The organism is Bordetella muralis, from assembly GCF_054781015.1.
Genome location: NZ_BAAGVF010000008.1, coordinates 513,321 through 570,991, shown reverse-complemented (window position 1 = coordinate 570,991; position 57,671 = coordinate 513,321). Strand labels below are relative to the sequence as shown.

At 57.1% G+C, this 57,671-nt stretch carries 48 protein-coding genes and 4 pseudogenes (2 of these 52 cut by a window edge); 31 read left to right on the top strand and 21 right to left on the bottom strand.

Translation table 11 applies throughout. The annotated features are described in order from the left end of the window. Together ACYVIT_RS20370 and ACYVIT_RS20365 are read right to left on the bottom strand one after the other, a co-directional pair. Nucleotides 1-26: pseudogene (locus tag ACYVIT_RS20370) on the bottom strand (DNA/RNA helicase domain-containing protein); its annotated part reaches 85 nt to the left of the window's first position; the annotation flags it as partial. Between the two features lie 212 nt (nt 27-238). After that, nucleotides 239-586 (bottom strand): RidA family protein, encoded by a 348-nt coding sequence (locus ACYVIT_RS20365; protein ID WP_415804297.1) that lies wholly within the window; start codon nt 584-586, stop codon nt 239-241. A 225-nt stretch (nt 587-811) separates the two neighbouring features. On the opposite strand from ACYVIT_RS20365, the gene ACYVIT_RS20360 reads away from it, so the two are divergent. The 9 genes from ACYVIT_RS20360 to ACYVIT_RS20320 all read left to right on the top strand — a co-directional run bounded on the left by ACYVIT_RS20360 (nt 812) and on the right by ACYVIT_RS20320 (nt 12,334). Beyond that, complete coding sequence (locus ACYVIT_RS20360; protein WP_415804296.1) at nt 812-4,306, top strand: indolepyruvate ferredoxin oxidoreductase family protein; 3,495 nt, start codon at nt 812-814, stop codon at nt 4,304-4,306. A 221-nt stretch (nt 4,307-4,527) separates the two neighbouring features. Continuing rightward, nucleotides 4,528-5,766 (top strand): D-amino acid dehydrogenase, encoded by a 1,239-nt coding sequence (locus tag ACYVIT_RS20355; RefSeq protein WP_415804295.1) that lies wholly within the window; start codon nt 4,528-4,530, stop codon nt 5,764-5,766. A 44-nt stretch (nt 5,767-5,810) separates the two neighbouring features. Next, the gene (locus tag ACYVIT_RS20350; protein WP_415804294.1) at nt 5,811-6,536 is read left to right on the top strand and encodes a maleate cis-trans isomerase family protein; all 726 of its coding nucleotides are present in this window, start codon (nt 5,811-5,813) and stop codon (nt 6,534-6,536) included. A 158-nt stretch (nt 6,537-6,694) separates the two neighbouring features. Further along, on the top strand, nt 6,695-7,810 hold the full coding sequence (locus ACYVIT_RS20345; RefSeq protein ID WP_415804293.1) for an ABC transporter substrate-binding protein: 1,116 nt from the start codon (nt 6,695-6,697) through the stop codon (nt 7,808-7,810). Nucleotides 7,811-7,876: 66 nt separating this feature from the next. Beyond that, the gene (locus ACYVIT_RS20340; RefSeq protein ID WP_415804292.1) at nt 7,877-8,770 is read left to right on the top strand and encodes a branched-chain amino acid ABC transporter permease; all 894 of its coding nucleotides are present in this window, start codon (nt 7,877-7,879) and stop codon (nt 8,768-8,770) included. Next, entirely contained in the window at nt 8,763-9,650 is an 888-nt protein-coding gene (locus ACYVIT_RS20335) for a branched-chain amino acid ABC transporter permease (protein WP_415804291.1), read from the top strand. The genes ACYVIT_RS20340 and ACYVIT_RS20335 overlap by 8 nt, the downstream gene beginning before the upstream one ends. Then, nucleotides 9,647-10,438: an ABC transporter ATP-binding protein gene (locus ACYVIT_RS20330; protein ID WP_415804290.1), complete on the top strand. Its 792-nt coding sequence runs from the start codon at nt 9,647-9,649 to the stop codon at nt 10,436-10,438. Before ACYVIT_RS20335 ends, ACYVIT_RS20330 begins: the two co-directional genes overlap by 4 nt. Nucleotides 10,439-10,443: 5 nt before the next feature. Then, complete coding sequence (locus ACYVIT_RS20325) at nt 10,444-11,163, top strand: ABC transporter ATP-binding protein (RefSeq protein WP_415804820.1); 720 nt, start codon at nt 10,444-10,446, stop codon at nt 11,161-11,163. A 379-nt stretch (nt 11,164-11,542) separates the two neighbouring features. Then, nucleotides 11,543-12,334 carry a GntR family transcriptional regulator gene (locus ACYVIT_RS20320; protein WP_415804289.1) on the top strand — a complete coding sequence of 264 codons (792 nt, stop codon included), beginning with the start codon at nt 11,543-11,545 and terminating at the stop codon, nt 12,332-12,334. Nucleotides 12,335-12,443: 109 nt separating this feature from the next. Here ACYVIT_RS20320 and ACYVIT_RS20315 read toward each other — a convergent pair whose 3' ends face one another. The 3 genes from ACYVIT_RS20315 to ACYVIT_RS20305 all read right to left on the bottom strand — a co-directional run bounded on the left by ACYVIT_RS20315 (nt 12,444) and on the right by ACYVIT_RS20305 (nt 16,062). Next, nucleotides 12,444-14,303: a DNA/RNA helicase domain-containing protein gene (locus ACYVIT_RS20315; RefSeq protein ID WP_415804288.1), complete on the bottom strand. Its 1,860-nt coding sequence runs from the start codon at nt 14,301-14,303 to the stop codon at nt 12,444-12,446. Nucleotides 14,304-14,336: 33 nt separating this feature from the next. Then, a complete protein-coding gene (locus tag ACYVIT_RS20310; protein WP_415804287.1) occupies nt 14,337-14,741 on the bottom strand; it encodes a nucleotide pyrophosphohydrolase in 405 nt (134 codons plus the stop codon). A 202-nt stretch (nt 14,742-14,943) separates the two neighbouring features. Continuing rightward, complete coding sequence (locus tag ACYVIT_RS20305) at nt 14,944-16,062, bottom strand: Fic family protein (protein WP_415804286.1); 1,119 nt, start codon at nt 16,060-16,062, stop codon at nt 14,944-14,946. 103 nt (nt 16,063-16,165) lie between these two features. Here ACYVIT_RS20305 and ACYVIT_RS20300 point away from each other — a divergent pair, with 103 nt between their 5' ends. The 4 genes and pseudogenes from ACYVIT_RS20300 to ACYVIT_RS20285 all read left to right on the top strand — a co-directional run. Then, nucleotides 16,166-16,315, top strand: coding sequence for a transposase (locus ACYVIT_RS20300; protein WP_415804285.1), 150 nt, complete (start codon nt 16,166-16,168; stop codon nt 16,313-16,315). A 65-nt stretch (nt 16,316-16,380) separates the two neighbouring features. Further along, entirely contained in the window at nt 16,381-17,259 is an 879-nt protein-coding gene (locus tag ACYVIT_RS20295; protein WP_415804284.1) for an exonuclease domain-containing protein, read from the top strand. A gap of 514 nt (nt 17,260-17,773) precedes the next feature. Next, nucleotides 17,774-18,009 (top strand): annotated as a pseudogene (locus ACYVIT_RS20290) (type II toxin-antitoxin system HigB family toxin). Further along, nucleotides 18,006-18,365: pseudogene (locus ACYVIT_RS20285) on the top strand (helix-turn-helix domain-containing protein); the annotation flags it as partial. The pseudogenes ACYVIT_RS20290 and ACYVIT_RS20285, both read left to right, overlap by 4 nt. Before the next feature lie 813 nt (nt 18,366-19,178). On the opposite strand, the gene ACYVIT_RS20280 reads toward ACYVIT_RS20285, so the two are convergent. Then, on the bottom strand, nt 19,179-19,892 hold the full coding sequence (locus ACYVIT_RS20280; protein WP_415804283.1) for a GntR family transcriptional regulator: 714 nt from the start codon (nt 19,890-19,892) through the stop codon (nt 19,179-19,181). Nucleotides 19,893-20,137: 245 nt separating this feature from the next. On the opposite strand from ACYVIT_RS20280, the gene ACYVIT_RS20275 reads away from it, so the two are divergent. The 8 genes from ACYVIT_RS20275 (at nt 20,138) to ACYVIT_RS20240 (ending at nt 28,739) form a co-directional block, all read left to right on the top strand. Further along, nucleotides 20,138-21,301, top strand: coding sequence for a thiolase domain-containing protein (locus ACYVIT_RS20275; RefSeq protein ID WP_415804282.1), 1,164 nt, complete (start codon nt 20,138-20,140; stop codon nt 21,299-21,301). A gap of 4 nt (nt 21,302-21,305) precedes the next feature. Next, nucleotides 21,306-21,716, top strand: a complete 411-nt coding sequence (locus ACYVIT_RS20270; protein ID WP_415804281.1) for a Zn-ribbon domain-containing OB-fold protein — start codon at nt 21,306-21,308, stop codon at nt 21,714-21,716. Further along, a complete protein-coding gene (locus tag ACYVIT_RS20265) occupies nt 21,713-22,585 on the top strand; it encodes a MaoC/PaaZ C-terminal domain-containing protein (RefSeq protein WP_415804280.1) in 873 nt (290 codons plus the stop codon). The genes ACYVIT_RS20270 and ACYVIT_RS20265 overlap by 4 nt, the downstream gene beginning before the upstream one ends. Before the next feature lie 14 nt (nt 22,586-22,599). Next, entirely contained in the window at nt 22,600-23,517 is a 918-nt protein-coding gene (locus ACYVIT_RS20260) for an SDR family NAD(P)-dependent oxidoreductase (protein WP_415804279.1), read from the top strand. A 113-nt stretch (nt 23,518-23,630) separates the two neighbouring features. Beyond that, nucleotides 23,631-24,827, top strand: coding sequence for an acyl-CoA dehydrogenase family protein (locus ACYVIT_RS20255; protein WP_415804278.1), 1,197 nt, complete (start codon nt 23,631-23,633; stop codon nt 24,825-24,827). 11 nt (nt 24,828-24,838) lie between these two features. After that, complete coding sequence (locus tag ACYVIT_RS20250; protein ID WP_415804277.1) at nt 24,839-25,990, top strand: acyl-CoA dehydrogenase family protein; 1,152 nt, start codon at nt 24,839-24,841, stop codon at nt 25,988-25,990. A 73-nt stretch (nt 25,991-26,063) separates the two neighbouring features. Next, on the top strand, nt 26,064-27,047 hold the full coding sequence (locus ACYVIT_RS20245) for a Bug family tripartite tricarboxylate transporter substrate binding protein (RefSeq protein WP_415804276.1): 984 nt from the start codon (nt 26,064-26,066) through the stop codon (nt 27,045-27,047). A 30-nt stretch (nt 27,048-27,077) separates the two neighbouring features. Further along, nucleotides 27,078-28,739, top strand: coding sequence for a long-chain-fatty-acid--CoA ligase (locus ACYVIT_RS20240; RefSeq protein ID WP_415804275.1), 1,662 nt, complete (start codon nt 27,078-27,080; stop codon nt 28,737-28,739). Nucleotides 28,740-28,867: 128 nt separating this feature from the next. On the opposite strand, the gene ACYVIT_RS20235 is transcribed toward ACYVIT_RS20240, so the two are convergent. Genes ACYVIT_RS20235 through ACYVIT_RS20205 form a run of 7 tightly spaced genes read right to left on the bottom strand, consistent with a single transcriptional unit; the run spans nt 28,868 to nt 36,259 of the window. Then, on the bottom strand, nt 28,868-29,569 hold the full coding sequence (locus ACYVIT_RS20235; RefSeq protein WP_415804274.1) for an isochorismatase family protein: 702 nt from the start codon (nt 29,567-29,569) through the stop codon (nt 28,868-28,870). A gap of 4 nt (nt 29,570-29,573) precedes the next feature. Beyond that, nucleotides 29,574-30,794, bottom strand: a complete 1,221-nt coding sequence (locus ACYVIT_RS20230) for an FAD-dependent oxidoreductase (RefSeq protein WP_415804273.1) — start codon at nt 30,792-30,794, stop codon at nt 29,574-29,576. 8 nt (nt 30,795-30,802) lie between these two features. Next, nucleotides 30,803-31,303, bottom strand: coding sequence for a (2Fe-2S)-binding protein (locus ACYVIT_RS20225; protein ID WP_415804272.1), 501 nt, complete (start codon nt 31,301-31,303; stop codon nt 30,803-30,805). Further along, nucleotides 31,300-32,163: an FAD binding domain-containing protein gene (locus ACYVIT_RS20220; RefSeq protein ID WP_415804271.1), complete on the bottom strand. Its 864-nt coding sequence runs from the start codon at nt 32,161-32,163 to the stop codon at nt 31,300-31,302. The genes ACYVIT_RS20225 and ACYVIT_RS20220 overlap by 4 nt, the downstream gene beginning before the upstream one ends. Then, on the bottom strand, nt 32,164-32,961 hold the full coding sequence (locus ACYVIT_RS20215) for a CoxG family protein (protein ID WP_415804270.1): 798 nt from the start codon (nt 32,959-32,961) through the stop codon (nt 32,164-32,166). 8 nt (nt 32,962-32,969) lie between these two features. Beyond that, the gene (locus ACYVIT_RS20210) at nt 32,970-35,267 is read right to left on the bottom strand and encodes a xanthine dehydrogenase family protein molybdopterin-binding subunit (RefSeq protein ID WP_415804269.1); all 2,298 of its coding nucleotides are present in this window, start codon (nt 35,265-35,267) and stop codon (nt 32,970-32,972) included. Between the two features lie 14 nt (nt 35,268-35,281). Next, nucleotides 35,282-36,259 carry a Bug family tripartite tricarboxylate transporter substrate binding protein gene (locus tag ACYVIT_RS20205; RefSeq protein WP_415804268.1) on the bottom strand — a complete coding sequence of 326 codons (978 nt, stop codon included), beginning with the start codon at nt 36,257-36,259 and terminating at the stop codon, nt 35,282-35,284. Between the two features lie 123 nt (nt 36,260-36,382). On the opposite strand from ACYVIT_RS20205, the gene ACYVIT_RS20200 reads away from it, so the two are divergent. Continuing rightward, entirely contained in the window at nt 36,383-37,162 is a 780-nt protein-coding gene (locus tag ACYVIT_RS20200) for an IclR family transcriptional regulator (protein ID WP_415804267.1), read from the top strand. 18 nt (nt 37,163-37,180) lie between these two features. Here the strand turns inward: ACYVIT_RS20200 and ACYVIT_RS20195 are convergent, their stop codons facing one another. Beyond that, nucleotides 37,181-38,224, bottom strand: a complete 1,044-nt coding sequence (locus ACYVIT_RS20195; protein WP_415804266.1) for a M29 family metallopeptidase — start codon at nt 38,222-38,224, stop codon at nt 37,181-37,183. Next, complete coding sequence (locus ACYVIT_RS20190) at nt 38,221-39,024, bottom strand: alpha/beta fold hydrolase (RefSeq protein WP_415804265.1); 804 nt, start codon at nt 39,022-39,024, stop codon at nt 38,221-38,223. Before ACYVIT_RS20190 ends, ACYVIT_RS20195 begins: the two co-directional genes overlap by 4 nt. Before the next feature lie 245 nt (nt 39,025-39,269). Between ACYVIT_RS20190 and ACYVIT_RS20185 the strand changes: the two genes are divergently transcribed. The 6 genes and pseudogenes from ACYVIT_RS20185 (at nt 39,270) to ACYVIT_RS20160 (ending at nt 42,449) form a co-directional block, all read left to right on the top strand. Next, nucleotides 39,270-39,527: a hypothetical protein gene (locus ACYVIT_RS20185; protein ID WP_415804264.1), complete on the top strand. Its 258-nt coding sequence runs from the start codon at nt 39,270-39,272 to the stop codon at nt 39,525-39,527. A gap of 47 nt (nt 39,528-39,574) precedes the next feature. Further along, nucleotides 39,575-39,868, top strand: a complete 294-nt coding sequence (gene tnpB / locus ACYVIT_RS20180) for an IS66 family insertion sequence element accessory protein TnpB (protein ID WP_415804263.1) — start codon at nt 39,575-39,577, stop codon at nt 39,866-39,868. A gap of 218 nt (nt 39,869-40,086) precedes the next feature. Further along, a pseudogene (locus ACYVIT_RS20175) lies at nt 40,087-40,185 on the top strand (IS66 family transposase); the annotation flags it as partial. After that, entirely contained in the window at nt 40,163-40,447 is a 285-nt protein-coding gene (locus ACYVIT_RS20170; protein ID WP_415804262.1) for a type II toxin-antitoxin system HigB family toxin, read from the top strand. The pseudogene ACYVIT_RS20175 and the gene ACYVIT_RS20170, both read left to right, overlap by 23 nt. After that, on the top strand, nt 40,444-40,821 hold the full coding sequence (locus ACYVIT_RS20165) for a helix-turn-helix domain-containing protein (protein WP_460478283.1): 378 nt from the start codon (nt 40,444-40,446) through the stop codon (nt 40,819-40,821). The genes ACYVIT_RS20170 and ACYVIT_RS20165 overlap by 4 nt, the downstream gene beginning before the upstream one ends. Before the next feature lie 290 nt (nt 40,822-41,111). Beyond that, nucleotides 41,112-42,449, top strand: coding sequence for a tyrosine-type recombinase/integrase (locus tag ACYVIT_RS20160; protein ID WP_415804260.1), 1,338 nt, complete (start codon nt 41,112-41,114; stop codon nt 42,447-42,449). Nucleotides 42,450-42,907: 458 nt separating this feature from the next. Here the strand turns inward: ACYVIT_RS20160 and ACYVIT_RS20155 are convergent, their stop codons facing one another. From ACYVIT_RS20155 to ACYVIT_RS20140, 4 genes are all read right to left on the bottom strand, one after another. Further along, nucleotides 42,908-44,506: an ATP-binding protein gene (locus ACYVIT_RS20155; protein ID WP_415804259.1), complete on the bottom strand. Its 1,599-nt coding sequence runs from the start codon at nt 44,504-44,506 to the stop codon at nt 42,908-42,910. Nucleotides 44,507-45,048: 542 nt separating this feature from the next. Beyond that, the gene (locus ACYVIT_RS20150; protein ID WP_415804258.1) at nt 45,049-45,930 is read right to left on the bottom strand and encodes a plasmid partitioning protein RepB C-terminal domain-containing protein; all 882 of its coding nucleotides are present in this window, start codon (nt 45,928-45,930) and stop codon (nt 45,049-45,051) included. A 74-nt stretch (nt 45,931-46,004) separates the two neighbouring features. Beyond that, nucleotides 46,005-46,907, bottom strand: coding sequence for a plasmid partitioning protein RepB C-terminal domain-containing protein (locus ACYVIT_RS20145; protein ID WP_415804257.1), 903 nt, complete (start codon nt 46,905-46,907; stop codon nt 46,005-46,007). Beyond that, complete coding sequence (locus ACYVIT_RS20140) at nt 46,907-48,481, bottom strand: recombinase family protein (RefSeq protein ID WP_415804256.1); 1,575 nt, start codon at nt 48,479-48,481, stop codon at nt 46,907-46,909. The genes ACYVIT_RS20145 and ACYVIT_RS20140 overlap by 1 nt, the downstream gene beginning before the upstream one ends. A 628-nt stretch (nt 48,482-49,109) precedes the next feature. Here ACYVIT_RS20140 and ACYVIT_RS20135 point away from each other — a divergent pair. Both ACYVIT_RS20135 and ACYVIT_RS20130 read left to right on the top strand, forming a co-directional pair. Continuing rightward, a complete protein-coding gene (locus tag ACYVIT_RS20135) occupies nt 49,110-50,930 on the top strand; it encodes a hypothetical protein (RefSeq protein WP_415804255.1) in 1,821 nt (606 codons plus the stop codon). After that, nucleotides 50,927-54,004, top strand: coding sequence for an AAA family ATPase (locus ACYVIT_RS20130; protein ID WP_415804254.1), 3,078 nt, complete (start codon nt 50,927-50,929; stop codon nt 54,002-54,004). Before ACYVIT_RS20135 ends, ACYVIT_RS20130 begins: the two co-directional genes overlap by 4 nt. A gap of 101 nt (nt 54,005-54,105) precedes the next feature. On the opposite strand, the gene ACYVIT_RS20125 is transcribed toward ACYVIT_RS20130, so the two are convergent. After that, on the bottom strand, nt 54,106-54,810 hold the full coding sequence (locus ACYVIT_RS20125) for an HNH endonuclease (RefSeq protein WP_415804253.1): 705 nt from the start codon (nt 54,808-54,810) through the stop codon (nt 54,106-54,108). A gap of 323 nt (nt 54,811-55,133) precedes the next feature. Further along, nucleotides 55,134-56,258: a hypothetical protein gene (locus ACYVIT_RS20120; RefSeq protein ID WP_415804252.1), complete on the bottom strand. Its 1,125-nt coding sequence runs from the start codon at nt 56,256-56,258 to the stop codon at nt 55,134-55,136. A 334-nt stretch (nt 56,259-56,592) separates the two neighbouring features. On the opposite strand from ACYVIT_RS20120, the gene ACYVIT_RS20115 reads away from it, so the two are divergent. Further along, on the top strand, nt 56,593-57,671 hold the 5' portion of the coding sequence (locus tag ACYVIT_RS20115; RefSeq protein WP_415804251.1) for a DNA cytosine methyltransferase. The gene runs 427 nt beyond the window's last position; the window shows 1,079 of its 1,506 coding nt (coding positions 1-1,079); its start codon is at nt 56,593-56,595; its stop codon lies beyond the right edge, outside the window.

Sequence of the window (57,671 nt, the reverse complement as noted above, 5' to 3'; positions counted from 1 at the left end):
ATCAGGGTTCTATACGTGTTTTTGATAGTTACCCGGTAGCGAGCCCGATACACCAAGGTCGCATTGCTGCGGCAGATTTGATGGCACCAGTGCCTCACAGAGACTTACCGACGAGTGAGGCAGGTAGAGATGGTTGCATGAGATCGTCGTTGCAACTCATCGTCAGCATGGCACAAGGCGATTATTAGTCATAACTCGCCCTGTGCGGGGGCATGCCAAGTCAGCCTGTTCGGACGCCTCAGACGACGGCGATCACCCCGATTTCAACCGTGTACTGCGGAAATGCCAGTTTCGATTCCACACATGCGCGGGCCGGAGTGTGATCTTTCGGTACCCAAGCGTCCCACACCCCATTCATCTCGTTGAAGGTCGCTGCATCGGCGATCCAGATGTTGGCGCTGACTATTTTTTCCTTGCTCGTGCCCGCCTCGGCCAAGATCTTGTCGATCTTGGCGAGAATTTGTTCAGTCTGGCCTGCGACCGACGCGCTGGTGTCGTCGGCGACCTGACCCGACAAAAATACAAAACCATTGGCTTTGACGGCGGCGCTCATACGGGCGTTGGGTTGGATGTACTGCAGGCTCATAGTTGCTCCTCAAATCAATTGCTACGGTGAAGGCTGCTGACTAAATAAGTGTCGGCAGTTATGTGTTCAATAGTTAAGTACGCAAACGTGTTTATAAATATTGGTATTTATACCAATAGGATACCTCGTATCTTTTTTGAATAATCCTGCATATACAACTGTCGACACTTATATTTCTCATGGGTTATCGGTTGATTGTGGCCGAGGCAGGTTGCGGGAGGCTAAATGGAACTTCGAGCGATTGATCTGGAAGACAAATACACCCTGACCCGGGGGCGTATTTTCATCACCGGCACGCAGGCGTTGGTACGCCTGCCTATCACGCAGCAACTGCGTGACGCCGAGGTGGGGCTGAACACAGCAGGCTATATCACCGGCTATCGTGGCTCGCCGCTTGGCGGATTGGATGAGCAAGTTGGCAGGGCGAAAAAAATTCTGCAAAAACATAACATCGTGTTCCTGCCCGGCGTGAACGAAGACCTGGCGGCCACGGCGGTGTGGGGGTCACAGCAGGCCGAGGTCGATGGGGACGGCAAGTACGAGGGCGTTTTCTCGATGTGGTACGGCAAAGGGCCAGGCGTCGACCGCACTGGGGACGCCTTTCGCCACGGCAACTTGGCCGGTTCGTCGAAACGGGGTGGCGTACTCGTCTTGATGGGCGACGACCATACGTGTGAATCATCCACGACTTGCCACCAGAGCGAATTCGCGATGGTCGATGCCATGATCCCGGTTCTCAGCCCCTCTGGTGTGCAGGAGCTTCTCGATTTTGGCGTGATTGGGTGGGCACTGTCGCGCTACAGTGGCTGCTGGGTTGGTATGAAGTGTGTCAAGGACACGGTGGAAGCCACCGCGTCTATCGATGTCGACATTCATCGCGTCAAAATCGCCACGCCGCAGGACGTCGCTCTGCCTGCCGATGGCGTGAATTTGCGCCAGCCCGACACGCCGCATAATCAGGAAGCCCGGTTGCATCGTCACAAGCTGCGGGCGGTCAAGGCTTTCGCACGGATCAATGGTATCGACCGCACCGTGCTTGACAGCGGCAACGCGGTGCTGGGCGTTATCACGCACGGCAAGAGTTATCTGGACGTGCTGCAGGCGCTCGATGAACTGCATCTGTCGGAAGACGAGGCGGCGGCAAAGGGCCTGCGCCTGTACAAGGTGGGCATGACGTGGCCGCTTGAGCCCGAAGGCGCAGCCGCCTTTGCACACGGGTTGCGCAAGGTGTTGGTGGTAGAGGAAAAGCGCAGCCTGATCGAGTTCCAGCTCAAGGAACTGCTGTATGGCACCGAGGACGCGCCTGCCATCATCGGGAAGCACGATGAACAAGGCGAGGTCTTGCTGCAGTCCGAAATGGCGCTGGACTCCAACCAGATCGCCATCGCTATCGGCGAACGCTTGGTGGAGCTGGGCCATGGCGATGTCGAGGCCTTGCGCAAGCGTATCGAGGAAATCCGTTCTTATCGCGCGCCCAATGGTTTGGTCGATATTCTGTCGCGAAGTTTCTATTTTTGTAGCGGGTGTCCGCACAGTTCGTCGACCGTGGTGCCCGAAGGCAGCAAAGCCTACGCGGGCATTGGCTGCAGCTGGATGGCGCAGAGCATGGACCGATCCACGATCGGCTATACGCAGATGGGGGCAGAGGGTATGTCGTGGGTGGGCGAGGCGCCGTTTTCCAAGCGCACGCATATGTTCCAGAACATCGGTGACGGCACCTATTTCCATTCTGGCTTATTGGCCATCCGCGCTGCCGTGTCGGCCAAGACGAACATCACTTTCAAGATCCTGTACAACGATGCCGTAGCCATGACGGGCGGCCAGCGCCACGATGGCCCGCTGGATGTGCCTGCGATTGCTTGGCAGGTGAATGCAGAAGGCGTCAAACGTGTCGTCGTGGTGACAGACGAGCCCAAGAAGTATCCCTCCAGCACTGTCTGGCCGTCGGGTCTCTCCATACTCCATCGTGATGACATCAACGTCGTGCAGAAGGAACTACGTGAGATCGAAGGGACGACCGTCCTCATCTACGACCAGACCTGTGCGGCTGAAAAGCGCCGGCGCCGCAAACGGGGCGCGTTTCCCGATCCGGCCAAGCGGGTGTTGATCAACGACCTGGTATGCGAAGGCTGCGGCGACTGCGGTGTGAAGTCGAACTGCGTGTCCGTGCAGCCGCTGGAAACCGAGCTGGGTCGCAAGCGCATGATCGACCAGTCTTCGTGCAACAAGGATTATTCCTGCGTCAAAGGATTCTGTCCCAGTTTCGTAACGGTGCTCGGCGGCACGCTGCGTAAAGCCGAGCGCGAGGAACCGACCGATCTTTTCCCGATCTTGTCCGAGCCGAACCGACCGTCGTTAGAGTCGGGCGTGTACAGCATCCTGGTAGCGGGCATGGGTGGAACGGGGGTGGTGACCATCGGCGCTATTTTGGGAATGGCCGCTCATCTAGAGGGCCTGGGCTGCGGGCTGCTCGATATGGCGGGCCTGGCGCAGAAAGGTGGGTCGGTCTGGAGCCATCTACGTTTCGGAAAATCGCCCGAAGCGATCAAGACGATACGCATCGCGCCGGGTGGTGCCGACCTGGTGCTGGGTTGCGACATGATCGTGGCTGGCAATTCCAAGACCTTGGCGCTGACCCGCAAGGGCAAGACCCGCATGGTGGTCAACACCGCCGAAGTCATGCCGGGCGACTTTTCCCGCAATGCCGACATGCATTTTCCTGCGCGAGGCTTGCGCAAGAACATCGCCGATAGCGTGGGAAATGATCAAACCGAGTTTGTCGATGCCAGCCGCATCGCGGTTGCCTTGATGAGCGACAGCATCGCCGCGAATATGTTCATGCTGGGCTTTGCGTACCAACGCGGCTTGATCCCGATTTCGGCCCAAGCCATCGAGCAGGCTATCGAGATCAATGGCGCCGCCACGCGCATGAATCGAGACGCCTTCGCTTGGGGGCGCCGCACGGCGGAGGACGGCCCGGGAGTCGAACGCGTGCTCGCCTCGCGTCAGAAATCGGCGGGAGGCAGCGTCTCGCCCTCGCCCATGAGCAGTCTGGAAGAACGCATTGCCTGGCGTCGCAACTTTCTTGTCGATTACCAAAACGAGAAATACGCCAACGGTTATACGGCGTTGGTGGAACAGGTACGTGCGCTCGAACAGTGTCAGTTTCCCGGCAAGATCGCGCTGACTGAGGCGGTGGCGCGCTATTACTTCAAGCTGTTGGCTATCAAGGATGAGTACGAAGTGGCCCGCCTGCACGTGAACAGCGGATTTCTCGATCAGATCGGCCGGCAGTTCGAGGGCGATTACAAACTGGTGTTCAACCTGGCGCCGCCGCTGCTGGCCAAGCAGGATGCGGCCACCGGAAAACCTGTCAAGCGCGAGTTCGGCGCGTGGATCGTACCCGTATTCAAGCTGCTCGCACGGCTCAAGCCATTGCGCGGCACGGTACTGGACGTCTTTGGTCACACCGCTGAGCGGCGCCTGGAGCGCGCCATGATTGTCGAGTATGAGCAACTGATGGCCAAACTGCTCGCCAGACTGGCGGATGCGGGCACGGTCGGGACTTATGACACTGCCGTGGCGCTGGCGTCGATACCGGAACAGATCCGCGGCTACGGCCATATTCGTATGGACAGCATCGAACAGGCGCGCAAGAAGCGGGAAGCCTTGTTGACCGTCTTGCAACAGGACGTTATCCCGCTCAAGCGAGTGGCTTGATGCATCGGGATACGAGATCGGTTTTTGTTTGAGCCGGCTCCCATGCCCAGAAGCAGCGGGATGCCACGAGTTTCGAATGACTCGAGAGGCCGCACCCACGGCCTACTCGCGGCGCTGCAAAGAAACAAAAAAGTGATCAACGTCAGGAGAAACAGCATGAGTCATCGTCAATATATCGGCAGACTCCGTCAGCGTCGGCGTGCTCTCGCAAGGAGTGCGACATGACCACCATCGTTATGGGGGCGGGGCTCGCCGGCGTGACGACCGCCTGGTATCTGGCTGCCCAGGGGCGCAAGGTCAAAGTAATTGATCGGCAACCCTACGCGGCTAACGAGACCAGCTATGCCAACGCGGGCATGATCGCGCCGGGGCACGCCTATACCTGGGCCTCGCCGCGAGCCCCGGGTATTCTGTGGCGCTCGCTGCGCGACAAGAATCAGGCGCTGCTGCTGCGTCCCAACCTGAATCCACGCATGTGGGCCTGGCTGTGGCAGTTTCTCCTGAACTGCAACGCCGAGAAAGCCCGCACGAACACGATGCGCAAGCTGGTGATGTGCCGCTATTCGCAAGAGGAATTGCGCACCCTTACCCAAAAGCTGGATTTGCAGTACGACCTGCTCAGCACAGGGGCGCTGTATGTGTACCGTGACGAGGCCATTTTTCAGAAAGGCTTGGCCAACATGCAGGTGCTGGTCGACGGCGGTGTGCCGCTGCGCGGTGTGACCCACGAAGAGGCCGTTCAGCGTGAGCCAGCGCTGGCGCATTCGCGATTCGCTGGCGCGATTCTGAGTCCAACTGATGAAAGCGGCGATGCCCGTCTGTTCACGCGCAGCTTGGTCAGTCGTTGCGAGGCTGCAGGGGTGGAGTTCTTGATGGACACGTCCATCAAGCGGATCGACGCCGATAGTGATCGCATTCGTGGCGTGCACACCAGCCGCGGTCTGATTCAGGGCGACGACTATGTGTTGGCGCTAGGTTGCGATTCGCCGCTGCTGTCGCATGCGCTGGGCTATCGCTTGCCTGTTTATCCGGTTAAGGGCTATTCGGTCACGTTCCCTATTAGCGACACGAATGAATCGCCCAGTATGTGTGGGGTCGACGAACAGGCGTTGGTTGCCTGGGCACGCTATGGAAATCGTTTGCGCTTGACGGCGACGGCAGAGTTCACGGGTTACGACCGTAGCCATAAGCCTGCGGATTTCGAACCGATGCTCAAAGTCGCTCGACAGCTTTTCCCCAACGGCGCCGACTATAGCCAGCCTGATTATTGGGCCGGGCTGCGCCCGATGACGCCGCAGGGCACCCCCATCCTGGGCAAGAGTCGCCATCGGAATCTGTACCTCAATACGGGCCATGGGCATATGGGCTGGACGATGGCTTGCGGCACTGCGCGCGTTGTCACCGACATCATGCACGGCAAGAAACCCGAGATCGACCTCACTGGAATGACACTGAAATGACCGCCATACTCGACAACATTCCCTACGAGATACTGCCGTTCAACATGGATGGCGGCCTGATGTCTCGCGCAGCGCTAGGTTTGATCGTGCTCTCGATCGACCAGACCATGGAGTACGAATGGCGCCGCATCATCGATCTGCCGGGTGTGGCCTTCTTTGAATCCCGCATTCCTTGCCCGCCCGACATCACGCCGGCGTTGCTGATGGAGATGCACAAAGATATTGCCACTGGCACAGCGTTGCTGCTGCCTGGCATCGATCTTCAGGTGGTGGCGTTCGGCTGTACGTCCGGGTCCATTGTTATCGGCGAGGAGGAGATCTTCTCGCAGATTCGTCGCGTGCGGCCCGGTGTTGCTTGTACCACGCCGATTACCGCTGCGATGGCAGGCCTCAAGGCGCTGAACGCTAAGCGCATCGCGTTGCTGACGCCCTATGTAGAGTCGGTCAATAATTTGTTCAAAAAACATATTGAAGAGAAAGGGGTCGAGATCTCACGCATCGCCACTTTCAATCATGCGGTGGATGCCGACGTGGCGTGTATCGACGCCGAGACGCTCAAAAACGCCATCCTGAAGATAGGCGCCGCCCCTGACGTGGAGGCTGTTTTTGTGTCGTGCACCAGCCTGAGAATGTGCGATCACACACGCGAGATCGAGCAGTTACTGGGAAAGCCGGTACTGGCGAGCAACAGCGCGATGGCCTGGCATGCCTTACGCCTGGCGGGTATCGACGACGTATTGCCGCAATGGGGCCGTTTGTTTGAGGTTTGATGCTGTCGTAAAGACGCATCCGCATTACCGACTACGGTCGACGGAGGAACTATTTGTTTTTTGAAGTGCTCCGGCATGGTCGGCGATGCGCAGCTTGTGTCGATGTTGTGGTTTGTGCTGTCAATGTTTCAACACTCTAGATCCCTGAGGGAAAAATCATGAAGAAACGACATTTTCTCACCTTGTGCGCGAGCACAATTTTGATGAGCGGCATCACCTCGTCGGCCTGGGCCCAGAACACCATTTCCCTGGGCGTGGTGCTACCTCTAACCGGACCATCGGCCACCGTAGGCGAAGATATGCGGCGTGGCATTGAGCTGGGCGTCGAACACGTCAATGCCAAGGGCGGCGTGTTGGGCAAGAAGCTACAGGTCATCATTGAGGATTCGGGCAACAACCCCACCACGGCGCTTACTGCAGCCCGCAAGCTGATCACCGTCGACCGAGTGCCGGCCGTGCTCGGTGAGTACTCCTCGAGCATCACGCTGCCCATGGCGCAATATCTGGTCAAGGAGAATGTTGTCCATCTCAATATCGGCAGCAGCAGCAACAAGGTGCGTGACCTGGGGGCGTCGGCTTTCAACATTGTTGGTCTGGAGGCGGCCGGCAATCTGTTTGCCGCTAAAGACGTTTACGCAATGGGGCATCGCAATGTGGCGTTGATCGCGCCGAACAATGCCTACGGGCAGGGCGTGGCGCACGGTTTCACAGAAGAGTTCGAGAAACTCGGAGGCAAGATTTCCGCACAGGTGCTCTATACGGGCGGGCAGTCCACTTATCGTCGGGAGCTGCAGCAATTGGCCCGGGCGAAGCCCGATGCGTATCTGTATACCGCCTATGGACACGAGTCGGCCGTGATCAACCGTGAAGCCAAGGAACTAGGTCTGCGCGACGTGCCCTGGTATGCCTACATCATGAGCATGAGCGTGTCCGACACGCCTGCCGAGATTGCGGAAGGCCAGATCGGCATGGAGCTGGGCTCGGCCAAGGGCGATCTAGGCAAAGCCTACGAGAATACCTTCAAGACCAAGTTCAACGAAGGCTTTAAGACCGCGTTCAATGGCTACGGCTATGACGGCGTGTTGATGCTGGCAGCTGCAATCGAGCAGGGCAAGGGCACGACACCCGCAGAGATCATCGCCGGTTTGAAAAAGGTGAGCGACGCAGGATTCACGGGGGTGACCGGCGAGATCAAACTGGATGAAGAAGGCCAGCGGGTTGATCCCCCGTACGACCGCCTGAAGTACGAGGGTGGCGCGCTCGTACTGCGTTAGGTCGAGGCTGAGTCATCGATGTGCGGCGTGCGGTTGGCACCGCACATCCTTTAGGAGCGAATTGCGATGCTGCAGTTTTTGATAGATACCTTGTTGCGCACGGCTGATCTGGCGCTGATCACGCTAGGGTTAAGCATGCTTTACGGGTTGATCAAATTTCCCAACATTGCCCACGTGCAATATGCCATGTGTGGCGCGTTCTTGGCTTACGGCATTCATAGCGCGGGCGCTCCATTGATCATGGCGGTGGTGCTGGCGTCGATCTTGACGGGTCTGCTCACGCTGGCCATACAGTTGTTGATATTCGATCGGCTTCTGAAGGGCGGGCCGGCCATTGCCATGATTGGCTCGTTGGCAGTTTCCATGGTGCTGGTAGCCAGTGTGTTGGGCATCGCAGGCTCCTTTCCCCATATGTTTTCGCGGCCGTACACAGAGCCCCTGACCATCGGCGACGCGCGTTTTTCCAGCGCCCAGTTGTGGTTCGTGCTCACCACGTTGGTGTTGTTGGCGTTATTCGTGCTGGTGCTCTTTCATACCCAGGTCGGTCGAGCTATGCGCGCCCTGGCGTGCAATCCCGCTCTGGCCGACGCGTCGGGGTTGAGTGCGACGCGCCTGACCAATGGTGTGACCTTTATCAGCGGCATGTTGGCGGGGTTGGGTGGCAGCATGCTGTCGCTGTCGACCGGTGCGCACGTCAACTTGGGCTATGACTTGTTGTTGCCGGTCTTTGCCGCCGCCATTCTTGGTGGCCTGGGTAATCCCATCGGTGCAGTCGCAGGCGCGTTGCTGATCGCCCTGACGGAGACGGTTGTCACCAATATCAACTTTGGCCCACTGTTTGGAGAAACGTTGGTCTTCCTGCCCGTTTCCTATATCAGCGCGGCTTCGTTTTTGATCCTGTTGCTGGCATTGCTGTTCAAACCCTACGGGTTGTTCGACAGAGAGGTTCGCCGTGTATGATTTTCTGTTTTTCACCGTCACTATCGCGGGGATCTACGCCATCATGGCGTTGGGTCTGAATATCCTGGCAGGATATGGCGGCCTGCTCAACTTTGGGCACATCGCGTTTGCGGGCGTTGGCGTCTACGCTACAGGCATCGCGCATGCGCGCGGCTGGCCGGTGTTGGTGGGTATTCCCCTGGGCGTGATTGCCGCCATGATATTGGGCTGGGCGATGGCACGGTTGGGCCGCAGGCTGGCGGCTGACTATTGGGGAATCGCCACGCTGGCGGTGGCTGAGATTCTGCGCACGGTAGCGCTCAACGAAGATCAACTGACCGGCGGCGCCAATGGCATCACAGGCATTCCCGGGCTGTTTGAGTCCGCAGTCAGTCCGTGGGATCAAGTTTATTTCACCGCTGTGGTGTTGGGCGTCGTGGCCGTGACTGCCGTTTTATCGGCACGGTTGGGCGATGGGCGGTTTGGGCGCGCCCTGCGCCTGATGCGCGAGCAACCCGCCCTGGCAGCGTGCATGGGGTACGACCTGCAGAAACTCAAATCGCACGCGGTCATGTGCGGTGGCGCCGTCACCGCGCTGGCGGGTTCGCTGTATGCGCATTACTTTAGCTTCGCAGGCACCGAGTTCATGCTGGCAGCAGAGACTTTCGTGCTCTGGACCATGGTGATGATCGGTGGCATGGGCAGGACATCCGGGGTTCTGCTAGGCGTCATTTTGGTGCAGACGGTCTATGCCTTTGTTCCTTTCTTGCGCGATCTGTTGGGCTTTGGTTCTGACGTGTCGGGTGCGTTGCGTCTGGGTCTCATCGGCGCGATTCTCCTGGCCTGCCTGATGTGGCGCAAGGACGGTCTGTTGCCCGAAAAACTGAGGATCCCGACATGACAACATCCATTTTGGAAGTCAATAGCTTGGCAAAGTCCTTCGGCGCTTTTCAGGTGCTGCAAGACGTCAAATTCCAAGTCGATAAGGGCGATATCGTCGGACTGCTGGGGCCTAACGGATCGGGCAAAAGTACCTTGTTGAACATCATCAGCGGTTTTATCGCACCCGATCGGGGCTCGGTTATGCTCGACGGAGCATGTATTTCGTCGATGTCTACGTTCCGTATCGTCAAAGAAGGCCTGGCGCGTACGTTCCAACTGCCCGTCATGCCGCAGAAGATGTCGGTACTGGAAGTCGCAATGGCAGCCGATACGAGCATGCACGGCGTGATGTCCACGCTCTTGAACGGCCCCTCGATGCGCAGGGCGGAGCGCGCCACTCGTGAGCAGGCCATGCGATTGCTCGACGAACTATTACTTACCCCGGTGAGCCATCTGCCTGCGTCGGCCATCTCGGGCGGACAGAAAAAACTTCTGGGTATCGTCTGCGCGTTGATGGCGCGTCCGCGCCTGCTGATGCTGGATGAGCCGACGGCCGGGGTACACCCCAATTTGCGTCAAGATATCGTGCGTGCGTTGCATCGCCTCAATGAACAAGGCATGACGCTGGTGATCGTAGAGCACGATATGCATTTCATTCGCGAGGCCTGCAACCGATGCATCGTTCTGGACCAAGGTCATATCGTGGCCAGTTGCAAACCTCAGGAATTGGCGGCCAACGAGCGCGTCGTGCAGGCATATCTGGGCACAACGGTGGCCGAACCCAATAGAGAGTTGATCGCATCATGAATGCCATGATTAAAATCGATGAGGTGGTCGCGGGCTACATCAAGGATGTGGACATCCTCAATGGCATTTCACTCTACGCCGAGCCGGCAGAGATCGTCTGCCTGCTGGGGCCGAACGGCTGCGGAAAATCTACGTTGCTCAAGACGATCGCAGGCTATCTATGTACACGTAGCGGTATTGTCTGGCTCAATGGCAAAGACGTCTCCGGGGTGCCAGTGCATGACAAGGTCCGCAGCTGTGGACTCGGTTTCGTTCCACAGACGGACAATATTTTTACCGCCATGAGCGTGTATGAGAACCTGCTCATGGGCGGCTATTACGTTCCCGTCCGTGAACGCGACAAACGTATCTCGCAGTTATGCGCGCTGTATCCAGTGCTGGAGCGAAAGCTCCATGCGCCTGCGGCATCGATGTCTGGTGGCGAACGCCAGATACTGGCGTTGGCCCGAGCCCTAATGCCGAATCCCCGGGTATTGTTACTGGACGAGCCTTCCGCGGGACTTTCTCCCAAAGTGCTGCACGAGGTATTCGATGCGATCATGCAGGTTCGCGAACAGGAGGGTGTGACCATCATCATGGTCGAGCAGAACGCGATTGAGGCCATGCGCATCTCGGACAGGGCATACATTCTTTCGCTGGGGACGGTGGCCCTGAGCGGCCAATGTCGTGAGTTGTTGCACGATGCGAAAGTACGAGAGCTGTACCTGGGAGGTCGAGTTGACTGAGGCCAATCGGTGTTGAGGCCCGACGGTTCATGTCTGATTCTAGGCTCGGAACCCAAATTCTGACTCTATGCTCAGAAATCAAACGTCCTGTTATAACGGTCGCGGCGTCGGGTCGGCCACCGTACTCGGGTGTGCCATGGCCCATGTGCGGCTGGTCGGCGTACACCGGACGAAATGCCGTCACCCGTTCGGGACGAGCGCGCGATGAGCAAAAACGCGTGCGAGAGTTATTCTATGAAAAAGGTTCTAAAGTGGCACACCTGCTGTCGACCGTTTTTGGTCCCTTCCTTGTCCCAGGGAGAAAGACGGCAAGATGGTGAAATGGATATAAATCTGCGATCGTTCAAAAGGTATTTAAAAGATAGTGAAGGCACCTAAGATGCAGTCAACCGAAAACGCGCGTCGTGGCCAGAGTAATGGCGTTGGTCATACCTCTAGGTCGCGCGAAGAAAGCTCAGTCGAGCGCTTGTATATCGAGTTACGTGATCGCGCTATGCGTTACGATTTCCGTCCTGGAACTCGCATTAATGAGCAAGCATTGGGGCGAGAGTTGGGGGTAAGCAGAGCACCGCTCAGAGAGGCATTGAATCGTCTCGAAGCCGAGGGTCTGCTGACGTTTGTCATGAACAAAGGTTTTTTTCGCAAGAGCGTCAGCGTGGACGAGGTGCTAGACCTTTACCAAGTGCGAATCGCTTTAGAGCGGCGTGCAGTTTTTTTAGCGCTGCGGTATGCCAGTGACAATGAGATCCAGGCCGTTCAAGAGTACTGGAGCAGCGTCATGGCGAACTCTTCCGGGATGACATCAGCAGACTTTTTGCTGGCCGACGAAGAGTTCCATAGACGATTGATCGGCCTTGCAAAGAACAAAGAGCTCAGTGCCTTCATGGAGACTATTACGCGTCGAATCCATGTCGCAAGACACATTGATATTGAGCAGTCCGCATGGAATGCAAAAGCGTTCGACAGCCATTATGACGTCCTCAGGTTTCTGCGTGAGCGAGATCAAAAACAGGCGCTGCAATCTATTACCGAGCATATAGACATGAGCCGCGAACGGGCGGTGAAAATCGCCAGGGAAATGGTCGCCAAGTTCTTTCTAACGGGCGCGGCAGTTTCCGAGAAGGTAATGCTAACTCCGGAAGTCTCTGGTATCCAAGATTTTGAAAGTTGATCTCGAAGACTCGTTTTACGGCCAGTCAACGTCCGTCCCTGATGGGGTAACCCCCCTCATTTTCAGCAGTAGGCGGCAGTAGAGCGAGTTAACGGGAGCCATTCCACTGCTATCCCGCATTGAGGAAAGAGCGGAAGTACTCAGCGGTTTCGTTGTCAGTGCAATACACATAGCATCCCTTCATTCCACGCGTCATGAGGGTTCTATAGGTGTTTTTGATAATCAGGTCGACCTCAGCTCTGGCCCGATCAGGGTCAGTCTTGAGTCGTGTCTTATATCCGCGAATAGTCTTGTCATGGCGATCCCTGTGTTCGGCATTCGTTATCATTTTCCCGTCACGTACGATAAGGTCATCGCCAATGATCACACCGATATAGTCCACCTCCAGGCCTTGACAGGTATGAATACAGCCGACCTGCTCGATGGATTTGGGCGCGATGATCCATAGACTGCTGTCTTTATCGAGATTCCACTGACGGCGATAGTCGCCAATGACGATGTCGCTAGCCTGAGGGTTTTTTTTGCTCAACCAAGGCCAACAATAGCCAGCAACAACGCGCGCTTTGTTCTCACCATTCTTGGCTTCTATGGCGTCATGCAACGCTTGCGGCGAGTCAAAGACTTTGAAATCATATTCGCCCACATCAAGCATCGGATTCGCCGTCTGACGGATATCAAGCGTGTTGTCCAACCAAGCCAGATAGCCATCGGAACCGCTGCATCGAAATTGTGAGGCGAGTTCATATTCTTCGATCGATGCACCTTTCGCCGCAGCAAAATCACGGATGGCTTGTTTGGTGCCGATATCGTTCAGCGTGACACGTTGGTCTTCGTCGATGAAAAAGATAGTGCATGCCGATGCGTTGATCAGTTCCTTGACCTGGTTTTCCCCCAGGTTTCCATAGAGCCCGCTTTTTTCGTTCAAGCGATGCGCCTCGTCGACAATCAGGAAATCGTACGAGTTTGGCTCGGTGTCGAAGAATCGTCCCGAGCCGGAGAACAGACTGGCGAATTTTGTCTTGGTGATGGTTCCAACCAGCTTTGATTGATACACCTCGCGCGGCGCGGCGTTCTTTGAAACGTATTGCCCTAACAGGCCCGAGCTCGTCAGCCGGACCAGTAGATTGATAGCGAGCACCGTCTTGCCCGTACCTGGCCCGCCTTCAATGATGATGACTTTTGGCGCATCGGCCGACGCAGTGCGGCCCGCCGCCAAGGCGGCCTCAAAGACCTCTTTTTGATCGTCGATCAGAACGAACTCTGGCTTGGCGGTCAACAGGCCCTTCAATGCGTCTGCCAGGGCTTTCGAGGGACGAATACGGCCGTTTTCGAGTTCGTAGAGAATCTCTTTTGAGTCCCCATATTTAACGTGCTTTTTAATGAAATCTCGCAGCTGCTGCCGTTCTTTCGCGCCCTTTAAAAACAGTGGGGCCTTTACCGTATATCCAGAATAATGAGGCGCGTCGATGACGCCGTCGCGTGTGTAGTTGTGTAAATAGGCACATGGCCTGATGGCGATTCCGCCGTCGTAAACCGCCTCGTTAAAACCCTCGAGCAGAGATGCGTATGACCAAGCTTGATACGACGGGTGCACGACCTCTCTTTGTCCTCCGCCCAGATACGTCACGACAATAGCGTCTTTGTCAGTCGCGACGGCTTTTTCCCATTGCTTGAGTTCGATGACGACTACGTTTTTGTTGCCGGCGTCATCTCGGCCAGTCAGCGTGACATCGATTCGCTTTGATGATTGCGGGATATGCAGCTCGACGGCGACGCCCATATCGTCGGGGATGTCATCATCACGCAGCACCATTGCCACGTGACTGAGCGATTCTCTCCAAGATCGTAGCTCGGATGTGTTGACGCCCTTCCCCGTGACTGTCTTGAAGCTCGTTAAGATGACGTTTTCAATGTCGTCATAGTCAGTGTGGTGTAGAAACTGTTTCTTATCGGCTTCGTAGACGATCATTACTGCTTGCTCCGCGCAATGAATGGGTGAGCTTTAGAGTTTTGTGTATTTCTTGCTTGAACCTTTTGCCTTGTCGGCAGGGTACTTTTCGGCGTTCTTTTGAAGCTTTGATTGCACAGCTTCGTTGAGATCGACGCCCAGTACCGATGCCAGACGGACTAGGTAAAGCTGCACGTCTGCGAGTTCGTCCTTTACTGCCTGTGCAGTATCAGGGTTGGTGCCGGCGGCGTGCGATTGCTCTTCGGTCATCCATTGGAAGATTTCCGTGAGTTCGCCTACCTCGCCGGTTAGGGCCATGACCAGGTTTTTGGGTGAGTGGAATTGAGTCCAGTCGCGGTCTGTGGCGAACTGATCTAGTGCCTTGCGGAGCGCAGTCACGTTGATCAGTGGCTCTTGTGGGGAGCTGTCGTGGGGATTTGTGGTCACGGGGTTGTCCATGTGCGTACTTCTACTTACACGACATGTTACCCGGTAGTTGCACTCAGGCAAATTGTTGCGTTATGCGGGTGTTCGTCCTAATCGAGCACTGTGCTGCAAGCGTCCTTGCTTTGATGTGGCAACGCGTCTACATCCATTCTGTTTACGTTGTTTTGGGACCGACGTATCGCGTCGTGAAATCTCTCGTTTAACGAGGCCGACGTTAACTAGGGGGCTTGATCTCATAGTGCGTGCTTCTCCCTCCACCAGTGGCCTTGCGCAAAACGCCGTGCTGAAGCAGCTCGGTAATATCCCGCAGTGCGGTGTCCTGCGAACACTTGGCCAGCGCTGCCCATTTACTGGTTGTCAGCTTTCCTTCGAATCCATCCAGCAGTCGATTTAGCACCTTGATCTGTCGTTCATTCATCGGGATAGATGCGGCGTGTTGCCAGAACTTCGCTTTGGTGAAGACCTGGTCCAGTACGACATGAGCACGTTCGATGGACTTGAGCAGAGTGGCCAGAAACCAGCCTAACCACGGCGTCACGTCCATGTCGTCCTTTTGTGTGCGTTCGAGGACGTCGTAGTAGGCTTTTCTCTCGCGTTGAATTTGCGCGGACAGGCTGTAGAAGCGTTGCGGGCTGCCATCTGCACGGGTTAGGAGCAAATCACCGATCGCACGCGCAATGCGGCCATTGCCGTCGTCAAACGGGTGCAGCGTGACGAACCATAGATGACCGAGGCCGGCTCGAATGAGGGCAGGTTCTTTTGGTGCGGGATTATTCAGCCACGTTAAGAACTGTTCCATCTCTGCTGCTAGCCGGTCGGCGGGGGGAGCCTCGAAATGCACTTTCTGTCGGCCAATAGAACCTGATACGACCTGCATGGGACCTGTGGAGTCGTTTCGCCAACGGCCTACGCGGATGGTGTTGATGCCAGAATAGCCGGTGGGAAATAACGCGGCGTGCCAGCCGAATAGGCGAGCAGAGGTAAGAGCGGCCGTTGCGTGAGATGTGGCATCCAATACCATGTCCACCGTGCCCTCGACGTGACGATCAACCGGCTCTAGGGCGCCGATGTCAACGCCCAAGTGACGTGCGACGGAGGATCGAACTGAAGCGACGTTCAGGGTTTCGCCCTCGATGGCGCTGGTTTGAACTACATCTTCGGTTAGCGCGGCTAGGCTGGCTTCGTCGCGTAGTGCCATGCCTACGTCTGCGAGGCGGCCGAGCAGCAGGCCTTGGGCGCGACTAACGGCCGCCAAAGGCTCTGCCAGGGCGGTGAGGTCGTATTGCCAAGTGGGCCAATGCGGCGATTGCCAGATATATTCACCGTAATTCATGCGGTGATTGTGGCGGGCTTAAGCCTTTTCGTCAAACCCATACGGGGGGGGTTATTACGATCCCCGGCAGCATTGCAGTAGCGGCTCTTCAATTGCAGGTGCGTTGGCCGGGAGCGGTACGGCGGGGGTCGACGTCTGTCGGCAGCCTGGAGTGTCGAAGACAACCTTCTACACATGGAAGAAGAAGTACGCCGATTTTGACATAAGCGAGTTGCGCAAGCTCAAGCAGTTCGATCGCAAATGCGACGGCTAGGTTTACGGTCGCTTGTTGATGAGATGAGCTACCATTGGAATAGATTTGTTACTTCGGTGAAGGTTATGCCTAGCTTCGTTTCCATTGACGTAGAGACGGCTAACCCGAACATGGCGAGTATTTGCCAAATCGGGCTGTCCGTGTTCCGAGGTGGGGAGGTGGTCGATCAGTGGTCGTCCTTGGTCGATCCCAAAGACTTTTTCGACCCTGTAAACGTGTCTGTCCACGGCATTGACGAGCTTGCGATTGCCGGCGCGCCTACGTTCCGCGAGGCGGCCAGAGAGTTAGAGACAAGGCTGCGCGGGTCAGTTGTGGTCGCTCATACAGGGTTTGACCGAGCCGCATTGGCTCAAGCATTTCGCGCCTCTGGAGAGCGACTGTTTGATTGCATATGGCTGGACTCAGCTCGGGTAGCAAGACGGGCATGGCCGGCGGTAGCGCAAAAAGGCTACGGCCTCGCCAATGTTGCCCATATGCTTGGCATCCGATTCCGCCATCATGACGCATTAGAAGACGCTACAGCGGCGGGAATGATCGTTGTCCGTGCGGTCAGAGAGAGTGGCAAATCGTTGGACTGGTGGCTGAAGCGCGTCGAGCGGCGATTGCCTAAACCTGATGGCAGCTACATCGCACCTATTGCGCAGGAGGGTAACGCCGAGGGCCCATTCGCAGGAGAGGTAGTGGTTTTCACTGGGCAGTTATCGATGTCACGACCTGAAGCCGCCAGGCTAGCCGCGGAAGTTGGCTGTGATATTGCCTCTGGGGTGAACAGAAAGACGACCATTTTGGTCGTTGGGGATCAGGATATTACGAAACTGGCGGGCAAGAGCAAGAGTTCCAAGCATCTGAAAGCCGAAGCGCTTATTGCTCAGGGTGCCTGCTTGAGAGTCTTGGGAGAAAGTGATTTCTTGGCCATGGTGACGGGAGCGCAGAATGGTGATTGAGCGGTCAGCACAAGCAAGCAACAGAACAGGGCTGTCAAACAAACAGCTTTGGCATGGGGAGGATGGTGGGTTAATAGCCTGTTGGGAGAGGGGCAAGGAGTTGGCGCGAGAACAGCCAAATTTGGCGGAGCGAGCCCGAAAGGGCGAGTTGGTCGTGCTTCCGTGGAAAGGAGGTGTTGAGGCTGCTATCAAAGGCAGGAAGTATGGTTCTCATAGATACTTGGCAATGTGGCAAGGCCTACGGGGCGATGATCTTCATATACACCCTGATTCCGAGGTTGAGATGTCGTGCCCAGTACATAAGGCGAAGGTCATATTTGTCAATGACGTGGATTTATTGGACACCTTGCCTGATTAGCATCATTCCGTTCGCGCCCTCGCATTGCTGCGGCAGAATTGATGTCACCGGTGCCTCCAGGGACTGACCGACGAGTGAGACGGGTAGATGGTTGCGGTAGTCCCCAATTGGGACTGAAATCAGTTCTGGGACACGCATCCGGATGCGGAACAACCTCTGAAGGCCTGGGCAGATGAGATTGCTAAAGCGAAATGGGCTCAGTCTGCTGACATCAAGGCAGACTATCGCAGCGCCAGCACCTTCAAGAGGCGGCGTGTGGCCTTCAATACAAAAGGCAATGACTACGATTAATAGTTGTTGTTGCGGTCAAGCTCGGCACCGTTTACGTGGAGTTTGTCGGCATGCACGCCGAATATGACCAGATCGACGCCGAAACCGTGGAAATGCAGTGATTATGGAAATCCGCACCGTACATACTGAGGCCGATTACAAGTCGGCTCTAAAGATAATTTCTAGGCTAATGGAATCGGATCCAGAATTGGGTACGCCTGATGGCGATCTGCTAGATGTTCTGACCACGTTGGTTCAGGCCTATGAGGCCAAACACTATCCGATCGATTTGCCGGATTCTGTCGAGGCCATCAAGTTTAGAATGGAGCAGGGCGGTCTTAAGCCGAAAGATTTAGAGCCTATGATCGGCAAACGCAATCGCGTCTATGAGGTGTTGAGCCGTAAGCGTAATTTGACGTTGCCGATGATTTGGCGCTTGCATCAAGAGCATGGCATTCCGGCTGAGAGTTTGATTCGGCACACGCATAGTCTCGCCTCCTTTCTAGAGCCAAACAAAAAGCCGCTCTGCATAGGCAACCCCTCTCCAATTTTAAACCGTCCAATTTCCGGGGGCACGTCAAAAAAACACCCCTAAAGTTGGATCGGTGTCCAACTTTAGGGGTGCAGTTCAGCAGTAGCGGCTTTCAAATTCTGGTGGTTGGGGCGGGAATCGAACCGGCACGCCTTGAGGCGGGGGATTTGTCATCCTAGCCTTATTGGTTATGTGAAGAGCACCACGGCCTCGTTGCAGCTGGGGCTTTGGCTGATTTCGGGCATGCTCATCTTGGGGGCCGCTCTACTGTCGTTTGTGGCGCTCAATCAAGGCAGGCGATAGCGTGGAGAGCAAGTATCGTACGGGCTAGGACACAAAAAGCAATGGTGTGGTTAGGCGATCGGCTGGTTACGGTGGTGCAGACCTGGTTTTCCCGATAGCCTTCCCATGACTAAGTCAACCAGCCCGCCGACCAAGGCCACGCTGATGTGGCGTTAAATGAAGAGGCGGCCAAACGGTGCATCTCCACTTCACTGAAACAGGATTTTGCTAGCGATAATGGCTTCTAACGGTAAAAAACGACGGTAAGGGGCCGTATCGATCACAGCCAATCCCTTTCAGCGAGGGCTTACGAGTCCCGTTGATGATTCGAGTGAGCCATAGTCCAGCAGGCAGCGGCACCGCTTTAGAGCGGTATCTGCCAATTTCGTGAAGCTCATGTGTTCCTGCATTAGCTCGATCACATTACGTTCGGAAGTGCCTGTCCGGGTACATACCGGGCACCTGCCCGTCGATAGATCAGCGACGCACGCGAGATGCGCGTTCAGTGAACAACTGAGCAATGCGGGTGTGGGCTGCCTCGATGATCTCGTCTTGGCGGCGTTCGATGTGCTTCCTTAGACGCGCCGTGCAAGATTTGATGTTGCCGTTCTTCAATGCTTGCACAATCGCCTTGTGGTCATGGTGCGTGGCTCGGCGAGTCGGCGTACCCACATCGATCCAGCGCACGAATTGTATGCGCGCGTTGATGTTGTCCAGTAGACGGCACATCTCAACGTTTCCGGCCAGTGCAACGAGGCGCTCGTGAAACTGCTCGTCCTGAGCCACTAACTCTGCTGCCGAACATTCCTCTCTGGTCGCGTCGTCACCCACCATTGCCGCGAGCGCATCAATCTGCTCAGTACTCGCACGCGTGGCAGCCAATTGCACCGCCGCTAGTTCAACCGTCAAACGCAATTCGTACAGATCAAAAAGCTCCTTTGGGTCGAGCTCCCTAAAGAAGAAGCCTTTCCCTGATACAGAGCGCAAAAAGCCTTCTGTAGCCAGTCGGTTGAGCGCTTCCCGTAGCGGAGTACGCGAAACGCGTAGTTCGTTAGCCAGCACGCCTTCGTTCAGGCGTTCGCCAGGAAGGAAGGAGTGCGTGATTGCTTTTGCACGCAGCGCTTCGTAAACCGTTGCACCAATTTTTTCAGATATTGCGCAATCGTCTACAGCAGAGATAGAGGCGTTCATTCGATCAAAGGGTGAGTCTTCTCGGAAGGGCGGCCGCAAATGCCCCAGGGGTTGGGGTCGAAAGACGCCAACGTCTATCCATTCTAACCCTATTGCGCTTTCTCTGAACTTAGGACAGAATTCAGTTCTGAATACAGAACGATATTCTGTTCAGCAGAATATTCCGACAAATACAGCACGGACTATTAGCACGGAGCCCGCTGTACAGCTCCGCCAATGGCACCGTTTCATTCGGAAGTCCTCTCATGACCATCAAGGGAAAAGCGTGCATCGCGGGCGCTTTCGAACACCCGCTTCGAAAAGCAGAACACCACTCGGTCGCCCAGTTGCATGCCGAATGTGCGCGAGGCGCGCTGGCTGATGCGGGGCTTTCCATCAAGGACGTCGACGCTTACTTCTGTGCCGGAGATGTGCCGGGGCTGGGGCCTCTCTCAATGCTGGACTACCTAGGACTGCGGGTGAAGCACCTGGACACCACGGAGACGGGCGGGTCGTCCTACCTCGTCCATGTCGCGCACGCGGCTCAGGCTATCGCGACGGGCAAATGCAATGTCGCCCTGATTACATTGGCCGGAAAACCACGCACCGATCCGTCAATGGCCAAGCCCCGCGAATACGGCGCCGCCTCGCCGGACGCCGCCTTCGAACAGCCCTTCGGCATGAACACCCTAGCCGGCTACGCGCTTGTCGCGCGCCGCCACATGTACGAACACGGGACGACGGCCGAGCAACTGGCCTGGATCAAGGTTGCAGCCTCTACGCATGCACAACACAACCCCTATGCGATGCTGCGGCAGCTCGTGACAGTCGAGGACGTCATCAACTCACCGTTGGTTGCGAACCCACTCCATCGGCTCGACTGCTGTGTGGTTAGCGACGGAGGCGGTGCGCTGGTGGTCACCCGTCCTGAGATTGCGCGTAGCCTGGCGCGCCCAGTGGTGAGCGTGCTTGGTGCGGGCGAAGCGGTGCGCGGCGTTTACAGCAGCTGGGAAGACCTGCTGGTCACCGGCGCGGCGCAGTCGGGAGCGCAGGCCTTCACCGAGGCCGGCGTGAAGCCGTCAGACATCCAGTACGCGTCAATCTACGACAGTTTCACTATTACCGTGCTGCTCCAGCTAGAGGATTTGGGCTTTTGCCCCAAGGGCGAAGGTGGGCGCTTTGTGCAGGACGGCAATCTTATCTCCGGCGTTGGCCGACTTCCCTTCAACACCGACGGCGGAGGACTATGCAACAACCATCCAGCCAATCGCGGCGGAATTACCAAAGTGATCGAGGCGGTACGTCAGTTACGCGGCGAAGCCCATCCCAATGTGCAAGTGCCCGGATGCGAGATCGCCTTGGCGCAGGGCATGGGCGGCAACCTAGGCGCCCGCCACGGCAGCGCCACACTCATTCTTGGACGGAATTGATCACATGTTTCTCTCAGATGACCGCGAGTGGCCAGCTCCTGCCACCAATCCCGAAAACGAGGCCTTCTTCGTCGCCGCCGCGCAGGGCCGTCTCCTGTACGGTCGTTGCCGCGTCTGCGGGCGTGCTCACTATTACCCTCGCCACAGTTGTCCGCATTGCTTTTCGACGGAAGTGGATTGGGCCGAAGCCAGCGGCCGGGGTCACATCTATACGTACACCGTGACTGGTGCGGCCTCGGACCGGCAGGTGTTGGCCTTCGTTGAGTTGGAGGAAGGCGTGCGCATGCTCAGCAATATCGTGGATGCAGCACCCGGGCGGCTTGCCGTTGGCACCCCGGTGCGCGTTGCATTCGGCCGCGCCGGTAGTGTCAGGGTGCCGGTCTTCGTGCTAGACCGGGTGGGAGAGGGCACGTGAACCTAGACGCCGTCAAGGCTTGGAGCCGCACAGTCGTCCACGACTACACCGCCCGCGACTCGGCGCTCTATGCGCTGGCTGTTGGCGCCGTGTCCGATCCTCTCGACGCACGTCAACTGCAACTGGTGGACGAGACCAACCAGGTGGCCGTCCCTTCCATGGCCGCCGTTATCGCCTCTCCAGGTTTCTGGGCGCGTGATGAGAAGTCGATGGAGATCGATGCCGCGCGCCTCGTCCACGGCGAGCAGCGGATTGCGTTGGAGCGTCCCTTGCCTGTACATGGCCGCGTCGTTGGTATTTCGCGTGTGTGCCGCATCGTCGATAAGGGGGCGGGAAAGGGCGCACTGATAACAGTGTGCAAGACGCTGCAATCGGAGAGTGGCGATCGCTACGGGCGCGCTTGGCAACTGTTCTTCTGTCGCGGCGATGGGGGGTTTTCGGCGACCGGGGCAGACGATCTCGTCTTGGGCGACGAACCCCTGCCGGCGCTGATTGCTTCGCCGGCGCGCGAGCCGGATCTGCGCGTGCAGTACTCCGTGCGTGCTGATGCAGCGTTGCTGTATCGGTTGTGCGGCGACAACAATCGACTGCATATCGACCCGCAGGCGGCGCAGCGCGCGGGCTTTCCCCGACCCATCCTGCACGGGCTAGCGACCTATGGCTTCGCGGCCATGGCGGCCATCCGGGCCTTCGCGGCGAGCGACGCACAACGGCTGACCGCTCTGGACGCACGCTTTTCGGCGCCGATCTACCCGGCCGAGGAGATCGAGTTCCGAATGTGGGACGAGCGCGACCACGTGGCGCTCGAGGGCCACGTGGTCGCGCGTGGGGTCGTGGTGATCAGCCACGCGCAGGCGCGTTTTAAATGATTAAAGGTGAATTCATGAACGAATCCATGTTAGGAAAGGTAGCTGTGGTCACGGGGGCCGGAGGCGGTATCGGCCGCGACATCGCACTGCAGTTGGCGCAAGCTGGCGCGCGCGTGGTGGTGAACGACATTGGTGTGTCACTCAGTGGCGAGGGAAGTGATGCAGGGCCGGCAGCGGCGGTGGTGGCGGAAATCCGCACCGCGGGTGGCGAAGCTGCCGTCAACACGGACTCCATTGCCACGCGCGAAGGTGCGCAACGCCTGATCCAACAGGCGGTCGACAGCTTCGGGCGAATCGACTGCGTGGTCAACAATGCCGGCATTCTGCGAGACCGCTACTTCCATAAGATGAGCGAAGAAGAATGGGACGCCGTCATGAAGGTGCATCTGTACGGCTCCTTCTATACCAGCAGAGCGGCAGCTGGGCTCTTCAAGGAGCAGGGCGGCGGGTCCTTCGTCCACATGACATCTACTTCGGGCCTAGTTGGCAACCGCGCGCAGGCCAACTATGCGGCTGCCAAGATGGGCATCGTTGGTCTATCGCGCACAATCGCCATTGATATGCAACGTTCGGGTGTGCGCTCTAATTGCATCGCACCGTTCGCCTGGGGGCGCATGGTCGCGTCAGTGCCCATCACGACCGACGCCCAGAGGTTGGCAGCTCAGCGCAAGCAGCAACTGATGACCTCGGCCAAGGTTGCGCCTCTGGCGGTCTTTCTGGCCAGTGACTTGGCCGCGGATGTTAATGGCCAGGTGTTCGCCGTACGTGGCAACGAAATCATGCTTATGAGCCAGCCGCGCCCGGTCAAGTCCGTGCACCAGTCCGAAGGCTGGACGGTGCAAAGCATCGCCGAGCATGCGCTGCCAGCGGTGCGCAGCGCGCTCACGCCACTGGAGGAGACGGCGGACGTCTTCAACTGGCCGCCTGTCTAAGCGTCGGCGCAATTACCGGTTGGGGCATCTGCGATATGGCGATGCCGCTGTGCCGCGAATGGCGGTGTGCCTTGTCCTCTCTTTGAGTCGAAATAGTCATAATTGGAGATAACGTGGATCTGACGTATAGCCCGCAGGACCTGGCATTCCGCGATACCGTGGTCGCATGGCTGCAGCAGAATTTGCCCGAGGATCTACGGGACAAGGTGCTCAACCACAGGCGGCTGAGTCGTGAGGACTTCGTGCGTTGGCACAAAATCGTGGCCGCGCAAGGATGGGTGGGGACCAGTTGGCCGGTCGATTACGGTGGAACCGGTTGGACAGCAGTGCAGCGCCACATCTGGGACGAGGCGTGCGCTGTGGCCGGTGCTCCGATTATCATGCCTTTTGGCGTCAACATGGTGGCACCGGTCATCATGGCCTTCGGCAGTGAGGCGCAGAAGCGCCATTACCTGCCGCGTATTCTGAACTGCGACGACTGGTGGTGTCAGGGCTATTCGGAGCCGGATGCTGGCTCCGACCTGGCTGCGGTTAAGACCCGCGCCGAACGCATCGGCGACCACTACGTTGTGAATGGCCAGAAGACTTGGACGACGTGGGCGCAGTACGCCAACATGATTTTCTGCCTCGTGCGTACCGATTCGAAGGCGCGCAAGCAGGAAGGAATTTCCTTCTTGTTGATCGACATGAACAGCCCCGGCATCACGGTGCGGCCCATCATTATGCTCGATGAGGAGCACGAGGTTAACGAAGTGTTCTTCGATAACGTCCGAGTGCCGGTGGACAACTTGATCGGCGAGGAAAACCGCGGGTGGACCTATGCCAAGTACCTCCTGGGGCATGAGCGCACCAACATCGCCGCTGTTGGGCGCTCCAAGCGGGAGTTGCGGCTGCTCAAACAGTTGGCACACAAGCAGCGCAAGAACGGCGAGTCGTTGATGAGGGATCCAGTGTTCGCCATCAAGGTGGCCTCCTTGGAGATCGAGTTGATGGCGCTTGAAATGCTCGTACAGAAGACCATCTCTCAGGAGGGTCACCGGACGTCGCCGGCCCCAGAGGCTTCCATGTTGAAGATCAAGGGCAGTGAGATCCAACTGGCTATCACCGAGCTGATGCTCGAGACGGTGGGGCCCTATGGTGCACCCTTTGATCCTGCGTTCCTCGCCGGGGAGCGCGCACACTGCATCACGCAGAACGACGACGCGGCGCCCCTCGCGTCGCTGTACCTAAACCATCGAAAGATAGCGATCTACGGCGGCTCTAACGAAATCCAGAAGAACGTCGTCGCCAAGCTCGTACTGGGCCTGTAAGGAGGGTCATCATGAACTTCGACTATACGCAGGAACAACAGCAATTCGCCGACGCGCTACGCCGCTGGATTGAAAAGGACTACGGCTTCGAGCAGCGCCGCGCTACCATCCATGGCGAGCTCGGCACATCCGAGAAAGCGTGGCGCGCGCTGGCCGAACTCGGCGCTATGGCATTGGCCTTGCCGGCGTCCGTGGGCGGATTCGAGGGCAGCGCCGTGGACATGTTGATCGTGATGGAGGAGCTAGGGCGCGGTCTGGTGGTCGAGCCTTGCTTCTCAACGGCGATGGGCGCGGAGTTCCTCAAACTGTCGGGCGGACATGACGCACGGCTGGAAGAGGTCGCGGCAGGCCGGCTCAAGCTGGCTTGCGCACTAGGAGAACGGCAATCTAGGCACGACCTGTTCGACATCGCGACAACTGCCAGGGCGAGAGAGGGCGATTACGTGCTCGACGGTATGAAAACGGTCGTGACACATGGCGCACAGGCCGACCACCTAATCGTGTCTGTCCGTACTTCGGGCGCGCAGCGTGAAACGAGCGGCATCTCCCTTTTTCTATTGCCGACCGACACGCCTGGTGTCTCAATGCGCGAATACCGAACCATCGACGGAATGCGCGCGGCCGACGTCGAGCTATCGAATGTCCGCTTGCCGGCGTCGCTCTTGCTATGCTCCGAAGGCGCTGGATGGGAGCCTCTGGAGGCCGTGACTGACTACGGCATCGTGCTGCTGTGCGGTGAAGCCGTCGGCGCCATGGATTCTCTGAACGCCGCGACGCTCGCGTACTTGAAAACGCGTCAGCAGTTCGGTGTGCCAATTGGCAGCTTTCAGGTATTGCAGCACCGCATGGTAGACATGGCCATCCATCTGGCCCAGGCGCGCGCCATCGCCACGCTGGCAGCAGCGAAGCTGTCGGCTGCCACCGATGCGCAGAATCGCAGGCGGATGGCATCAGCCGCCAAGGCGCGTGTCGGGCAGGCCCTGAAGTTCATCGCTCAGCAAGCGGTGCAGTTGCATGGCGGGATGGGGCTTTCGGACGAACTGCCCGTCTCCCACTACGTCAAGAGGCTTACGGTAATCGAACTGATGTTGGGGGACACGGACCATCACCTGGCCCGGTTCGCTGCGCAGCCTGCTTTTTTTGAAGATAGCGCCTTGACTTGAAATGGTATGCGGCTCATTTCCTTCCCCACGGTAACCGACTGGTTTCCTTGTTCGATACAGCAAAGGAGTCATCATGAAGCGTCGCATTATTTCCTCGTGTTGCAGGAACCTCATTATTGCTGCTGCGCTGACATCAGCGGGTACCTTGGCTGTCGCGCAGTCCAACTTTCCCGCTAGGCCAATCAAGCTTATCGTGCCAACCAGCCCGGGAGGCAGCATCGACACGATCGCGCGAATCCTCGGTGACGAACTCACCAAGGAGTTCAAGCAGCCAGTCGTTGTGGAGAACAAGACCGGTGCAGGCGGAATGATCGCTGCTACAACCGTGTCGCAAGCGGAACCCGATGGGTATACGTTGCTTGTCACGCACACGGGCGTCCTGCAAGCCGATCTGCTGCACAAGAAGCCATCCTATCGGTTGAGCGATCTCGCTCCTGTTGCAGAAGTGTCTAATACACCGGTCGTGTTCGGGGTGGGCAGCAACTTGCCGGTGACCGATTTGAAGTCGTTCGTCGCACTTGCCAAGACGGAGCCCGAGACGCTGAGCTACGCCTCTTACGGAAAAGGGACTTCGGCGCACATCTGGGCAGAGCAGTTCTCCCAGCATGCCGGCATCAAACTGTTGCACGTTCCCTATAGTGGGGAGATGCCTGCGTTGCAGGACGTTCTCGCAGGCCGCGTCACAAGCGGTTGGGGCGCCGTCGGCACATACAAGCAGCATGCCGATGCCGACAAGATCCGCATACTTGCTGTGGCGAACCCTACGCGGTCAGTTCTGCTTCCGAACGTGCCCACCTTTATCGAAGCTGGCTTCCCCGAAATGAATGCCAGCGGATGGTGTGGCGTCTTCGCCCCTGTTGGCACCCCTAAAGCTATCGTGGCGCAGCTATCGCGAGCTATCACCAAAGCCGTGCAGCGTCAGGATATTGCGCAGCGTATTCTGGCGACCGGACAGGAGCCGACCGGAGCCGACGAAGAAGCCTTCGGCAAGCGCGTGGTCCACGACCGGCAAACCTGGGCTAAGGCGATCGCCGACTTCAATATCACCCTCGATTGACCGCTTTCCAAGGAATGTGGATAAGGTCCCATGACGAAACCGCAGAATATCCGTACTTGGCCTCAGCATCTTCCGTATCAGTTGACGACGCCGGCCACGAACCTTTACTTCAACTTGGTCGTATCGGCGACCCGCTTCCCTGAAAAGACGGTCCTGATCGATTCGTTCGGCTCCCTGACGTACCGTGAACTGCTTGATCAAGTGGACCAGCTGGCTGGTTTTCTGGAGCAGGACCTGGGCGTCCAAGGCGCGGAGCGAGTCATGGTGTACATGCAGAACTGCCGCGAGTTCATCATCGCCTACTACGCGATCCTGCGCGTCGGCGCCGCGCTGGTACCCGTGAATCCGATGAACAAGCGTGGAGAGATCGGGCACTATCGAGCCGACAGCGAGGCGCGTGTCGCCTTCTGTAGCAAGGAGAACCTGGACGAACTGTTGGCCATGGACGGCGCCGCAGATCTTGTGGCGGTGATTGTTGCCAACAGACAGGCGTCGACGGGCGACGCCCCAGCTCGACTGCCGCCCGCTGCGGCGCCAGTGGTGTATGACTTCGAGTCTGCCATGACGGCCGGGCGCGTGCCAAGCCATCCTGTCGCGCATGACCCTGCACAATTGGCGGTGATCCTCTACAGCTCGGGGACCACCGGCAGCCCCAAAGGCTGCATGCATACGCATCAGTCGATGATGGCGAGCACCAACACAGTGGCGCATTGGATGGGCATGCAGTCGGAAACGGTAGTCTTGGCGGCGCTACCTTTCTTTCATATCACGGGCATGCAGAACATGATGAACGTTCCTATTTACGTTGGGGGGACGCTGGTCCTGCTGCAGCGCTGGAATCGGGACGCTGCAGCCGAGCTGATTGCTAGGCACAGGGTGACGCATTGGAATACGATGCCGACCATGCTTATTGACTTCCTGGCAAGTCCTCAGATCGCCAGCTATGATCTGCGCTCGCTTAGACGTCTTGGCGGCGGCGGGGCCGGCATGCCCCAAGCGGTGGGGGAACGCATCAAGGCGCTGATGGGAGTCGATTTTCTGGAAGGCTATGGCTTGTCCGAGGGTATGCCCTTTATGGGCAACCCGGCGGCGCACTTTAAGCATCAATGCTTGGGTGTACCTCTGTTCGACACGGATGCGCGCATCGCGGACCCCGAGAGCATGAGGGAGCTGTCGCAAGGCGAGGTGGGCGAGATCGTCATATCCAGCGATAAGATGTTCAAAGGCTACTGGCACAATGAACAGGCGACGCGCGAAGCATTCATCGAGTTGGACGAAAAAAGCTTCTTTCGCACTGGCGATCTGGGCTATGTGGACGAAGAAGGTTATTTTTTTATCGTCGACCGGCTCAAGCGCATGGTCAATGCCTCCGGCTACAAGGTATGGCCCACCGAAATCGAGGCATTGCTTCATGAGCATCCGGATGTGCGGGAGGCTTGTGTGATAGCCGCCAGCGATCCGTATCGGGGCGAGACGGTCAAGGCCGTGATTGTGCTGCATGACGCTGCAAAGGAACGTGTCGCTGCTGCAGACATCATCGACTGGTGCAAGGTCAGGATGGCAGCCTATAAATACCCCAGGCTGGTAGATTTCGTGGATGAGCTTCCCAAATTGGCCACTGGCAAGATCGCATGGCGACAACTTCAGGAAGCTCAGCGGGAAAAAGATCGAGCCGAGCCTGCGCAGATTTGACGGCCTTGCCAGATCCAATCACGCAGTGCCCGTAAAACTATCCGATCAATGGCTGCATTCTTCAAAATCAGGGTTCCGAAATGGAAAAGGGTTGCCGCAATAGGCAACCCGATCTCCATAGAACGAAGTTAACCGCCAGTCTGCAAAAGACTTACCAAATCTACTGTCGGCATTACATCGGCGTACTTGCTTGCCATGTCGAACAGGTTTACGGCATGCGATATCTGCGACCGGTCATAAACGGCGTCCTGGGGTACCACCACCTTATAGTTCAGCGCGCAAGCATCAACTACGGTGGCCCTGACACAACCGCTGGTCGTGCAGCCCGTGACCACCACCGTGTCCACGCCAAGGCCAACCAGGTAGCTTGCAAGTGCAGTACCGTGAAAGGCGCTTGCCTGGTGTTTTGGAATCTGGATGTCGCCTTCTTGTGGGCTGACCTCTTTGACGAAGTCATAGTCAGGCGCCGACACGTTCATGACGCCGGGTACCTTGGCTTCGAACTGGCCACGATCGTGGGATCGTTTCGGGGCGACATGCGGATACAGCACGGGTGCACCTATTCTCCGGAACTCGGCCAACAGTTGGGCGATATGCGGTACGGCGCGCCAGCCGTGCTCACCGCAACTAGTAGGCATGCTCTTGATGGCCTGCTCAATGGGCATAGGCTCGTAGCCCATTGAGCGGTATTGCACATCGATAACCAGCAGCGCGGGGCGCTGACCTATCCCGGTCTGCGCTCCCCAGCCCGCCGTCCGATATATGTTGAGCTCTTCGTCTGGAATGACCCCATCCCACGGGCGTACACGTTGTCCCTGAACTTCATTCATGGTGTCAGATCTCCACAGAGGTAGCGTCGTACTGAAGCAGCCAGTCGTAGCGCTCACTGACGGCCTGCTCTGACCAGTGCTTGTGGATGTACGGCCAGGCGGTGGCGCTTTCCGCGAGATCGGGGCTATGGAATATGCCAAACATGTTCAGCGACTCGGCCTTGGTGCGATTGGCGCGGTCGATCCGGGCGCGATCGTATCTTTGCAGCGCTTCGGGAATGGTGTCCGCGTTTTGCTCCAGGCAACGTGACAGAACGAAAGCATCCTCCATGGTCAGGTTAACCCCCATCCCCAGGTAGGGTGTCATGGAATGGCAGGCATCCCCAACCAGGGTCACTTGCCCCTTCGACCATGATTCGAGCGGATCACGGACGAACAACCCCCAGCGGAACAGGTTTTCCGATCCGACGAACAGATCGATGATGTCCTGGTGCCAGCCCGCGAAATCGTTCAGCGCATCGGCGAGATCGCCTTTCTCGGACCATGACTCGGTGTGCCAAGTATCGCTATCGACCTGGGCCGAGAAACTGACAAACATTTCGCCATCGCGCTGGACCGGGTAGGTGGTGACATGCGCCGTGGGCCCTACCCATGTGGAGGCCAGGGCCTCGCGGTGCTGCGGCTTCAGGTTTTTCATCGGCGCAAGGCCGCGCCAAGCCAGCGCACCGGTATAGCGGGCGGGCGCGGGACCGAACATTGACTGGCGGACCCGGGAATGCGCGCCATCGCAGCCGACGACCACATCGCCATCCACATGGTGGCCATCGTCAAGTAGCAGCCGGGCGCGCCCATCGACGGTTTCAGCGCCGAGCGAGCGGGCCCCGAAATGAACCGCATCCGGCTTGATGCTGATAACCGCTTCATACAGTACGCGCTGCAGCTCTGCTCGCAACACTTGAATCAGGGTATGGTCTGCCTTAGGCGTACTGCCTCGCAGGTTGTAGACCGATTTTCCCTCACCGGTCTTCCAGTACCGGATAAGCCGGTCCTTCGGCGGAAGATTGATGCGCTGCAGTGTTTCGGTCAGGCCAAGCGCCTCCATGACCCGCGCGCCATTCGCCGAGATCCACAATCCCGCGCCTACCTCGCGCAGCTCGGACGACTGCTCATAGATGTCGACGTCGAATCCTTTTTTCAACAAAGCGATTGCGAGGGTCAGCCCTCCCATTCCGGCGCCCGCAATAATCACGTGCGGCCGAGGACGAGTGTTCTTGGAATCAGACATTTGTTCCTCTATTGATAGTGCGATGGGTTTTGAATGAGGTCCATGATGGCCTCAAGAATCTTGACGTAGCCGGTGCATCTGCAAATATTGCCGCGCAGATAATGGCGTACGGTCTCTTCAGATGGTTTCTCGTGGCGCGCCAACATCGCCTTGACAGACAGGATCATCCCCGGCGTGCAGAATCCGCACTGCAAGGCGCCGTGCGCGATGAATGCGCGCTGGACGGGGTCCAGCTCTTTGCCATTCGCCAGCCCTTCGATGGTCGTCACGTCACGTTCGTGCGCGTCGGCACACAGCGTGGTGCAACTGGAAGTCGGGTTCCCGTCCACAAGAACCGTGCAAGCACCACAGACTTGGACGTCACATGATCGCTTGGTTCCCTTCAGCTGCAAGCGGTCACGCAGTACGTCGATCAACATCTCGCACGGTTCGATGTCCACGGAAGTGGCTTTGCCGTTGAGATTGAAATCCACGCGCATTATGGGAAATTCGTATTCGGTCTGGCTCATGGCAAGCACGCTTTAAGAGCCCGTTCGGCAAGAACGGATACAAGATGGCGTTTGTAGTCGGCGCCGCCGTGGAGGTCGTCATGGGCGTCGATGTCTTCGGCATCTTCGGCCACGGCAAGCCGCAGGTGATTCCATATCTCGTCAGCGCACAGGTCGGGGGAGAGGCCGGCCGCCACTTGCTCCGCTCGCCCCAGTCGAGTAGGCCTGGCGGATATCGCGCCGGCCCATAGGCTCAGGCGTTGCGGGTTGTCTATGGACCAGACGGCGGCCACTCCCACGGCGGGCCGCTCGGTATGCCCGAACGCTCGGTAAGCCGATCGGGTGCCCGATGACTGAGGCGCGATATCGATCGACGCCAAGATTTCGTCTTCCTGGCGAGCCGTTGCGAACTCGCCGAGATGAAAATCCCTGGACATGACTTCACGTTGCCCATCAGGGCCAGCCAGGACCAGCCAGGCGTCCAGGGCACAGAGCATGGTCGGCGCGTCGGCGTGGGGCTCGGCAAAGCAAAGCACGCCCCCCAGGGTGCCCGCGATCCGGACTCGGATATTGGCAACATGCTCGCTCAGCTCGGCATACCCCGGCAGCGATTCGCGCACGATCGGGTCATTCGCGATCTTGTCGTGCGTAGTCAGCGACCCGATTGCTATCGTGCCGTCGCTTCTTAGCCGCACCCCTTTTAGCTCATCAATTTGCTTGAGATCTATTACATGCTCGTATCGCAAGACATGGGCTTTCAACGCGACCAGCAGCTCTGTCCCCCCAGCATGGAACGCGGCGGCGTCGCCATACTGCTTCTTTAGCGCAATGGCCTCTTCGAGACTGCCAGGCCGGTGCAGAAAGAATTTCTTGGCACGCATTCAGCCACCTCGCTTGCCCAGGCTCGCAGCCGCGCCCAGTAAAGGAGCGGCCAGCCACCACCACGGCGACTGGCCAAACGCGACCGCACCGTGTGCGACCCCGATGGCGACGGCTACGTTGATACCCAGCCTGGGCCAAAGAAAAACCAGTTCGGTGCGGCCCTTTTCAGGTGCAGGCGGTGCAGGCGCGAAATGCGTGGGCTCCTGTTGCCGTGCTGCGGTGCTGGAAGGCGCGGGCTCGATCTGCACTGCAGATTCGGCGGCATGCGGTTTTCTGTCGGGTGCCGGTCTGCCCGGCGCACTGGGCTGCGGTTCCGGCGCCACGGCTCGGACGCCATCCAGGTTCGACAGTTCGGCGCGCAAGCGTTGCTCGAACTCGGCAAAAAGTTGCTCTGAACGCTTGCGCACAATCGGGTAGCCCAGGGAAGCAAGACGGCCTGCGACTTGCATGCTGGCGCTGACGTCCAGCTTGCACACCACGTCCTTGCCGTCGCGCCGTTCTTCGAGATTAACAACCATGCCTACGTCGATGGTCGTGCCCGTAGCCTTGTCTTTGCCGGCAGCTTTCAGGGAAACCTGCCGCTCTATATCGTAGGACTCGATAATGATGCGGGTCGGCACTTCCAGCTTGAAAGGCCCGATCTTCTGCCGCATGACTGCGGCGAACTCTTTGAGTTTTTCTACCTCGGCGACGTCCTCGCAACCCGGAATGAGGGCAGCAACCCGCTGTACATCGAAGAAGATGGCCCACAGTTGCGCGGCAGTGGCCGGTAATAGTGCGTCGATTCTGAAATCCATGGCGTCGCTTATTTCTCGTTTAGGGTTTTGTCTCTTAACGCGCGCCAGACGCGCTCTGGAGTCAATGGCAGTTCCTTCAACCGGATTCCCCAGCCTTGGAACAGAGCATTGGCTACGGCGGGCGCCGCAGGCAGGATCGCTCCTTCGCCGCCGCCACGTGATCCGAATGGGCCGGGTCCGTCACCGCTCTCTATCAGGGTGGTTCCAACCTGATCGGGCAGCTCTTCCATCGTGGGCACCTTGTAGTCAAAGAGTGTTCCGTTCACGACCTGGCCGTCTTCGTAGATGTATTCCTCTGACAGCGTGTGGCCCAGCGCCATTACCATGGCGCCTTCGTCCTGGCCTTCGGCGGCCTTGGGATTCATCACGTGGCCCAGGTCGGCGGCACCGCCCGCCCTCAAAACCTTGATGGCACCTGTTCCTTCGTCGAGAGCAATTTCAAATGCCCCGGCTCCCGTCTCCCAGAACAGCGGCTGCAGTTTGAAACTGCCGTCCTTGGTGTTGGGATTGACGCGGCCGACGCCCAGGAACTCGCCCGCAGCCATGCCGTTGAAGCGTCGCAGAAGCTCCATCAATGCAATAGATCCCTGTGGCCCTTCGACTGCGCCGTCCACCAGTTTGTAGTCGTCCGGGTTTCCTCCCAGCACTTGGGCAGCGGTGTCGCGCACTTGGCGCACGATGTCTTCGCATGCCATTTGCACAGCCAGGCCTATGATGACTGTCGAGCGGCTGGCTCCGGTGCCCCAGTCATACGGAGCCTGCAAAGTGTCCGGCTGCGCGACAGAGATCATGCGCAAAGGCTGGTTCAGAGTCTGGGCGGCAATAATGCGAAGCACCCCACGGCTTCCTTGCCCGATTTCAACCGTATTCGCCGAAACATTCACGGAGCCGTCAGCACGCAAGCGAACGATAGAGCCGCCGATCGGCATGATTCCGGGATCAGTCGCTCCCACAGCCACACCGACCCCGCGTCGCCCTTCGTGGCGGGACTCGGGCAAATTCTTGAGCGTGTCGAGCGCCGCACGTAACGACCGCCGCATATCGACGTCGATCGGCCGCAGATCGTGCTTCAGGGTCTGGCCTTTTTCAGCCAGGTTGCGCATCCTGAATTCGACTGGGTCATAACCCATGGCGTCGGCAATGATGTCCATCTGCGACTCGGTAGCCCATACAGCCTGCGGGCCCCCGATAGACCGGAATGCAGCGCCCGGTACCGTGTTCGTGTAAACGCCTACGGCCTCAAGTCGAAGATTGGGTATGTGATACGGCCCGATCGCCCGGATCGCGGCCTTGACGGCGATGGCGGGCCCTGTATCCGCGTACGCGCCCCCGTTCAGCACGGCGCGCACCGACTTCGCAACGATTCTGCCGCTTTTATCTACAGCCGTCTTGAGCTCCACCTCGGCGTCAAGGCGGCGGCAGGTCAACATCGACTCGGCGATCGTCAGGCAGACCCGAACGGGCGCCCGTGCCTTCCAAGATAGTGCCGCCACCAGGGGATCGATCTTTACCGATGCCTTTCCGCCGAACCCGCCTCCGACATAAGGAGAATGCACCCTGACGCAGGCCAACGGTATGCCCAGGATTTCTGAACAGACGCGCTGGATAGCGGTGGGGGTCTGGCCTCCGCTCCAGATCTCCAACGAGTTGGGCTTCCAGTCTGCGATGCAGACGTGCGGCTCCATCGCATAGTGGAAAACCATGGGAAAAGTGAAAGTATCCTCAAAGATCCGGACGTCGCCCTGGAACACGCGATCGACGTCGCCACTTTCATAGGCCCATTGCTGGAACTGGTTGGTTCCCTCGATTGGCGTGCAATGCCCTCGAAAATAATAGTCCTTGAGGACATCCATATCTTCGTGGACCAGTGCGGCGCCCTCGGCAAGAGCCTCTTGCGCCGTTGTCGAATGCGCCAGCGTCTCATAAGTGACAACGATGGCATCGACGGCTTCTTCTGCTGTGGCCTCGTCGATCGCGGCCACCGCGGCAACAGGGTCGCCCACGTAACGTACTTTTTCCAGCGCAATGACCGGACGATCGCGCAACGATAGTCCCCACCGGATCTCGGCACCCGGCAGGTCTTTGAGGTCGTCGCCTGTCAGGATGGCCACAACGCCCGGAATTGCAAGTGCCGCGCTCAGGTCCAGCTTCGCAATGCGAGCGTGCGGCACGGTGCTGCGCAGGATCTTGCCGTGCAGCATGTTCGGTATGGCGATGTCGCTCGCGTAGACTGCCGCACCCGTGACTTTTTCAATATAGTCTGAGCGGGGCTCGGTGCTGAGCGAAAACAGAGGCTTGGAATGCATGAGAAGGCCGGGTTTTAGTTTTCGAGCGAGATCTTCGAACGCGCGATCACGTCCGTCCACAATGCAGTCTCGGCGGCTTGCCGCTTTACAACGTCTTCGGGCGTGCTGGACGCGGCTTCGACGCCCACAGCGCCCAAGCGCTTCTTGACCTCTTCCGAAGCCATCGTCTTGGCGATTTGCGGCACGACCTTGTCGATGACGTTCTGCGGCACACCCTTGGGCGCATAGAGGGCAAACCAGGTAACAACGTCGAAGCCCGGAAGCACGGTTTCAGCCAACGTGGGAACGTTGGGCAAGGCTTCGGATCGCTTTGCCGTCGTGACGGCAAGCGCCTTCAACTTGCCGGACTTGATGTAGGCCAGCACCGCAGGCCCCTGCTCGATTGCCATGACGACTCGATCGGCGATCAGGTCGATCACCATGGGGCCGCTCCCCTTGTATTGCACCGGAAACACATCGACGTCAGCGCGCTGCTTGAAGAGTTCCATGAACACGTGCTGCGAGGTGCCAGCTCCGGCGGACCCGTAGCCATATTTGCCGGGGTTCTTCTTGAGGTAGGCAATTAATTCCTGGATGGAGTTGACTGGCAGCGTCGCGGGCACAACCACGTACGACGGATTGAATCCGAGAATGGAGATAGGTTCGATCTTCTCGTAGACGCCGCTCATCCGTTCGCTGAGCAGCGGCAGCACGGAAAACATGGAAGACGCGCCGATCAGCATCGTGTAGCCATCAGGCGCCATCCGGGCTGCGTAGTCTGCACCAATGATCCCAGACGCGCCTGCGCGATTCTCGACCACGACCGACTGGCCCAGCTCGTCTAGGCCCGCCGCGACCGAGCGGGCGTACAGATCAGTGGCTCCGCCCGGTGGATAGGGCGCGATGAGCGTGATGGGTCTGTCCGGATACTGCTCGGCGTTGGCTGCGCCCATCAAACAAAGACTGCCACAGGCCAGGCTTGCGAAAAGCTTCTTCCAGCTTACGTTATGCATCGTGGATACCCCTGGGAAGTTATAGGACGCAACAGCAAGAGCTGCAGCCCCGTGTTCTGTTAAGAGGAACTGTATTCTGCCTAACAGTACGCTACAATGTCAACTAGGATATGCACTAGAAAATTGAGTGAACAAATGTCGGAAGCTCCGGATAATGATGTAAAAGCGGGAGGCGTTGCCGCAGTAGAGCGGGCGATTGCTATACTCAACGCCTTTCGTGCGGGCGACAGTTCCTTATCGCTGAACGAAATCGCTCGCCGAACCAAGATGTACAAGAGCACTATCCTGCGCCTCTTAGCAACGTTGGTGCAGGAGCATTGCATCGTGCGCTTGGACGACGGAAGCTATCAGCTAGGTTCGATGCTGTTGCACTGGGGCGGGCTTTACCAATCTGCTCTGCGTCTGGACGATCATGTGCCACCGATTTTGCGTCGGCTTGTTCAGGAGACTGAAGAGGGGGCGTCGTTTTTCACTCGCGAGGGCAACCACCGCGTCTGTCTTTTCCGGGTGGACTCGCCGCGATCGATCCGGGACCATATCCGAACCGGCGACCTCGTGCCGCTCGATAAAGGAGCGGCGGGCCGGGTTCTGATGGCGTTCGACCCGGCGATCACTCCTCGATCACAGGCTCCCGTGCAGCCCTACATTATTACGATCGGCGAGCGCGAGCCAGATATTGCTGCAATCGCGGCACCCGTATTCGGCCCTCAGAGAAATCTGCGTGGGGCCCTAGCCATCTCCGGGCCGGCTGCCCGATTCTCTGCAGAGTTGATTTCGGCCATGTCCGTCCGCTTGCTGGCAGCCTCGGCCGATCTGACGCGCCGGCTGGGTGGTGATGCCACTATATTCGATAGTTGGCGTCCAGCGGACAGCTCCGTCGCATTGGGTGAGTCGGCAGACTAGGGCGATCCCACGGGTCATTCAAGCGTGGTGATCGACCCGCATTGCAGGGTGAATGACGTCGCCATCTTTCAGAATCTGTGTTCCATCTAACCAAAGGTTGCATCGGCGCATAGGCAAGTCCAGATGGCAAGCCGTGTCGTTGTCTCCCCCCACTTCCAGGTTTGGCCCCAGAGAAAAAAGTACATTGCCATAGAACGACAACGCGTTCATCACATGTTCGGCCGGCAATTGGCGTGTCACCGAGAACTGGTACCAACGCGCTTTCTCGTTGAGCCCCCAGCCTATGTGTGAAATCGCATAGGCCCGGTCATCACTGAAGCTCTTGATGTAGCTATCGATCAGTTGTGCATCAACGCCCGCGCCTGATATGTCCACGACATTGCCATTTTTTATCTTCAATGTCACCGGCGACTCAACATACTTCTTGAACGCGCAAAGAATATCGCCTGGCTGCAACACGACCGTGCCGTTGACTCCGCCATCATTACCCTGTGTGAAAGAAAATCCCGACGGGAAGTGATCCCAACGGCCAGGCTCATAGGTGTAGCCATATTCTGAGATCACAGGGTACTGGCCCAACTGATAGGTGACGTCTGTGCCCGCATCAGAGGTGAACCGAAGCTCTCTTGCTTGCTCGAGCATCTCCTTGGCGTATTCGACGCGACGCCGCAAATCTTCGGTAGGGAACATCTGCTTTAATACGTGAAAGGGTTCCATTACGCGAAGAATACGTACGCCGGCGGCCTGGATTTCCGCCTGTTCGCGCGAGAATAAGAGGCCAACCATATCGATTACCATGTCCGCCGACTTGAGCGTCCGCATTGCGAGTTCATTTCCCACAACGGGATGTCGCCCTTGCACACCCACCGCGTTTTGCTGGCTGCGGCGGACATTCAGATTGAAGGTCGTTGCTTCCAGGTGTTGGGCCGCGGCCATAAAAGCATTTGCGTTCTCTTGCCATTCATCATCGGCGGTCAATACTACGACCGTTTCTCCCGATTTGACGCCGCATAGCCTCAATTCTCTCGTGAACAGATCCAGTACTTCCGCGTCCAGTTTCAATTGCTGTTCCTCTCGATGGTCTGATGATGCTGGGCAAGAATATCGCCCAACGCCTGTTTGAATGCCTCAAAGTTCTCGGCCTGCATCTGGTGGCCTACGCCGGGTAGGCGCGCGACCGAAATATCGCTGCGCAACTGATGCATCTCCGTGACATCTGCGTCGGAAACGACCCCGCCTTTGCCCGCACAGAGCATCGAAAGTGGTTCCTTCGTCTGTGCGAGATCAGCGAAAAGATCTTCATTATGAAAATCGTCGTAGGCAACGTGCACAGCGCGCTCGTCACAGGTAGCCAGCCATTCCGCACGCAGCTGCTGCAGTTTGCCTGGCCATGGGGCGGCGCCACTTTGTTGCATCCACTCAAGCGCTTCACCACGATGGGCCGCGCGCAACAAGGCCAGGGTTCTGGACTTCGGCACTGGATAGGATCTCCGGCCGGGGCCGCTAGTGGGGGGGTCAATCAGCACGAGTGCGCCGAAAAGTCCAGGCGATAGCGTGGCAGCGCGGAGCGCGATTCGTCCACCCATGGAATGACCCACCACGATGGGTTGTTCCATACCTGTGGTCTGAACGAACGCGACTATATCGTAGGCGCAGGCAGTTACGCCGTAATCTAAATGTGGGCCGCTTTCGGATAGTCCGCGTCCTCTTACGTCTAGGATACGGCAGTCATATTCTTCACAAAGCTGTTGCCCAACGTGACGCCAGAGAGCGGCCGGACTGACGATGCCCGGGATAATGAGCACGTTGCGGCCAGCGCCGGCGAAGTGCAAATAGTGCTGGCGAATACCGTTCGCACGCACATGCGCTCCTGTCCCCGTATTCACGTCACCTCCTTTTTGGCTAGTTGCCACCGTTATCTGTCTGCCTTCAACCGGCCACCTCCTCACAGCGAAAAAAGGAATAGTGGTGCGTTAGGCAGAACTATATTCTATCAGCAGGAATTCTCAGGTCAATCTGGATATTCAAACCTACGGGTAGGCGAATAATGTGATGTACCGGAATAGAATCGGTCAGCCGGCCAGCCTGAAAACCGATCTCGACCGCTATGCGCAGTCTTGTTGAACAGACTTACGGCGTGCTGGTCGATGTCGTGACGCTGATTCCGCAGATGTTGGAATTGATCGCCAGTTGTCAGCAGCCGGGTAAATCGCTGACGGCGATTGCAATGGATCACGGGATCAATCCCAATTTGTTGCGTCGGTGGATGCTCGAACACGAGCGACTCGGACATCATGAGCCAACTCAAGGCATCCATACGTTGGCCGATCACACAGACGGATCGATGCGCAGCCTGGTTACGTGACGTCATGCGATGATCCGCATCGACCAAATCTGGCTGCGGCCGAACCAATGGACATGCGCGCGGGTACCGAGACTGCGTTGGCCCGAGTCGTAAAGGTGTTCGGTGCTGCCCACCCTCATCATGCATACCTATTTGCAAACCGCCGAGCCAACCGCCTAAAAGTGCTGGTTCATGACGGCATTGCCGTCTGGCTGGCTGCCAGACGATTGAATCAAGGTCGATTCACGCGGCCACGTCCTGACTCCCCAGGTCTGACGCTAACCGAAGAGCAGTTGCAGGCCCTGGTCATCGGCTTGCCCTGGCATCGAATGGGACCAAGCGGAATTATCGATAGTCTGTGACCGGTAGCGCGCAATCGGGGCATGCGCCAATAACCTCACCAGGGTGAACATGGCAACTGAGGGCTATGATCACGCCGCCCGCTACCGACCTCGCAAACCTGGACGCAGACGCCTTGCGCCAGTTGCTGCAGGACAGCTGGGCCGAGCGTCAGGCGTTAGAAGACAAGATCCGCTTCAAGGACACCAGAATCGCGCAACTGACTCACGAGATCACAGGGGTTGGCGTGTGCGGCGTGCAACTGCAGCCGTTGGCCGATGCCTTGCGCCAAGCCATCCTGACGCATCGCGTGGTCCATGCCGACGAAACGCCTGTGCAACAAGCATCCAGATGCGGAGCAGTCCATTAAGGCATGGGTAGATGAGATTGCTAAAGCGCAGTGGACTCAGCCTGCTGATATCAAGGCGCACTATCGCAGCGCTAGCATCTTCAAGAATCGGCATGTGGTTTTCAATATAAAAGGTAATGACCACCGACTAATAGTTGCTGTTGCATTCAAGCTCGGTATCGTTTACGTGAAGTTTATTGGCACGCACGCTGAATATGACAAGATTGACGCCGAAACCGCGGAAATGGAGTGATTATGGAAATCCGCCCCGTACATACTGAGGCCGATTACAAGTCGGTTCTAAAGACAATTTCGAGACTAATGGAATCGGATCCGGAATCGGGTACGCCTGATGGTGATCTGCTCGATGTTTTGACTACGTTGGTTCAGGCCTATGAGGCCAAACACTATCCGATCGATCTACCGGATCCTGTCGAGGCCATTAAGTTCAGAATGGAGCAGGGTGGCCTCATGCCGAAAGACTTGGAGCCAATGATAGGCAAACGTAATCGCGTCTATGAGGTGTTGAGTCGTAAGCGTAATCTGACGTTGCCGATGATTTGGCGCTTGCATCAAGAGCTTGGTATTCCGGCAGAGAGTTTGATTCGGCCGATGGCCCACGCATAGTCTCTTTCCTAGAACCAAACAAAAAGCCGCTCTGCATTTGCAGTAGCGGCTTTTTAAATTCTGGTGCCCAGGGCCGGAATCGAACCGGCACGCCTTGCGGAGGGGGATTTTGAGAATGACGGAATTTGAGATGATAAAACCCGCTGGAACCCGCTAAGCCGCGCTAGGCTTGGTTTTCCGGAGGGTCGGATCAATTTAGCATTACGCTGTAATTGGACGATTTTGGGTGAGTTTCGCTCTCCCGTGGCTCCTATTTGGTTCCTGGAAATCGTCATTTAACAGGAGGCGTTATGGCTATTTTGAAGCTAACCAAAACCGTTGTGGAAACTGCCGCAGCTGCGGCCAAGGACTACGAACTGCGTGACACGCTCGTTCCTGGCTTCGTTTGCAAAGTCACCACCAAGGGCAAGAAGATATTTGCCCTTCAGTATCGCACAAATGCGGGGGAGCGCCGTAAGCCGACCATCGGTCGCCTTGGAGAATTGACCGTTGACCAGGCGCGAGAGATTGCACGAGACTGGCTTGCCGATATTCGCAAGGGGCACGATCCCAGCGCGGAGAAGGCTGCGGCCCGTCGAGCTTTGACTGTCAATGAATTGTGCAAACAATTCATTGAGGAGTACTCGACGCCGCGCAACAAGCCCAGCACGGTTCAAACATACCAAGAGCATATCGACCGTTACATCATTCCGGCCTTGGGCCGCATCAAGGTGCCAGATCTGACACGTGCCGATGTGAGTGAAATGATGCGTGCCTATTCGCGCATTCCTTCCACGATCAATCGTGCGTTCGCATGCCTGCGCAAGATGCTGAACATGGCAGAGGTGTGGGGGTATCGTCCGGATGGCTCGAATCCTTGCCGTCATGTACCGATGTACCCGGAGAAGGGGAAAACCCGCTTCATCACTGACGAGGAGCTTGTGCGCATCTACGAGTACCTGGATCATGCGGATGCGGAGGGCTTGGAGCATCCACTATTGACCCTAGGCATACGTCTGCAGTTTTCTTTCGCAGCACGTATGTCTGAGATCAGGCAGATGGAATGGGCGTGGGTGGATTTTGAGAATCGCCGCATCGAGTGGCCGGACAGCAAGACGGGGAAAATATCGAAACCCATGAGCGAAGATGCGTATCAGCTTCTGATTTCGGCGCCTCGCATTGAAGGGTCACCTTACGTCTGCCCAAGTGTATTTCGTGCCGATCAACCGATGTCCGAGGGAACCTATAAGAACGGTTGGACGCGTATTTTGGAGCGTGCCAAGGTACCTCACGTCGGCACCCATGGTATTCGTCATCGGGCCGCTACTGACATTGCCAATTCGGGGGTGTCAGTCAAGATTGGCATGGCGCTGACAGCGCATAAAACGGCAACAATGTTTATGCGATACGTCCATGCAGAAGATCATCCTATTCGGGAGGCGGCCGAACGCGTGGCGAATTTGCGTAAGGGACTGGTCGGAGCAAGTCTAGAGGGGAGTGCCCCACAGGTTGCTCTAGGCCCAACCGATCAGGATAGAGGGCATACCAGCTTGGGGAAGTACCGACCGTATCGACATCGTCGAGTGTTGGATCGCGCTATTCCGCCCGGGACCAAACACGCAGGTTCGTTGAAGGTGGAGCAGTCATGACAGATGAAAGATCTAAGACGGAAGAACAGCTCATTGAGCGCTACGGTATCCTCTTATCGCTGGATGAATTGTCAGCGGTTCTTAAACGCAGTCGGGATGGCGTACGCGTAGCGATGTTGGGTGGCTCGGAGTTTGCTCGGACCTGGGGGCCACTCAAGAGAAAGATAGGGCGGCGTGTATATTTTCGAGCGAGCGATGTCGCACAAGTAATTGACGGTAATCATTGATATTGAGCCATAACCGTAGTTTAGGCGGTGTCCGACGGTTGCAGCGCTTTGTCCGAAATTGCGGACAAGCAGCCGCAATTTACGCTAGTGCGGCCGCGCGTTGTGGGCTGTCGGCAAACATTCGGATGAATGGACCTAGTTCAATCGTTCATCCGGCATGGCTGCCTCGATTCTTCCATCTCAAGAACGGAATGTCCGTTGCAGTGATCCGCTGGGAAAGCAGTGCATTCATCAGGGCGTTGGGAATCTGAGATCGAACAGAGAACGAAGGACGGCCTCGACGGTCTTCCGGTAATCATCCACCTGCCGATCGGTAATTCCAACGGTGGCTCGTTCGTGAACGAGCTTATTACGCAAACCATAGTAGTGGGCAATTTTGCTCAAGATATCAGGTTTGATAGGGATATGAGCTGTCACCTCTTTAATGACATTAGAGCGCCGTGAGAATATATCAAGTATTTTCGCATCGTTGTATTTGTGGGGTGGAAAAAGATCCGTTCGATTGACGATGAATTCCTTGAAGGCGATCTCCAGATTACTGTCGAGCAGAATAAGGGCCGCCCGATTTTTTGTCTCCAACTTTTGTTTGCCGATCACCTCAATGAGCCCCATCGCTTCTACGAGCCCAACGGTCCAGGGTTTTGTGTCCATAGCGCGTTTGTTGAACGCCCGTAGTTGATCGACCCGAGCGACTTTACGCGCTCGGGGTAACATGGGCAGGACTGTGCGCTTGGGGGAAGTGGCTTCGGCGGGGTCAACGACCTCCATCTCGCCTTTCGTGTAATGAAACACCGCGCCATCCCAATCATGCTTAAGCCGGCGGGAAAGGGAGCTAAAATAACTAACGAAATTAATTAAACGCGGGCGAATCTGGGTGAACGCGGGGTGGTTGTAATTCAAATCACTCTTGCTACTGTTCCACGGCATTACTTCAGGTGGGCCATTAAATTCCACAATCGCCCGGCAGAGCGACGCGTCCGGATGGGGTACTCCAGCTTCGCTTGAAATGAAGTAGCCGACATCTCGAGTGCGTAGCTCTTTTACGATAAGGCGGTTGTTGCAATAGAAATAAACGCCGTAATTTTCCGCTTCAGGGATCCGGTCACGAATGAGGCCCGCCCGAAGAATTACCGTGAGCTTCTTTTCGTCGGCGGGTATGATCTCGAACGACGCGGTGCGAGGCGGATATTCTGGCGGATATGCCCAATTATCAAAAAGAGTGGCCGTGACCGGTTTCCCGTCTAGCCGAATTTCGCATCCCTGCTCGATGAACCAGGAGTAGGTTTCTCCTAGATGTGTCTGTAACAGGTCCACATCGGCCACGCTGAAACCCTGACGCACCTTCGTGATGTCAACCGTGGTGGTGCTAGGAGAGATATCGGGGATTTCGTAGATGTCGATATTCCAATCGTCATCATTCAACCAATCATTTGTGATATCGACTTGAATACTCTTCCCGCGACCGAAGCGAGAACGGATTTCCACTTGTTCGCCGAGGGCAACGCCAGCGCGCTTTCCTCCAACACCAAATGTGCCAATAACGTCATGACCATCTCGAAGACTGCTAGCGCCAGGCGAGATCAGTAACCGCGCATCATCTTCTCGGACGCCCCCCGCATTGTCGGAGACACGCATCATTTGACGTTCGACGTCGAGTCGAACATCAATTTTCAATCCTGGCTTTCTTCCATTGGTGAGCCAAAAATCGAGCGCATTATCAACTAGCTCGCAGATGCCGGTGCGAAGATCGTAGTCACTAATGATTGCAAGGAACATCCTTTTTTCTGGCGTTCCGTCAATTCTTCTGAGTATTTGCTTGCTCGCTACCAAAGGTATCTCCGGCGTGACAAGTTGAGCACAGCATACCAGTTTTACGTCGAAATGTAAGCATGCTTGACATTGCAAGTCTAGCGGATAGCTCGCCTCTCTGGATAAATGCCGGTTGCTGGTGGGTGCCGTTTACTGAGTGGGTTAACGTTGCTAAAGCCGCGGCGACACCTTGTTCATCAACGTAGTTCTCAACCCACCGATAGACAATGGGGATTCGGACTACGCCGCGGATCTTCCCGAGGGGGATGTCCACGCCCATTGCTGGCTAGAGCGACGATTTGGAGTCTGGATTCAAGATGGGGGAAATGGTTTCTCTTGTCGCCGCGCTCTTTTGGCTAGGGTTTCAGGGGCCTCCATTGATCCGCATGGCTACGCTGACTTTGGCAGCTTCATTCTGTGAAGTGGTGGTTCGTTACGACCCGCTACAGGGTCGCCGCGCAGCCCTGACCGCGCTCCGCGGCGGTTCCCAATGCGGAGGAGGTGTCACGAAGCGTAGCGGGGCAATCAATGTGATATGGTTTTCCCGCGGCATGGTGCGAACGTCAGGCGGCCGCACCATCAAGCGTAGGTTCTCCATTTCGACCCGATTGAAGTTCGGTCCGGTCAACGATCTCTTGGAATTCACTGAGATACTCGGGCTGGTGTTGGGCGAGCCATCGTACGATGGCCGCGTTCGAGAGCAGCGTGGTCAGGTAGCGCTGTATGACGGATAGCTGGAGAACATCCGGGCCATACGAGTCTTGAACCGCGCCACTCTGCATTTGAAGAGCTGCTAGTTCGCGCTCCATGCGTGCGATGGATTCCGCCGATGCGCCGTCTTCTTCTCCCCGTGCTCTGAACTCGTCCGCAAGCTGTGCTGGAGGGGTTGCAACCAACATCGCATTGGCAAACATTACGGAAAAATTCTTGTTGCCTACCATCAGCTCTGCGGTCTCAATTTGCCTAAGCGGCTTCATTTGACGCAGGATGCTGAACACCTTCGCTGGCGTGGGTGTGTCGGCAAGTTGTTCAACGACTTCGTCGCAGATGCCGTTGAGCAGCCGGAACCGATGCTGAATGGTCTGCGGGGACAGGTGAAAGGCTCGGGCAAGGCGCTCGGCCGAGACGCCGCGCTCCATTGCCAGGACGATCATCTTATGGTCTTGGACCGCGGAAAGCCGATTAATCCGTTTGTTGTACGTATAGGTATCGTCGTCGGTCGCCACCAGGCACTTGGCCACGGTGGTGCCGAGATCTTTCAATGCCTCCAGGCGTAGGTGTCCATCCAAAAGCAGATACCCTTCCGACTTGCTTGGGGGGGACGTGACGATCAAAGGCTCGACTATGCCGACCTCACGAATGGAGGCCACGATTTGAAGGTATTTCAGACTTTGCTTCACGGCCCCCTTGATCGGTTTCAAGGGAAGAATCTCGGAGAGATCCACTTGAACGCACTCGTTCAGGAATGCTGCCTTGATTGACTTGATAGGAGAGCGTATCGAAGACTGCGGTGTACTGTTCACGACGCACCTCGCTCATTGAGTCGATTGGCTAATACCTTGGGCATGGTGTCGAGATGCTGCGCCCGCAGAACGCTGCCGAACTCTGGAATGGTGAGCAATTCCTTTAAAGCCTGGGTGGCGACGGCAAGACGCTCGTGGACAATGGCAGCCTGCTTGACCATCAGACGATGTTTCTCTGCCTCTTGCTCGAAGAGCTTCCGCATCTCTGCGATGGTTATTTTTTTCTTTCTTGAGCGTCCGCTGCCTGGGGAGTTGGACCGCAGCAGCCCATCCCGCCTCGTTCTAATCTCCAGAAGCCGGCGCAACGTCGTCAGCTTCTTGCCACGGAACCCACGCTCATAGGCTTCTGCCAGCAGCGTTTGAATTTCCGTGTCGCTGCTACGCGCGATGTCGGTGGCAAGACTGAGCGGGATCAATCCCGTCTCGACCGCCGACAGTAGTTTTTCCTCGCCCCGATCAAGCAGCCCGCCGATCATGTTGACCCAAGACGCGGTGACGCCGATCCTCGCGGCGATCTCGCCGTCGGTATGGCCTCGTGACCTCATGCTGCCCACCTCTCGCATCAGATCGATCGGGCGATGCTGCCGACGCGCGACATTCTCGACTAGGCTCATGACTAGGCTGTCCTCTTCTGAGGCGGAGATGACATGCGCGGGAATTTCGACTTGGCCCAGAGCGAGATAAGCCTCGATGCGGCCTTGTCCACATACCAGGTCGTATAAGTGCTCACCATCCGGCTGCGCCTTGCGGCTTACGGTGATCGGGCGTTTTAAACCGATTGCCTGGATGTTTTCGATCAACTCCGCGTGGATGCGCTTGTTGCGAGACCTGGGATTAAGAATGTGTATCGACCCAATCGGGATGGACTGCACGACTAAGGTTTCGGTTTCCTGGCTCATTATGCGGCCTCCTTGATGAGTGTGCGTTCAGCTAAGTCTTCTAAAATCTGCAGCGTATCGAACCGATAGCTTTCGATGAGGGGGATGTTGTTCTCGCCTAGTTGGCTTGGCCAGATTCCACAGTCGATCCTTGGAAAGATGTAGTAATCGCGCGCTGTTTCATTGTCTTGGTCCATCCGAACCGCGACGGTCAGGTCGGCCTGGCATTGGGAGTCGAAGCGCAGCCGCCACTTGGATCGATACGTGGAGGCGCGGATGCAGCGCGCGATGATGACCGCGGCGCTCCATTCTCCATTGACCACGATGATGCCACTTGGCTCGTCATGGTGGACGTGCGCGCCGACATCCCGAAGCGATTGGGCAATGCCGGTCACAACCTGTGGTCGCCATGCTCGTAGCGCCCGATTGACGGCGACGAAACGGTAGTCCCGTTCCGGCGCATAGCCGATCAGTTGATACGCGCGCAACAGGCCGCCAAAGCGGCTCTGATAGCTGGAGCTGGAGGGCATGTCCTCTTGTTCGTCGATGATAAGGCCGGAGAGGCTGCCGGTTTGCAAAAGCAGCGTCTGCAATCGCGCCAACATATCTGCGTCGCTCAGACGATGACAACGCTCGTCGATGATATGTCGCGCGGATTCAAACAAGGTCGGGGGAACGATCCCCTGAAACGCGCCATCGCAGCGTATCCAGTCCTCGGGGGCGTTGCGTTGCGGGCGTTGGCGCAGTCGGGACGAAGTTCGGTTGTAGACGTTGTTGCCAATGTATTTTTCGTTCGTCAGCACTTGATGGATCGTGCCTCGTGTCCACGGCCGGCCTTTGTCCGTCGTCGCACCTAAGGCGTTCAATGTTTGCGCGATCTCGCCTTCGGACCTGTGGCCCTCAACGAAATCCTCATAAATCCGGAGAACCACAGCGACCTCTTCAGCAGGGCCGGGGGCAAGCACCACACGATCGGTTTGTAGGCTCTTGCGCTCCCCTGGTTGGAGTATTGTCTTGAAATCGTGGTGGCTGTCGATCAACATGCGGCGCAAACCGAACCCGGCCGGGCCGCCTTGCCGGTACCCCAGCCTGATCAGGCGGCACTGCCCAGCAAATACTTTCGTCGATAACTCACGGCTGTATTCACCGGCCATTGCGCGTTTGACGCTCTTGACGATCGTGTCCAGGGGAGAGTTGTCATTCTGGAACGGCTCGGCGCAGTAAACGACTTTGATGCCGACGCGCGTGCATAGGTACTCGTAGTACGCGCTTTCATCGGCGTTCTGAAACCGGCCCCAGCGGCTTATGTCGTAGACGAGAATGGCTCGAAATTCGCACGTTCCGCCTTGGACAGCGGCCAGAAGTTCTTGAAGTCCTCCGCGTCGCTCAATGTCCAGGCCACTTTTGCCCTCGTCCATAAACGTTCTTACGATGCGCATCCTGTGAGCATCGGCGTAGGCTCGGATGGCCGCAGCTTGATTGGCCGTAGAGTAGCGCTGATGGTCGGTGGACATGCGAACATACTCAGCGACCGGTAATAGCGGCGTGAGTGTGCCGGGATCGGACTCCTGCGAGTCGAGCGAAGAGGAGGGCATCCTGACCTCCAGCCCAAAAGAACACTACTTTAGGGAGGAGCGCAAAATGTCAGCGCTTCATGCACTTTTAGTCCTGAAGGCACAACTTCTCAAGAAGTTCCACACAACTATTACATTTTTATACGTTCAATGCATCGAGTGGTGAGTTTGCACCGCCCTTGCCCCCTGCTGTACTGGACCGCAAGATGGGTAGGCGCTGCCGTTGTGTCCCTATGCATCGCGCGAGGCGATTATGAGCGCTCGCGCGGAAGCGATGGACAGCCGGCACTCGGTCTGTGAGGTGCGTAGGACTGCCTATTCGGCGTCGGAGGCTTTATTCGGCTAAACGGGCTGATTTCCACCCGGTCCATATCGTCATCGTAAAAGTCCGACCCGCGCTGAGCCACTTGGCACGAAGCGCGCCACTGAGCCCGATGTGCAGCCGACTGGTCGATTCCTGATCGCCCCCTGTCCAGGCAAGCCGTGGGTGGGGTGGGGAGCGTTTCCTGCTGGGTGCTCGTTACTGTCCAAAACCAAAACTAATAGTTACAATAAGGAAAAAGAAAGAAACAACAGGAACCCCGGGCTTAAGCTGCTTGTTCTACCGACATAGGTTATCGAGCTACGCTAGCTACAGGAGAGATGCATAGTGGCAATTACTATCGTCGACGTGGAAGAGGTGTTGGGTCAGCGGCCGCATCCTCTGACACTTCCTCAGTTGCAGGCGTTGAACCCGGCTCGTGAACCCTATCGCGCCATCCTTCTTCAACCCGCAGGTGTCATCGAAGCAAACGATATGCGGGTGGGCCACGCGGACGCTGCGCTAGGCCATTCGCTTTGCAGCGGCTTTCTCTCAAATGCGGTTCAAGTGCACGCCGATTTGGCTGTTGCTCCCGAATACTGTGTTCCATGGACCGTGGTAGAAGAAATTATCGAAGGGCGATATCAACCAGCCGTTGGGTCCTTATGGGTTCTGGGCTGCGAAAGCATTCCTCCAGCAGAAATACGAGCGCTGGCTGAACGTTGCAACGCGGGTGGGCAGTGCGTGTTTCATCACGAGCCGCTTGATCCGCGACAGGTGGCGCAAAAACGCTATGTCGATCCGCTGCTCTACGTTTTCTGGGCCGAGGATGCGGTTGGACAACCTGTGTTGTTCTTGCTGGCGCAGTTCAAGACCGTCGCGTGCCGGGACTACCGCGATATCGAGCAAACCGCGCTTTGCGTCGGCCAGGTCGTCTATGCGTTCAATCGCGGCGCTGGACAAATGGGGCTGTTGTCGATTATCTGCTCCGACGCTTTCGATTTCACCGACCACATCGAGCAAGCACACCCCAACTGCTTGCTAATCCATATCCAACTCAACCCGAAGCCCGCTCACGCCGACTACGCCGCCTATCGCGCGCGTCTATGTTCGGTGGGCAGCAACAATCACGTCGAGCTTCTTTGCGTCAACTGGGCCCACAACATCAAGGAGGCTAAGGGCGATGGCAAGTGTGCGGAGTGGAATAATGTTGCAGGGTCCGCTTGGTACGCGCCGCCGGCAAAGTTCGGCGCAGACGACGGCCTGATCGATGAGTTGCATCGCCGAGGGCTGTACTACAGCCTGTTGGCGCAACGATGGCATTCGTTCTTTCTGAATTACGAGGGGCAAATCCTCCTGTTGCAGAAGCAAAAGCTGCTCTTCCCAGGGGAACAAGCGATCGTGCCGAAGAACTTTGTCGCGGTCGAAGAGCGCTGGACATGGAGCGCCGCCATGAGCGCCTGGGAGCCGGGCGCGATTGCCCATGATGGCTTCGCTGTCGCGTTGGCCGGCTTTCAGGCGATCGCGGCCCCGCTGCAGCAGGCGTCGCAAGCGAGCCCGCTCGCAGTGGAAAGAGCCATCGAAATTCTCGTTGGTCCTCGCGGGAATCCGACCACGTGGTATGCCGTCAACGAACTAGACGCTTTCCAACTGGACCGAAATGAGGAATCGATTCGGCGGGTCACGGTCCATCAGGAGTTGGACCCTGCAAGGCCCGGTGTCGCCTACCGCAGAGGACGCCTGCAGCGCGCGCACGACGCGATAGGCTTGGCCAAGCGAGATGTGCCCTGGCCAGCGCCAGTGCGGGATCTAGCTGATGGCTTCCACTTCGCATGGCGGGGTGAAGCCCCGCACCACAATGTTGAGCCCGATACCGGAGCGCGAGGGTCTGCAGCACTCGTCTATCTCGCAGACCAAGCAGATGATGCGGAGGTAAACAGCGTCCACCAGAAACTCACGCAGGCCGTCGTCGGCCATGCGCTGAACGCTGCTATCAAAAATGGCCAAAACGGCGAAGCACTCGCTGACGCAGTTGTGCGAGCCCAAGATCGGCTGTGCGTCGTTTTTCGCAGAGACGATAGCTATGGCGCACGCGGCCCGCAGGGCACGAATCTCATCGACATTCCCGCCGGCGCATCGCCGGTGGACATTGCGGAAGACAGACCATGATCAACGCCCAGCGTGTGGAAGCAATGCTCAGGGGTCGATACCCCGATCTCGAAGGTGTTGGGCCTGGGGTGTTTCGTGCGGTGGATAGGTTCGGCAGGCGCGAATATGCGATTCGCTATTTCGATCTCAATGATCGACTGTCCACCACCGCCCCTTCGCTCAAGCGCTACCAAGAAGAGATTCTGTCCCCCATGTACTTCTCCACACAGGTCGCCACGGATCTGCGCTGGAGCCACTACCTCTATTTCGTCACGAGCAACGAGGAAGCAAGTCGAGGCGAATTCGGCCGCGTCAAGGCCGCCGTCGAAGCGGACCGGGAGTACGCTCGCAAGCAGGTCATCCGAGAAGAGGACGTTCCTAAGCTGCTCGCCAAAGGAAGCCCGGCGACGCCCGCAGGACCCATGCCTGCCGATCTGGCTACGACATGGTCGCAAACGCTTGAGCAGCACGGGCTAGGCTTCGTTCTCGATGACGACATCTCGGTGCCCGACGCGGTACGCCGCATCGTAGCGGGAACGAAGGATAGGGCCGCGCGGCAGGTTTCTCCGATGCCGCTGTTGCCAGCCGAAAAAGCAGCAGCCAGTCAATTCCTAAAACGCCTGACGATCACAGGTTTTAGGCCCCATCCTGAGCAAAAGGATCACCTTCTGGGACGTGTCAATCTGATCGTCGGCACCAATGGGGTTGGTAAAACCTCGCTGCTCGAAGCGATCGAGTTCGGCTACTGTGGAAGGAATCGCCGGTCCTCTGCTGTGCTGAACCGGACATCCATCACTTTGGAACTGGCGGGCACCTCGGAAAAGTTGTCCTCTACTACCGACGCGGCGCGCCTTCGAGCACGCCACTCGAACTGGTATGCGAAGACCGAGCTGAAAAAGGTCAGCATTCAGGACAGTTTTGGGAAGTTCAATTTTCTCGATACCGACGCGGCGGTCCATCTCAGCGTATCGGCAAGTTCGGATCAGATTGGTGCGGACGTCACGCGCCTCGTGCTCGGTGCGGCCGCCGAGAACCTGGCTGACCGACTCCGCCGTGTGTTGGAGAAACTGCGCGAAGAATTGAAGAGTTTTCGTCGCGACAACGAAGCGAACACGCAATTGAAGCGAGCTGCGCAGGATCGTGCCGATAGCATCAGGAATGCGCCGAAGCTCTCTGACAGTCTGTTCCTCGAACTGCTTGCCGCGTTAAAGCAGTCTGGATGGTTGCAGGCACCAGAAGATGCGGGCGGCATTTCCTCCTTGCGCCAGAGCCTTCAAGAAGCTATCTCGGCAACCGAAATTCTTCGACAGTCGTCGTTCAATGTGTTGCACGGCGATCCACAAAGTGCGCTGCAGCTATTGGCGAACCTGAGCGAAGAGGCGGTCAACGCCACTGCGCTAGATGACCGCGCAAGGGCTGCCAGACTGGAGCACGCCAAAGCGCAGCGTGCGGCACAAGCTGCGGTGGAGAGTATTTCGGCGATAGAGGCGCTGCTACCCTATGCACGCACGGAGTTTTCGCGGCTTGCCAGGGAGGGGCGGGAGCTTCAGGACGCGGTCCGTACACGTGGATCAAGGCTAGCCCTGGTTGCCTCCCACGTCAACGAAAACGCTGTCGAGCACGTGCTGGACCAACGAGTGGAGGAAGCCAACTCAACCATCGAGGCGCAAGCCGCAGAGTTGCAACGTCGACTCACGACAGCTCGATCATCTCTTCAGGCGCTGGAGAAAACTCAGAACAGCCTGACCGTTCTCAGGCAGCGGCTCCGATCTACCGCCCAAGATATTCTGAAGCGCGTTTCTAATCCCGATCATTGCCCCCTCTGCCACAACGAATTTGAAGGCGGTCAACTGCTCATCCGAATGATGTCCGATGTCGATAGCAACACGTCCGAGCAAGCGACGCAGTTCCAAGCAGAGATTGCCGAAGCGGAAGAAGCATTGATAGGCATTCGCTCGGCCCAAGCGGCGCTCGAAGCCTTGCGGGCATTCCTTGGCGAACGTGCGCAATCAACGACAGTCCACGAGGCGCTCACTCAGATCGATCAGGATAAGGCCCTGTTCGAACGAGATCGAACTAGTCTGGAAGCGGTACAGAGCCAGATCCAACAGCTTCAATCCGATGGGCTTTCTTTGGAAGACCTGTCCGCTAGGCTGCTAGCCTCCGGCCTGGAAGCACCGCCAACCATCGATCAGTTGCAGACCCTGGAAGCGGATTATAAGGAGGCGCTCGCGGCCGCGCAAGAAGCGTCCAAGATTGCAGTGCAGGAATCTGATGGCGTACAGCAAGAGTGTGAAGCACTGGCTGCTCGTCTGTCGATCGATCTTCCTGAGAGTGCCGAAGCGTTGGCAAAGGTAGTCACAAAGCAGGTTTTCGATATGGAGGCCGCGCTGAGCGCTCGTCAGATTCTCATGTCGCTCCTAACGATCAGTCAGGACGCAACTGTCGATGAAATCATCATTAACCTGTCTTCTGCTCAACAACTTATATCGAAAGTCGCTACGGCTATTGCGCAGGAGGGCGCCAACAATACGGCGCTTGATAAAGAAACAAAAACAGTCGCTACGCTCACGAGCAAAATCGACGAATGCAGGACTAAGATCAATCGTTTGGGTGATGCAGAGGGTATTTTGGAGGCGCTGACAAAGGAAAGTTCCGGTGGAGAGTTGACCAACCAGATACTTGCCGAAAACGCAGAAGAGATTGCTCGTACCTTCGCCAGCATTCACATGCCGAATGAATTCGAACTAAAGGTCGAAAATGGGATGCTTGCTATTGTTCGTCGTCAAACAGGGAGGCAAGTCGAACTCGACCAGATGAGTACCGGTCAACGCTCTGCCTTCGCATTGTCACTGTTCCTAGCTATGAATGGCCGCCTTCGGTCAGGCCCCCCCGTACTGATTTTCGATGATCCCGTCGCCCATGTTGATGACATCAATGTCCTTTCATTCCTGGATCACCTTCGCCATCTGGCAATCAATGGGTCGCGACAGATTTTCTTTGCAACTGCGGACACTAAGCTTGCTGGCCTGCTCCGCCACAAGTTCCGATTCCTTGGCGACGATTTCAAGGAGTTAGTGCTTTCCCGCGCATAACGCGACGCTTGGGATACGGACAATGGCGCCCGAATAATTTATGAGCTCTCGTGATGTTGAGATCGCTACATAACTTACCTTGCTGAGAAAAACTAGCCAAGTCATTGGGGCATTACAAGTGCGGTATGGGCGAGATAGGCTTCCCATCGTCTGGCTAGCGGAGCGTGTGCCGGTCTTTTGCCTGTTGTGAGCTGGAGGCTACTATTCTCGAGTGACTGATATCCTGCATTTCGGACGTGCTTCGGAAAGTGCAGTGTCAGAGCGTCGGGCTCGATACCCATCAGGTTCAGATCAAACAGCGTATGCAGATCGGCCCTGAGCAATAGGCCGTTCTCCGGATGATGGTCGTTGGCATCACGAAACGGGTCGATGTGGGCTGCTTCGATAATATCCATCAGCTCACAACCTGATGCTAAGCAACGAGCGCCGTATCGCCGGATTAGGTGATCGCGGAATTTTTTTTGCCCACGCCGGACTCGAATCGATCGCAGTACGCTTTCGCGGGTATCGGTCATCGTTGTGATGAAAGCCGTCCCTGATGTGTTGCTGGCGTCTGCTGCTGAGTCTGCTTCGGAAGGGGGGAGCACATACCCATACAGAAAATGTTCAATCAGTGCTCGTGTCTGAGGGTAACTTACTAGGAGTATCTGCTCGATTTTGGAGAGATCTAACTCTTCAATTGAAAGCTGGTCATTGGGTCGAATGGCGGCAGCTTTCAGATCTGAAATGGGTACGGCTTTCGGTGTTTGTACGAAACTTTGCTCGTATCTGGCCTCGAATCCGACGATGTCAATGACTTCCTCCACAGGCGTCTGAAACTCGTGTCCTTTGGTGCATCGCCAAGGTACTGGGTTGGATTTGCGACGCTTGATACCTGTTTGTCCGCATACGGGGCATCGCCTTCGGGTTTTCTGGATAGTGGATGCAGAGATGCTTTCTATCCGTGCGACACCCAGGAGGTGCTTCGAGTCTCGTATGAAGACTAAGTCACCTCTCGCCAACTGCTTATGGTTGGCAACGCTGCTATCGTAGCGATAGACTTGTTGGACTTCATCAGAGTAGCCTGTATTTCCTCCGTATTGACGGGCTTCGGGCTCCAGGGAGATAAGAGACCACGTGCGGGAGGTTGTCATTCGTCAGTACCGTCGCCATATGAACCGGTCAGAGCAATCTCATCTGTATCGAAGTCGAGGAAAGCAGGCAGGACTGAAATGCCGTCCGCGGTCACGCCTGTAGGAAGTGCACTTAGCTGGCCCAGGATGTCTCGTAGTTGTGGACCGATATTGCGTGCAATCCGCATCTTTGCGGTGTCATCTGTCACTTCGTAAAGACGATAGATGTCGTAGGGCTCCGGGCCGTGAACAGCCCGTTGTACCTCTCCGAGCGACAGATGAAGCGGATTGGTAAATGCTCCGCTGGTACTTTTGGCGTCGATGACACGAGTTTCGTCAGGGGTTGGGCTCACCTGGAAGTCAAATGGAGCAACGGCGTTGATACTTGCGGTCCATTCGAATTCGCTGATCCGCCCTTGAGAGAGCTCATAATCCAGGTAGGTGTTCAGCAGATTTTCTCCTGTAACGCCAGTCTGTTCTGCTGCTTGTCGGGAACGGATGAAATCTTCGGGGGGGATGCCACGGCCTCCCGAACGCCTGTTGATGGCTGCGGTGCCGGTGGCACCGCCCAACGCGGCATCCTCGAGGGCATCGCTCTCAATCCAACCATTAAGTGGATGCCCGGCTGGTGGTGCCGCTGCCGCCAGAATGTCTGCAATGGTAGTTTCCTGCAGTAGCCACATAGAGCCAGATGGGTACCTGCGGGTAAGTTCCCGATGTATTGCTGCATCTGAGGCGACGTTGTGTGCAACGAAGTTGATTTTTACTACTTCCGGTTTTTCATTACCCGAGAACTCGAACAATGCGAAGTCTCCCGGAGAGAGTATGTTGTAACGTTCCGGGTCGTCTTCAGGGTTGTCAATCTGCTCACCATTCAGACGCCAGTTCTTCTGCTGTTTCAGAATCTTCCGCGCCAGCGTATATGGCTGCACGAGACCTGGCCCGAAAAGATGAAGAGTGAGAAGGTAAATAGGGTTCCGTAGGGTAGATCGTCTGCCCAACTCCGGAAACATTGCGCCAGTCAGAATCCGGGCGTCCAGATTGAATGCTTTCTGGTTTCCCGCTGGCTGATGCTGGAAATGCCATTTGAAGAATGTCAGATCTGATGCGGTCAGACGTTTCAGAGCCAGCTTACGGGACATGTGAGTTCCTACTTTCTTCTGGTTACTTTTTGCGTGGCTTGCAGGTTACCACAGTGGTGGTGCAGATGTATGCACAGTGGTGCATAATGACACCATTGCCCACCAACTGATGGACGAGATATGGCCAGAAGTCCGATCACTCCTGACCGGAAAACTGTGAGAACGTCTGTGATGCTGCCGGAGGTGGCACACTTGCGTGTTCAGGCGCTTGCTGATGCGAACCATGTGTCGGCCGCCTGGGTTATCCGTACGGCGGTGCAGCGTTTCCTCGATGAACATCAGGGGCAGCTGGAGCTTCCCTTGCGCCTGTCGTCCCGAGAAGGATCTGACTTAAATGAGTAATGACGTCATTTTTCGTAAGCTGGTACGTCTGAGGGAAGGTGCCAAACCCCGGGTGCTGGACCTGTTTGCCGGTTGTGGCGGTATCTCCCTCGGCTTTGAGGCCGCCGGCTTTGAGATCGGTGGTGCAGTCGAGTTCGACCCCGAAGCCGCCAGGTCCCATGGTCTCAACTTCCATAACGGCGCTGAGTCGCACAGTAAGGCGATCGATATTACGAAGACGACCCCTGCTGAGCTATGTGAGCAGCTTGGCCTGGGAAGCGTGGCAGAGGCGTTTGACGTGGTTGTCGGAGGACCGCCTTGTCAGGCTTTTGCCCGGGTGGGCCGGTCAAAGCTGCGTGAGATTGAGGAGCATCCGGAAGCCTTCATCCACGACCCCCGGGCTCAGCTCTACAAGAAATACCTTGAGTATGTGGACGCTTTTCAGCCACTGGCTGTGCTCATGGAGAATGTGCCGGATATCCTGAACCATGGTGGCCATAACGTTGCGGAGGAAACTTGCGAAGTTCTGGAAGGCAAGGGCTATCGCTGTGGTTATACGTTGCTGAACGCAGCTTTCTATGGTGTGCCGCAGATGCGGGAACGGATGTTTCTCATTGCCTACCGCAACGAGCTGACCACTGATGTGTCCTTCCCGTCGCCGACGAACTGGCTTGTGCTGCCTCCTGGCTACGAGGGTTCACGCTCAGTCGCGCTTAAAACATTGCGCAGTCTTGAGTGCGATGCTCATTCTTACATCGCTCCTCCCGCCGCCAGCGAGGATCTTCCGCCTGCGGTGACGGCGGAAGATGCTTTAGGGGATCTGCCGGCAATCAATGCGCGTGAACTGCTGGCGGCAGGCAAGATCGCCCGGGGGGCACGCCGTTTTGACACGCCAGTCAGTTATGGGCGCAGAAAAACCTCGGCCTATGCCCAACGGATGCGTAACTGGCCAGGACACGAGGCTCCTGATGAAGGGATCACCGACCATGTGATCCGGTATCTTCCCCGGGACTATGAACTCTTTGCACGTATGAATCCTGGCGATCAGTATCCTCAGGCGTATGTTCATGCTGTGGCCATGTTTGAAGAACA

Excerpts from the sequence above, each read along its gene's own strand:
- ACYVIT_RS20365 (WP_415804297.1), bottom strand. The coding sequence starts at position 586 with ATGAGCCTGCAGTACATCCAACCCAACGCCCGTATGAGCGCCGCCGTC.
- ACYVIT_RS20360 (WP_415804296.1), top strand. The coding sequence starts at position 812 with ATGGAACTTCGAGCGATTGATCTGGAAGACAAATACACCCTGACCCGG.
- ACYVIT_RS20355 (WP_415804295.1), top strand. The coding sequence starts at position 4,528 with ATGACCACCATCGTTATGGGGGCGGGGCTCGCCGGCGTGACGACCGCC.
- ACYVIT_RS20350 (WP_415804294.1), top strand. The coding sequence starts at position 5,811 with ATGGATGGCGGCCTGATGTCTCGCGCAGCGCTAGGTTTGATCGTGCTC.
- ACYVIT_RS20345 (WP_415804293.1), top strand. The coding sequence starts at position 6,695 with ATGAAGAAACGACATTTTCTCACCTTGTGCGCGAGCACAATTTTGATG.
- ACYVIT_RS20340 (WP_415804292.1), top strand. The coding sequence starts at position 7,877 with ATGCTGCAGTTTTTGATAGATACCTTGTTGCGCACGGCTGATCTGGCG.
- ACYVIT_RS20330 (WP_415804290.1), top strand. The coding sequence starts at position 9,647 with ATGACAACATCCATTTTGGAAGTCAATAGCTTGGCAAAGTCCTTCGGC.
- ACYVIT_RS20325 (WP_415804820.1), top strand. The coding sequence starts at position 10,444 with ATGATTAAAATCGATGAGGTGGTCGCGGGCTACATCAAGGATGTGGAC.
- ACYVIT_RS20320 (WP_415804289.1), top strand. The coding sequence starts at position 11,543 with ATGCAGTCAACCGAAAACGCGCGTCGTGGCCAGAGTAATGGCGTTGGT.
- ACYVIT_RS20315 (WP_415804288.1), bottom strand. The coding sequence starts at position 14,303 with ATGATCGTCTACGAAGCCGATAAGAAACAGTTTCTACACCACACTGAC.
- ACYVIT_RS20310 (WP_415804287.1), bottom strand. The coding sequence starts at position 14,741 with ATGGACAACCCCGTGACCACAAATCCCCACGACAGCTCCCCACAAGAG.
- ACYVIT_RS20305 (WP_415804286.1), bottom strand. The coding sequence starts at position 16,062 with ATGAATTACGGTGAATATATCTGGCAATCGCCGCATTGGCCCACTTGG.
- ACYVIT_RS20295 (WP_415804284.1), top strand. The coding sequence starts at position 16,381 with ATGCCTAGCTTCGTTTCCATTGACGTAGAGACGGCTAACCCGAACATG.
- ACYVIT_RS20280 (WP_415804283.1), bottom strand. The coding sequence starts at position 19,892 with ATGAACGCCTCTATCTCTGCTGTAGACGATTGCGCAATATCTGAAAAA.
- ACYVIT_RS20275 (WP_415804282.1), top strand. The coding sequence starts at position 20,138 with ATGACCATCAAGGGAAAAGCGTGCATCGCGGGCGCTTTCGAACACCCG.
- ACYVIT_RS20270 (WP_415804281.1), top strand. The coding sequence starts at position 21,306 with ATGTTTCTCTCAGATGACCGCGAGTGGCCAGCTCCTGCCACCAATCCC.
- ACYVIT_RS20260 (WP_415804279.1), top strand. The coding sequence starts at position 22,600 with ATGAACGAATCCATGTTAGGAAAGGTAGCTGTGGTCACGGGGGCCGGA.
- ACYVIT_RS20250 (WP_415804277.1), top strand. The coding sequence starts at position 24,839 with ATGAACTTCGACTATACGCAGGAACAACAGCAATTCGCCGACGCGCTA.
- ACYVIT_RS20245 (WP_415804276.1), top strand. The coding sequence starts at position 26,064 with ATGAAGCGTCGCATTATTTCCTCGTGTTGCAGGAACCTCATTATTGCT.
- ACYVIT_RS20240 (WP_415804275.1), top strand. The coding sequence starts at position 27,078 with ATGACGAAACCGCAGAATATCCGTACTTGGCCTCAGCATCTTCCGTAT.
- ACYVIT_RS20235 (WP_415804274.1), bottom strand. The coding sequence starts at position 29,569 with ATGAATGAAGTTCAGGGACAACGTGTACGCCCGTGGGATGGGGTCATT.
- ACYVIT_RS20230 (WP_415804273.1), bottom strand. The coding sequence starts at position 30,794 with ATGTCTGATTCCAAGAACACTCGTCCTCGGCCGCACGTGATTATTGCG.
- ACYVIT_RS20225 (WP_415804272.1), bottom strand. The coding sequence starts at position 31,303 with ATGAGCCAGACCGAATACGAATTTCCCATAATGCGCGTGGATTTCAAT.
- ACYVIT_RS20220 (WP_415804271.1), bottom strand. The coding sequence starts at position 32,163 with ATGCGTGCCAAGAAATTCTTTCTGCACCGGCCTGGCAGTCTCGAAGAG.
- ACYVIT_RS20215 (WP_415804270.1), bottom strand. The coding sequence starts at position 32,961 with ATGGATTTCAGAATCGACGCACTATTACCGGCCACTGCCGCGCAACTG.
- ACYVIT_RS20210 (WP_415804269.1), bottom strand. The coding sequence starts at position 35,267 with ATGCATTCCAAGCCTCTGTTTTCGCTCAGCACCGAGCCCCGCTCAGAC.
- ACYVIT_RS20205 (WP_415804268.1), bottom strand. The coding sequence starts at position 36,259 with ATGCATAACGTAAGCTGGAAGAAGCTTTTCGCAAGCCTGGCCTGTGGC.
- ACYVIT_RS20185 (WP_415804264.1), top strand. The coding sequence starts at position 39,270 with ATGCGCAGTCTTGTTGAACAGACTTACGGCGTGCTGGTCGATGTCGTG.
- tnpB (WP_415804263.1), top strand. The coding sequence starts at position 39,575 with ATGGACATGCGCGCGGGTACCGAGACTGCGTTGGCCCGAGTCGTAAAG.
- ACYVIT_RS20170 (WP_415804262.1), top strand. The coding sequence starts at position 40,163 with ATGCCGACGAAACGCCTGTGCAACAAGCATCCAGATGCGGAGCAGTCC.
- ACYVIT_RS20160 (WP_415804260.1), top strand. The coding sequence starts at position 41,112 with ATGGCTATTTTGAAGCTAACCAAAACCGTTGTGGAAACTGCCGCAGCT.
- ACYVIT_RS20145 (WP_415804257.1), bottom strand. The coding sequence starts at position 46,907 with ATGAGCCAGGAAACCGAAACCTTAGTCGTGCAGTCCATCCCGATTGGG.
- ACYVIT_RS20140 (WP_415804256.1), bottom strand. The coding sequence starts at position 48,481 with ATGCCCTCCTCTTCGCTCGACTCGCAGGAGTCCGATCCCGGCACACTC.
- ACYVIT_RS20130 (WP_415804254.1), top strand. The coding sequence starts at position 50,927 with ATGATCAACGCCCAGCGTGTGGAAGCAATGCTCAGGGGTCGATACCCC.
- ACYVIT_RS20120 (WP_415804252.1), bottom strand. The coding sequence starts at position 56,258 with ATGTCCCGTAAGCTGGCTCTGAAACGTCTGACCGCATCAGATCTGACA.